The sequence below is a fragment of the Streptomyces sp. NPDC047028 genome (assembly GCF_040644095.1).
Lineage (GTDB): Bacteria > Actinomycetota > Actinomycetes > Streptomycetales > Streptomycetaceae > Streptomyces.
In genome coordinates, this window is sequence record NZ_JBEYVS010000017.1 from 1 (window position 1) to 57,671 (window position 57,671).

At 72.0% G+C, this 57,671-nt stretch carries 40 protein-coding genes, 6 tRNA genes and 1 riboswitch (1 of these 47 running past the window's edge); of the genes, 20 read left to right on the forward strand and 26 right to left on the reverse strand.

Annotation, left to right across the window (positions count from 1 at the left end; all coding sequences use genetic code 11):
- Nucleotides 1-476: 476 nt before the first annotated feature.
- On the reverse strand, nt 477-1,025 hold the full coding sequence (locus ABZ854_RS16915; RefSeq protein ID WP_129308239.1) for a MarR family transcriptional regulator: 549 nt from the start codon (nt 1,023-1,025) through the stop codon (nt 477-479).
- Between the two features lie 145 nt (nt 1,026-1,170).
- On the opposite strand from ABZ854_RS16915, the gene ABZ854_RS16920 reads away from it, so the two are divergent.
- Nucleotides 1,171-2,433 carry an MFS transporter gene (locus tag ABZ854_RS16920; RefSeq protein ID WP_361211156.1) on the forward strand — a complete coding sequence of 421 codons (1,263 nt, stop codon included), beginning with the start codon at nt 1,171-1,173 and terminating at the stop codon, nt 2,431-2,433.
- Nucleotides 2,434-2,709: 276 nt separating this feature from the next.
- On the opposite strand, the gene ABZ854_RS16925 is transcribed toward ABZ854_RS16920, so the two are convergent.
- Entirely contained in the window at nt 2,710-4,428 is a 1,719-nt protein-coding gene (locus tag ABZ854_RS16925) for a SpoIIE family protein phosphatase (RefSeq protein ID WP_361210807.1), read from the reverse strand.
- Between the two features lie 130 nt (nt 4,429-4,558).
- Nucleotides 4,559-5,938: an NAD(P)/FAD-dependent oxidoreductase gene (locus ABZ854_RS16930; protein ID WP_361210810.1), complete on the reverse strand. Its 1,380-nt coding sequence runs from the start codon at nt 5,936-5,938 to the stop codon at nt 4,559-4,561.
- Between the two features lie 378 nt (nt 5,939-6,316).
- Between ABZ854_RS16930 and ABZ854_RS16935 the strand changes: the two genes are divergently transcribed.
- Both ABZ854_RS16935 and ABZ854_RS16940 read left to right on the forward strand, forming a co-directional pair.
- On the forward strand, nt 6,317-7,177 hold the full coding sequence (locus ABZ854_RS16935; protein ID WP_361210812.1) for a helix-turn-helix domain-containing protein: 861 nt from the start codon (nt 6,317-6,319) through the stop codon (nt 7,175-7,177).
- A gap of 485 nt (nt 7,178-7,662) precedes the next feature.
- Nucleotides 7,663-9,819: a sigma-70 family RNA polymerase sigma factor gene (locus ABZ854_RS16940; protein ID WP_361210814.1), complete on the forward strand. Its 2,157-nt coding sequence runs from the start codon at nt 7,663-7,665 to the stop codon at nt 9,817-9,819.
- Here the strand turns inward: ABZ854_RS16940 and ABZ854_RS16945 are convergent.
- From ABZ854_RS16945 to ABZ854_RS16955, 3 genes are all read right to left on the reverse strand, one after another.
- Entirely contained in the window at nt 9,816-13,130 is a 3,315-nt protein-coding gene (locus ABZ854_RS16945) for a BTAD domain-containing putative transcriptional regulator (RefSeq protein ID WP_361210817.1), read from the reverse strand. The two genes, ABZ854_RS16940 and ABZ854_RS16945, sit on opposite strands and share 4 nt — an antisense overlap.
- A 183-nt stretch (nt 13,131-13,313) precedes the next feature.
- Nucleotides 13,314-15,551, reverse strand: coding sequence for an NEW3 domain-containing protein (locus tag ABZ854_RS16950; RefSeq protein ID WP_361210820.1), 2,238 nt, complete (start codon nt 15,549-15,551; stop codon nt 13,314-13,316).
- 268 nt (nt 15,552-15,819) lie between these two features.
- Complete coding sequence (locus ABZ854_RS16955) at nt 15,820-18,009, reverse strand: asparagine synthase-related protein (RefSeq protein ID WP_361210823.1); 2,190 nt, start codon at nt 18,007-18,009, stop codon at nt 15,820-15,822.
- A gap of 701 nt (nt 18,010-18,710) precedes the next feature.
- Here ABZ854_RS16955 and ABZ854_RS16960 point away from each other — a divergent pair.
- From ABZ854_RS16960 to ABZ854_RS16975, 4 genes are all read left to right on the forward strand, one after another.
- Nucleotides 18,711-20,135: an MFS transporter gene (locus ABZ854_RS16960; protein WP_361210826.1), complete on the forward strand. Its 1,425-nt coding sequence runs from the start codon at nt 18,711-18,713 to the stop codon at nt 20,133-20,135.
- 202 nt (nt 20,136-20,337) lie between these two features.
- The gene (lhgO, locus tag ABZ854_RS16965; RefSeq protein ID WP_361210829.1) at nt 20,338-21,546 is read left to right on the forward strand and encodes an L-2-hydroxyglutarate oxidase; all 1,209 of its coding nucleotides are present in this window, start codon (nt 20,338-20,340) and stop codon (nt 21,544-21,546) included.
- A 408-nt stretch (nt 21,547-21,954) separates the two neighbouring features.
- Complete coding sequence (trmB, locus tag ABZ854_RS16970; protein WP_361210832.1) at nt 21,955-22,821, forward strand: tRNA (guanosine(46)-N7)-methyltransferase TrmB; 867 nt, start codon at nt 21,955-21,957, stop codon at nt 22,819-22,821.
- Between the two features lie 66 nt (nt 22,822-22,887).
- Complete coding sequence (locus ABZ854_RS16975) at nt 22,888-24,228, forward strand: PrsW family intramembrane metalloprotease (RefSeq protein ID WP_361211159.1); 1,341 nt, start codon at nt 22,888-22,890, stop codon at nt 24,226-24,228.
- Nucleotides 24,229-24,274: 46 nt separating this feature from the next.
- Here the strand turns inward: ABZ854_RS16975 and ABZ854_RS16980 are convergent, their stop codons facing one another.
- The 3 genes from ABZ854_RS16980 to ABZ854_RS16990 all read right to left on the reverse strand — a co-directional run bounded on the left by ABZ854_RS16980 (nt 24,275) and on the right by ABZ854_RS16990 (nt 27,098).
- Nucleotides 24,275-25,306: a M23 family metallopeptidase gene (locus tag ABZ854_RS16980; protein WP_361210834.1), complete on the reverse strand. Its 1,032-nt coding sequence runs from the start codon at nt 25,304-25,306 to the stop codon at nt 24,275-24,277.
- Between the two features lie 7 nt (nt 25,307-25,313).
- Nucleotides 25,314-25,485, reverse strand: a riboswitch (cyclic di-AMP (ydaO/yuaA leader).
- Nucleotides 25,486-25,792: 307 nt separating this feature from the next.
- A tRNA-Met gene (locus tag ABZ854_RS16985) sits at nt 25,793-25,866 on the reverse strand.
- 98 nt (nt 25,867-25,964) lie between these two features.
- Entirely contained in the window at nt 25,965-27,098 is a 1,134-nt protein-coding gene (locus ABZ854_RS16990; protein ID WP_361210837.1) for a dihydrofolate reductase family protein, read from the reverse strand.
- 68 nt (nt 27,099-27,166) lie between these two features.
- Here ABZ854_RS16990 and ABZ854_RS16995 point away from each other — a divergent pair, with 68 nt between their 5' ends.
- Both ABZ854_RS16995 and ribA read left to right on the forward strand, forming a co-directional pair.
- Nucleotides 27,167-27,745, forward strand: a complete 579-nt coding sequence (locus tag ABZ854_RS16995) for a MarR family transcriptional regulator (RefSeq protein WP_361210840.1) — start codon at nt 27,167-27,169, stop codon at nt 27,743-27,745.
- Between the two features lie 141 nt (nt 27,746-27,886).
- The gene (gene ribA, locus ABZ854_RS17000; protein ID WP_361210843.1) at nt 27,887-28,528 is read left to right on the forward strand and encodes a GTP cyclohydrolase II; all 642 of its coding nucleotides are present in this window, start codon (nt 27,887-27,889) and stop codon (nt 28,526-28,528) included.
- A 22-nt stretch (nt 28,529-28,550) separates the two neighbouring features.
- Here the strand turns inward: ribA and ABZ854_RS17005 are convergent, their stop codons facing one another.
- Entirely contained in the window at nt 28,551-29,177 is a 627-nt protein-coding gene (locus ABZ854_RS17005; protein ID WP_361210846.1) for an NAD(P)H-dependent oxidoreductase, read from the reverse strand.
- A 141-nt stretch (nt 29,178-29,318) separates the two neighbouring features.
- Here ABZ854_RS17005 and ABZ854_RS17010 point away from each other — a divergent pair, with 141 nt between their 5' ends.
- Nucleotides 29,319-30,035, forward strand: coding sequence for a TetR/AcrR family transcriptional regulator (locus ABZ854_RS17010; RefSeq protein WP_361210849.1), 717 nt, complete (start codon nt 29,319-29,321; stop codon nt 30,033-30,035).
- A 30-nt stretch (nt 30,036-30,065) separates the two neighbouring features.
- Here the strand turns inward: ABZ854_RS17010 and ABZ854_RS17015 are convergent, their stop codons facing one another.
- The 4 genes from ABZ854_RS17015 to ABZ854_RS17030 all read right to left on the reverse strand — a co-directional run bounded on the left by ABZ854_RS17015 (nt 30,066) and on the right by ABZ854_RS17030 (nt 33,522).
- Nucleotides 30,066-31,268, reverse strand: coding sequence for an FAD-dependent oxidoreductase (locus tag ABZ854_RS17015; RefSeq protein WP_361210852.1), 1,203 nt, complete (start codon nt 31,266-31,268; stop codon nt 30,066-30,068).
- 93 nt (nt 31,269-31,361) lie between these two features.
- Nucleotides 31,362-32,306, reverse strand: a complete 945-nt coding sequence (sigJ, locus tag ABZ854_RS17020) for an RNA polymerase sigma factor SigJ (protein WP_361210855.1) — start codon at nt 32,304-32,306, stop codon at nt 31,362-31,364.
- Nucleotides 32,307-32,353: 47 nt separating this feature from the next.
- Nucleotides 32,354-33,124 carry an aquaporin gene (locus ABZ854_RS17025; protein ID WP_361210858.1) on the reverse strand — a complete coding sequence of 257 codons (771 nt, stop codon included), beginning with the start codon at nt 33,122-33,124 and terminating at the stop codon, nt 32,354-32,356.
- A complete protein-coding gene (locus ABZ854_RS17030; protein WP_361210861.1) occupies nt 33,121-33,522 on the reverse strand; it encodes a metalloregulator ArsR/SmtB family transcription factor in 402 nt (133 codons plus the stop codon). The genes ABZ854_RS17025 and ABZ854_RS17030 overlap by 4 nt, the downstream gene beginning before the upstream one ends.
- A gap of 117 nt (nt 33,523-33,639) precedes the next feature.
- On the opposite strand from ABZ854_RS17030, the gene arsM reads away from it, so the two are divergent.
- Nucleotides 33,640-34,551, forward strand: a complete 912-nt coding sequence (arsM, locus tag ABZ854_RS17035; protein WP_361210863.1) for an arsenite methyltransferase — start codon at nt 33,640-33,642, stop codon at nt 34,549-34,551.
- Between the two features lie 600 nt (nt 34,552-35,151).
- Here the strand turns inward: arsM and ABZ854_RS17040 are convergent.
- The 6 genes from ABZ854_RS17040 to ABZ854_RS17065 all read right to left on the reverse strand — a co-directional run bounded on the left by ABZ854_RS17040 (nt 35,152) and on the right by ABZ854_RS17065 (nt 42,789).
- Nucleotides 35,152-35,224, reverse strand: a tRNA-Lys gene (locus ABZ854_RS17040).
- A 133-nt stretch (nt 35,225-35,357) separates the two neighbouring features.
- Entirely contained in the window at nt 35,358-36,863 is a 1,506-nt protein-coding gene (locus tag ABZ854_RS17045; protein ID WP_361210866.1) for an amino acid permease, read from the reverse strand.
- Between the two features lie 93 nt (nt 36,864-36,956).
- A complete protein-coding gene (locus ABZ854_RS17050; RefSeq protein ID WP_361210869.1) occupies nt 36,957-39,056 on the reverse strand; it encodes a VCBS repeat-containing protein in 2,100 nt (699 codons plus the stop codon).
- A 238-nt stretch (nt 39,057-39,294) separates the two neighbouring features.
- Nucleotides 39,295-41,508 (reverse strand): DEAD/DEAH box helicase, encoded by a 2,214-nt coding sequence (locus ABZ854_RS17055; RefSeq protein ID WP_361210872.1) that lies wholly within the window; start codon nt 41,506-41,508, stop codon nt 39,295-39,297.
- Between the two features lie 259 nt (nt 41,509-41,767).
- Entirely contained in the window at nt 41,768-42,277 is a 510-nt protein-coding gene (locus ABZ854_RS17060) for a hypothetical protein (RefSeq protein WP_361210875.1), read from the reverse strand.
- Nucleotides 42,278-42,438: 161 nt separating this feature from the next.
- Nucleotides 42,439-42,789, reverse strand: a complete 351-nt coding sequence (locus ABZ854_RS17065; RefSeq protein WP_361210878.1) for a metallopeptidase family protein — start codon at nt 42,787-42,789, stop codon at nt 42,439-42,441.
- A 60-nt stretch (nt 42,790-42,849) separates the two neighbouring features.
- Here ABZ854_RS17065 and ABZ854_RS17070 point away from each other — a divergent pair, with 60 nt between their 5' ends.
- The 7 genes from ABZ854_RS17070 to ABZ854_RS17100 all read left to right on the forward strand — a co-directional run bounded on the left by ABZ854_RS17070 (nt 42,850) and on the right by ABZ854_RS17100 (nt 50,086).
- Nucleotides 42,850-44,499: a metallophosphoesterase gene (locus tag ABZ854_RS17070; protein ID WP_361210881.1), complete on the forward strand. Its 1,650-nt coding sequence runs from the start codon at nt 42,850-42,852 to the stop codon at nt 44,497-44,499.
- A gap of 80 nt (nt 44,500-44,579) precedes the next feature.
- Nucleotides 44,580-44,652, forward strand: a tRNA-Glu gene (locus ABZ854_RS17075).
- Nucleotides 44,653-44,688: 36 nt separating this feature from the next.
- Nucleotides 44,689-44,763 (forward strand) — tRNA-Asp (locus tag ABZ854_RS17080).
- 24 nt (nt 44,764-44,787) lie between these two features.
- A tRNA-Phe gene (locus ABZ854_RS17085) sits at nt 44,788-44,861 on the forward strand.
- Nucleotides 44,862-45,021: 160 nt separating this feature from the next.
- Entirely contained in the window at nt 45,022-48,975 is a 3,954-nt protein-coding gene (gene hrpA / locus ABZ854_RS17090; RefSeq protein WP_361210883.1) for an ATP-dependent RNA helicase HrpA, read from the forward strand.
- Nucleotides 48,976-49,069: 94 nt separating this feature from the next.
- Nucleotides 49,070-49,144 (forward strand) — tRNA-Asp (locus ABZ854_RS17095).
- A gap of 759 nt (nt 49,145-49,903) precedes the next feature.
- Nucleotides 49,904-50,086 carry a DUF6274 family protein gene (locus ABZ854_RS17100; protein ID WP_361210886.1) on the forward strand — a complete coding sequence of 61 codons (183 nt, stop codon included), beginning with the start codon at nt 49,904-49,906 and terminating at the stop codon, nt 50,084-50,086.
- A gap of 419 nt (nt 50,087-50,505) precedes the next feature.
- Here ABZ854_RS17100 and bldC read toward each other — a convergent pair whose 3' ends face one another.
- A complete protein-coding gene (gene bldC / locus ABZ854_RS17105; RefSeq protein ID WP_003949541.1) occupies nt 50,506-50,712 on the reverse strand; it encodes a developmental transcriptional regulator BldC in 207 nt (68 codons plus the stop codon).
- 552 nt (nt 50,713-51,264) lie between these two features.
- Complete coding sequence (locus ABZ854_RS17110) at nt 51,265-52,107, reverse strand: hypothetical protein (protein WP_361210889.1); 843 nt, start codon at nt 52,105-52,107, stop codon at nt 51,265-51,267.
- A 269-nt stretch (nt 52,108-52,376) separates the two neighbouring features.
- Here ABZ854_RS17110 and ABZ854_RS17115 point away from each other — a divergent pair, with 269 nt between their 5' ends.
- Entirely contained in the window at nt 52,377-53,474 is a 1,098-nt protein-coding gene (locus ABZ854_RS17115; protein ID WP_361210892.1) for a Glu/Leu/Phe/Val dehydrogenase dimerization domain-containing protein, read from the forward strand.
- A gap of 390 nt (nt 53,475-53,864) precedes the next feature.
- The gene (locus tag ABZ854_RS17120) at nt 53,865-54,119 is read left to right on the forward strand and encodes a DUF3073 domain-containing protein (protein ID WP_361210895.1); all 255 of its coding nucleotides are present in this window, start codon (nt 53,865-53,867) and stop codon (nt 54,117-54,119) included.
- A gap of 147 nt (nt 54,120-54,266) precedes the next feature.
- On the opposite strand, the gene purM is transcribed toward ABZ854_RS17120, so the two are convergent.
- The 4 genes from purM to ABZ854_RS17140 form a co-directional block, all read right to left on the reverse strand.
- Nucleotides 54,267-55,334, reverse strand: coding sequence for a phosphoribosylformylglycinamidine cyclo-ligase (gene purM / locus ABZ854_RS17125; protein ID WP_361210898.1), 1,068 nt, complete (start codon nt 55,332-55,334; stop codon nt 54,267-54,269).
- A gap of 35 nt (nt 55,335-55,369) precedes the next feature.
- Complete coding sequence (gene purF, locus ABZ854_RS17130) at nt 55,370-56,896, reverse strand: amidophosphoribosyltransferase (RefSeq protein WP_129308206.1); 1,527 nt, start codon at nt 56,894-56,896, stop codon at nt 55,370-55,372.
- A gap of 190 nt (nt 56,897-57,086) precedes the next feature.
- Nucleotides 57,087-57,563 carry an META domain-containing protein gene (locus tag ABZ854_RS17135; RefSeq protein WP_361210902.1) on the reverse strand — a complete coding sequence of 159 codons (477 nt, stop codon included), beginning with the start codon at nt 57,561-57,563 and terminating at the stop codon, nt 57,087-57,089.
- A gap of 48 nt (nt 57,564-57,611) precedes the next feature.
- On the reverse strand, nt 57,612-57,671 hold the end of the coding sequence (locus tag ABZ854_RS17140) for a sterol carrier family protein (protein WP_361210905.1). 738 nt of this gene lie beyond the right edge of the window; only the last 60 of its 798 coding nucleotides appear in the window; its start codon lies beyond the right edge, outside the window — the gene reads right to left on this strand; the stop codon is at nt 57,612-57,614.

Here is a 57,671-nt window from a genome sequence, read left to right on the forward strand (position 1 = left end):
AGTTCTCAAGGAACGGTCGCTTCCTTTGTACTCACCCTCTCGGGCTTTCCTCCGGGCGCTTCCCTTCGGTCTTGCGTTTCCGACTCTATCAGATCTTTTTCCGATCCGATTTCCTCGGCGCTTTCCAGGTTTCCGCTTTCGCGGTTTCCTTTCCGGCGATTCCGACTCTATCAGACTCTTTCGGGCCTGACCCCCAGTCAGTGGGGTTTGTCTTCGCGGCTGTTAGGCCGTTCCGACGTCTCAAACCTTAGCGGATCCGGCCGGCGATTCCCAATCGGGCCGCCGGCTCCCTATTCGAATTGAATTCGGGCACGCCGAAATCAATCCCGTCGGGAGATCGTGCTGGTGGTGTGAGATGCCGCTCGAGGCGGCGGATGTGTTGTCGGAGAACCGTTACGGCTCGGTGGCAACCCGGAGAACTGTACGGACCGGGCGGAGGCGTGTCAAGCATCCCCTGTCAAGATCTTTTCGCGGGCTCAGTCCAGGTCGCTGAGCCGGCCGCCGGCGTCCGGCTGGGCGTGCTCGACGCGGCGCAGGAGCCTGGTCAGGACCTCGCCGAGGACCGCCCGCTCGGCGGGGGTCAGGTCCTGGAGCAGGTCCTCCTCGAAGACGGTCGCCAGGCGCATCGCCTCCAGCCACTTCTCGCGGCCCTCGGGCGTCAGCTCGACGATGACCCTGACCCGGTTGGACTCGTCGCGCTCGCGGGTGACGAGGCCCTCCGTGACCATGCGGTCGATGCGGTGCGTCATGGCGGCAGGTGTGAGGCCGAGCCGCTTGGCGAGGTCGCTGGGGCCCAGGCGGTAGGGGGCGCCGGACAGCACGAGGGCCTTGAGCACCTCCCACTCGGCGTTGCTGATGCCGAGGTCGGCGGTCTGACGGCCGTACGCGACGTTCATACGGCGGTTCAGGCGGGACAGCGCCGACACGATCTTCTCGACCTGGGGGTCGAGGTCCTGGAACTCGCGCTGGTAGGCGGCGATCTGTTCTTCGAGCGTCGGCTCCGTGACGCCGGGGGTCTCGGCCATGGCCGAAGTATCGCACGCGGCGACTTTGCCTTGAAGTCCTTCGGTGTGTAGTCTTTAGCTTCGAACTTTAGCTTTGAAGTCTTCACTCCTAAGGCTTCACTCACTTGTGGAAGAGGTGAACGTGACCAGGGCGACGGGCGCAGCGATGCGCCGGATCCACGTGGGCAACGCACTCAGCGCTTTCGGGCTCGGCTTCACGGTCCCCTACCTGTACGTCTACGTGGCGCAGGTGCGGGGGCTGGGGGCCATGACGGCGGGACTCGTGCTCGCCGTCTTCGCCGTGGCCGCGCTGATCGTGCTGCCGTTCGCCGGCCGGGCGATCGTGCGGCGCGGCCCCCTGCCGGTCCTGCTCGCCGCCCTGGTCCTTGCCGCACTGGGCGCGCTGAGCCTGGGGCTCGCGGGGAACGCCGTGGCGGTGCTGCTGTCGGCGGCGGCGCTGGGGGCCGGGCAGGCCGTGATGCAGCCCGCGCTCGCGACGATGATCGTGGACTGCTCCTCGGCGGACACCCGGTCGCGGGCGTTCGCGACGCAGTTCTTCCTGCAGAACCTCGGACTGGGCGTGGGCGGGCTCATAGGCGGCCACCTCGTCGACACGACGCGGGTCTCCTCCTTCACGCTGCTGTTCGCGATCGAGGCGGCGATGTTCCTGGTGCTGGTCGTCGTGATGTCGACGGTGCGGATGCCGCACTCGCCGCGGATCGAGGACGCGCCGGCCGGGTCGGCTGCGAAGGGCGGCTGGAAGCGGCTGCTGGGCAACCGTGCGATGGTGCAGCTGTGTGTGCTGGGCTTCGTGCTGTTCTTCGCGTGCTACGGCCAGTTCGAGTCGGGTCTGAGCGCGTACGGGGTCGAGGCGGCCGGGATATCGACGTCCGCGCTGGGGACGGCGCTGGCGGCGAACACGATGATGATCGTGGTCGCGCAGTTCGCGGTGCTGAAGTTCGTGGAGCGGCGGCGGCGGTCGCGGGTGATCGCCGGTGTGGGGCTGATCTGGGCGGTGGCCTGGGTGACCGCGGGGTACGCGGGGCTCGGGCACGGCAGCCAGGAGATGGCGACGGCGGCGTTCGTGTCGACGTACGCGTTGTTCGGGCTGGGTGAGGCGATGTTGTCTCCGACGGTCGCGCCGTTGGTGGCGGATCTGGCGCCGGAGGGGCTGGCCGGGCAGTACAACTCGGTGTTCGCGCTGGTCAAGCAGTTGGCGTTGGCCGTGGGGCCGGCGGTGGGGGGTCCGCTGGCGGCGTCCCTGCACGGGCCGTACGTCGTGACGTTCCTGCTGGTGTCGCTGGGCATCAGCGCGCTCGCCATACGCCTCGGGCGGCACCTGTCTCCGGCCCAGGACAGGCCATGGCTCTACCGCAGCCGCGTGATCGCCCGAGGCCCCTCGGTGGAACCGGTCACCGCGGAGGCGTAGGCGCACCGGCACCTCGGCGGGCCGGGGTGGGCCCGCTCACCGGCGCTCGCCGGGGGTCCCCCCCAGGCCCTTTAGGCACTGGGGGAGGCACTCCCGCACGCAGCTGAGTACGTGCCCCGTCAGGGGCGCGGGGAACTGCGCGAGCGGCCACGACGCGCCCGCAGGCGGACGACGGCCCGGCGGGGCAGCGCCCTGAAAGCGCCCTGAAGGGGCGCGGGGAACTGCGCGACCAGCCACGACGGACCCACGCCGGAAGGCGACCCGCACCCGGGTTGGTCAAGCTCTCGGCAGGAGGAACTCGCACCAGACGGCCTTGCCGCCGCCGGGCGTCCTACGGGAACCCCAGTGGCTGGCGATCGTGGCGACGATGGCGATCCCGCGCCCGGACTCGTCGGCCAATTCCGCCTGCCGGCGCCGGGGCAGATGATCGTTGCCGTCGGTCACCTCGATGATCAGGCGCCGGTCGGTGCGGCGGAGCCGCAACCGCATGGGCGGCGTCCCGTGCTGGAGCGAGTTGGCGACCAGCTCACTCGCGGCCAGCACCCCCAGATCGTGGAGTTCGGCGGGGAACCGCCAGCTGGTCAGCACGCCGGAGGCGAACGCCCGCGCGCGCGGCGCCGCCTCCACCCCGCCGAGGAGTTCCAGCGCCGCGTTGCGGAACAGTTCGCCCTCGGGGCCGCTCCACGCGGGATGCTGCAGGACGAGGACGGCGACGTCGTCGTCGTGGTCGGCGGTGACGCCGGCCGAGCGGACGAGGCGGTCGCAGACGACCTGCGGGCTCCCCGTCGCTCCCGACAGGGCCCGCTCCAGCGCCGCGATGCCCTCGTCCAGGTCCTCGTTGCGGCGTTCGACGAGGCCGTCGGTGTAGAGGACCGCCGTCGCGCCGGGGCCGAGGGGGATCGAGCCGGACGCGTGCATCCAGCCCCCGGTGCCGAGCGGCGGCCCGGTGGGCTCGTCGGCGCGCCGGACCGTGCCGTTCTCGTCACGGACGAGGATCGGGAGGTGGCCGGCGGAGGCGTACACCAGGCGGCCCTCGTTGGGGTCGTGGATGGCGTACGCGCAGGTGGCGATCTGGTTGGCGTCGATCTCGGCGGCGAGGCCGTCGAGGAGCTGGAGCACCTCGTGCGGGGGCAGGTCGAGGCGGGCGTACGCGCGGACCGCCGTACGGAGCTGGCCCATCACCGCGGCGGCGCGCACGCCCCGGCCCATGACGTCGCCGATGACGAGCGCGGTGCGGCCGCCGCCGAGGGTGATGACGTCGTACCAGTCGCCGCCGACCGCGGCTTCGGTGCCGCCGGGCTGGTAGGTCGCGGCGATGCGCAGGTCGTCGGGCTGTTCCAGTTCCTGCGGGAGGAGGGAGCGCTGGAGGGTGACCGCCGTCTCGCGCTGGCGGCGCTCGCTGGCGCGCAGGCGTTCGGCGGCCTCGGCGTGGTCGGTGACATCGGTGGCGAAGACGAGCACCGCCCCGCCCCCGTCCCGGTCCCCGCTGTCGCCGGTGCCGCGCGTGCCGTCGGCGGCAGGGGTGCAGGTGAAGGTGTAGGAGCGGCCGTCGACGGCCTTGCGGGACTTCAGGGTGCGCGGCTTGCCGCTGCGCAGCACCTGGTCGAGCAGCGGCAGCAGACCGAGTTCGGCGAGTTCGGGGAGCGCCTCGCGGGCCGGCGCGCCCAGGGGCCGTACGCCGAAGGCCGCCGTGTAGGCGTCGTTGACGTAGGCGATGCGGTGGTCGGGGCCGTGGACGAGGGCGACCAGGGCGGGTACGCGGTCGAGGACGTCGCGCGCGGGCAGCTGGTCGACGGCCGGGCCGGTCGGCAGGGTGCCGACGGCGGTGCCGGTGCCGGCGCCCGGGTCGATATCGATGTCGGTCAGCTGTTCGACGCGGGCCGCGGGTACCGAGCCTTCTCCCCGCCGGTCCGCAGGGACCGCCTGCTCGTCGGTCCGCGCGGCGGCGCGGCGCTGTGTTCCGGGGAGCCGGGCGCTCCAGCGCGTGAAGTTCACAGTGGGGAAAGCCTCGTGGGTGCTGAGGAACGGGCGGGTGCCCGTCCAAGGTCGTGGGGCAGTCTGGCAGGTGCGGGCCGCGGCGGCATCCGTCAGACGCCTCAGCGGGCCGTGGAGTTCCGCGGTCCGGTCAGGACGACCCCTTCGGGTCGTCCGAGGGGCTGTGAGGAGGCTTTCCACCGGCCGCGAGTTCGAACTCCGCTCGGGGATGTTCGAGTGAGCCGAGCGAGACGATCTCCCGTTTGAACAGTCCGGCGAGGGTCCATTCGGCGAGGACGCGGGCCTTGCGGTTGAAGGTGGGCACCCTGCTGAGGTGGTAGACGCGGTGCATGAACCACGCAGGGTAGCCCTTCAGCTTGCGGCCGTAGACCTGGGCGACGCCCTTGTGCAGGCCGAGGGAGGCGACGGAGCCGACGTACTTGTACGCGTACGTCTTCAGGGGCTCGCCGCGCAGTGCGTGGGCGATGTTGTCGCCGAGGACCTTGGCCTGGCGTACGGCGTGCTGCGCGTTGGGCGCGGTCAGCGTGCCGGGCTCGGTGGCCGTGACGTCGGGGACGGCGGCGGCGTCGCCGGCGGCCCAGGCGTGTGCGGCGCCGTCGACGGCGAGTTCGGCGGTGCACTTCAGCCGGCCGTGGTCGGTGAGCGGCAGGTCGGTGGCGGCGAGCAGGGGGTGCGGTTTGACGCCGGCGGTCCACACGACCGTACGGGTCGGGAAGCGGCGGCCGTCGCTGAGGACGGCGACCCGGTCGACGCAGGACTCCAGGCGGGTGCCGAGGAGGACCTGGATGTTGCGGCGGCGCAGTTCGGTGACGGTGTAGCGGCCCATCTCCTCGCCGACCTCGGGGAGGATGCGGTCGGCGGCCTCCACGAGGATCCAGTTCAGGTCCTCGGGGCGGAGGTTGTGGTAGTAGCGGGCGGTGTAGCGGGCCATGTCCTCCAGTTCGCCGAGCGCCTCCACGCCGGCGTAGCCGCCGCCGACGAACACGAAGGTGAGGGCGGCGTCGCGGATCGCGGGGTCGCGGGTGGAGGAGGCGATGTCCATCTGCTCGATGACGTGGTTGCGCAGGCCGATGGCCTCTTCGACGGTCTTGAAGCCGACGCCGTGCTCGGCGAGGCCGGGGACGGGCAGGGTGCGGGAGATCGAGCCGGGGGCGAGGACGAGTTCGTCGTAGGTGATCAGCTCGGTGGCCCGGCCCTCCTCCTCGGTGGCGAGCGTCTTGAGGGCGGCGGTGCGCACCGCGTGGTCGATGGAGGTCACCTCGCCGACGATGATGTGGCACTGGTCCAGCACGCGGCGCAGCGGTACGACGACATGGCGGGGGGAGATCGAACCGGCGGCCGCTTCGGGAAGGAACGGCTGGTACGTCATATAGGGGTCGGGAGTGACGACAGTGATGTCGACGGTGCCCTGCCTGAGCTCGTTCTTCAGCGTCCGTTGCAGCCGCAGCGCCGTGTACATCCCGACGTAGCCGCCACCGACAACGAGAATGCGCGCACGTTCCTTCACCATCCCATGACGCACCCGTCTCTGGTGTTTGTCCACAGCCCCGGCAATTTGTGTGACCGGCGAGCGTGTGTGCGTGCGGCCGGGCGCGGCCCCGGGGGTGGACGAAAGGGGGCAGGTCAGCGGGGGCGGACGAGGGGGAGCGAAGGTGTGGAATCGGGACTTACCTGCCCCGTACTCCGATCGGGGGGCGCTCTGTGCGGAACCTCCCCCTTCTGAATTGACCCCCTCTCAACTATGTTCGTGTGTCGACGGGGTGTAGGGAATGTGGTCGAACGGGTTCGCGACGGGCGGATCCGCTCGGGACCGATGCCGCTTTCCGTGCATCCCTGATTCAGTGACGGGGAGTCTCCGGGGGGAGACGTCATGTACCGGGGGAAACACATGCATGTTCAGGACACGACGCATTGGGCATCCGCGACGGCGGCGGCCGTGGTGAGTGACGGCGGCGGCCGGGCGGTGCACACCGCGGGTGTCGCCTCGGCAGTCGCCGGGGCGGGTGTCGCCTCGGCGGCGAACGGGCGCGCGGACGCGCGGACGACGCCGCTGCGGGTGGACGCACAGCGCAATCTGGAGCACGTGCTGCGTGCGGCACGTGAGGTGTTCGGCGAGCTGGGGTACGGCGCGCCGATGGAGGATGTGGCGCGGCGCGCCCGGGTGGGTGTCGGCACGGTGTACCGGCGCTTCCCGAGCAAGGACGTCCTCGTACGGCGGATAGCCGAGGAGGAGACCGCACGGCTGACCGAGCAGGCGCGGACGGCGCTGGGGCAGGAGGACGAGCCGTGGTCGGCGCTGTCCCGGTTCCTGCGGACGTCCGTGGCGTCGGGGGCGGGGCGGTTGCTGCCGCCGCAGGTGCTGCGGGTCGGGGTCGCCGAGGCGGAGCCCGAGGTGGGCGCCGAGGCCGGGGCCGGGGCGGCCGAGGAGGCTCGGGTGCCGGCGCAGCGGTCGCAGCCGGGGGCTTCCGGGGCGGCCGAGTTGCGGCTGGTGCCGGAGCCTTCGGTGCTCGGCTCGGAACTGGGCGGGGAGGCCGAGGACAGCGGGGTCGCCGCGCTGCTCGACGTGGTCGGGCAGTTGGTCGACCGCGCTCGGGGCGCGGGGGCGTTGCGGGCGGACGTGTCCGTGGCCGACGTGCTGCTCGTGATCGCCACGGCGGCGCCCTCCCTGCCGGATGCGGCGCAGCAGGCGGCGGCGTCCGGGCGGCTGCTGGACATCCTCCTGGAGGGCCTGCGGTCCCGGCCCGCCTGAGGCCGGCCCCGCCTTCGACGGGATTCTGTTTCCACCCGCACCACCCGTGCAACTTTCACGGTCGGGTGCGGGTGGCCCCTGTGGGGCGCAGTCACCGTCGGCGGCCGCCGGCTCGGGGGCGGCGGCCTGTCGGACAATTGCGGCTTTCACGGTCCGGTGCGAGTGGCTTCCGCAGGGCAGGATCACCGTTGGCGGCCGCCGGATCCGAGACGGCGGCCCCTCGGCGCGGCGAGCCTGCGGGGTAGTTGCGGCTCTCACGGTTGAGTGTGGGTGGCCCCTGTGGGGTGCGGCCGGTGTCTGCGGGGGTCGGCTGGCCGGTTCGGGCGGAGGGTGCTCGTTCGAGTGGGTTTCCGTACTGGGTGGGGTGTGGGTCCTCGGACGGGTGGATGCGGGTGGGAGTGGGGGTCCCGGGGGAGGGGGATGTGGCAGGCTGAGCCGTGATGGGTTGATGGGTTGGGCTGGGCCGGTGTCGGGGGCTTTCCGGGATGGGCGTTGACGAGTCACGCGGCGAGGGCGAGGCCTCCGGGCTGGGGTCGCCGCAGGTGCCCAGCCAGGGCGGACGCGGACCGTCCCGTGGGCCGGGTTCCGGCGGTGCCCGGGAGCGCGGCGACGGCCACGGTTCCTCCAGTGAGCAGGATTCCGCCGACGGCCGTGCTGTCTCCGGTCGGCGGGGCCCCGCGGATGACCGGCGTCCTTCTGGCCAGCGGGGTCCTGCGGATGACCGGCGTCCTTCCGGTGAGCAGGGGCCTGCGAGTGACCGGCCCCCCTTCGGGCAGCGGGGGCCGGCCGATGACCAGCCCTCCTTCGGTCCAGGCGTCTCCGGGCGGCGGGAGTCCTTTCGCCGGGACGGGGAAGAGAGCGTTCCCGCTCAGCGGGAGGGGAGCGTGCTGCCGCCGCGGGAGGTACCGGCGGCGGACGGGGAGCTGATCGGGCGGATGCGGGGCGGGGACGACTCCGCCTACGAGGAGTTGTACCGGCGGCACGCGGACGCCGTGCGGCGATACGCGCGGACCTGCTGCCGGGACGGGCACACCGCCGACGACCTGACGGCCGAGGTCTTCGCCGGCATGCTGCAGGCCGTGCGCGGCGGATCCGGTCCGCAGCACGCCGTGCGCGCCTACCTGCTCACCTCCGTGCGCCGGGTCGCCGCGCACTGGACCAAGTCCGCCAAGCGTGAGCAACTCGTCGACGACTTCGCCGTCTTCGCCCAGCAGGCCTGCGGCGCCTCCGAGGTGGCCGACGACGACACGCTGGACCTCGGCGCCGATGTCCGCGCGCTGCACGAGGCCGAGCAGTCCATGGCGATGCGGGCCTTCCACTCGCTGCCCGAACGCTGGCAGGCCGTGCTGTGGCACACCGAGGTGGAGGACGAGTCCCCGAGCGAGGTCGCCGTCCTGTTCGGTCTGGACGCCAACGGCACGCGCGTACTGGCCAGCCGCGCCCGTGAGGGCCTGAAGCAGGCCTATCTGCAGGCCCACGTCAGCGCCACCCTCACCGGCGACGAGGAGTGCGCCCGCTACGCCGACCAGCTCGGCACCTACGCACGCCGCAAGCTGCGCGTCCGCGCCGAGCGGGGGCTGCGCAAGCACCTGGAGGAGTGCGCCCGTTGCCGGCTGGCCGCCGCGCAGATCGAGGAAGTGGCGAGCGGCATCCCCGCCGTCGTTCCGGTCGCGGTCATCGGCTGGTTCGGGGCCGCCGGATACGCGAAGGCGCTCGGGCTCGTCGCCGGTGGCGCCGGGGCCGGCGCCGCGGGCGCTGCGGCCGCGGCCGGCGGCTCGTCCGGCGGGGCCGGCGGCGCGGGCGGTGCCGTCGCCGCGGAGGGGCTGGGCGCGCCGGTGAAGGCGGGTATCGCCGCCGGGGTGGTCACGGTGGCCGCCGCCGCTGTGGCACTGGCCCTGGTGAACGACAGCCATCCGGCCAAGGTGGCCGAGCCGGCGCCACCCGCGCCGATCGTCCGGCAGACGCCCCCCGCGCCCACGCCGTCGAAGAAGCCGCCCACCCCGCCGAAGGCCGCGCCGAAGCCCGAACCGGTGGTCCTCGCCCCGCGGCCCACCCCGCCCCCGCCGCCCAAGCCGGCGCTACGGCCGACCCCGAGTCCCACACCGACACCGCCCCCGAAGCCCACGCCCACCCCGACACCGCCGCCGAAGCCCGCGCCCACCCGGACACCCACGCCCACCCCGACGCCGCCTCCCCCGCCTGCGCCCGTCGTGTACCAGTGGAGTGACCTGCGCTACGACATCGGTGGCGACGGAACCCGGCCCGAGATGCGGCTGCGCGAGAGCAGCTGGGTGTGGCGGCGCTACGGCATGTCCGTCGGCGGCAAGCAGTACGCGCGCGGTGTCACCGTCCGCGGCGACTCCTCCGTCACCATCGACCTCAACCGCTCGTGCACCGCCTACGACGCGCTCGCCGGTGTGGACGACCTGACCCTCGGGCTCGGCAAGGTCTCCTTCTCCGTGTACGCCGACGGGGCGCGGCTGTGGGAGTCCGGCATGGTCAAGGGCCGGGATGCGGCCGTACCGGTGCACGTGGACCTGACCGGCCGCCGTACCGTGACGCTCGTCGTCGCACCGCACAGCAACGCCTTCGACCGGGCGGCACTGGCCGACTGGGCCGACTCCCGCTTCACCTGCCGCTAGGGCCGGTCCCCGCTCTCCCCGTCGGCCGGGTGCGGCGCCGGCCGGTCCAGGTCCCGTAGAACGTCCGCCGGTTCGGACGACGCGCCCCGGGCGCGTTCGGCCGCGTACCGCTGCGGGGACATCGCCGCACGTGCTGCCGCGTCGACGCGGGCCGCGCGGGCGCGGTCCGGTTCGGGGCGCGGGTTGCCGTCGCGCCAGTGGTCGGCGGCCGCCAGCAGCCGTACCGCGCCCGGCAGATCGTCGAGCCGGGCGACCAGGTCGGCGGCGATGTCCACCAGGGCCGCCGTGACCGCCTCGGCGCACCGCTGCTCCACCGCGTCCCGCAGCGCGGCGGTCACGACAATGAGACCGTGTTCCGGGCCCAGCTCGCCGGCCGTGATGAGGGCGTCGAGCCCGCGCAGCTCCGCCTCGAACTGCGGGGGCGGGGTGCCGGCGGCCGCCATCGCCCGGGTGCCGTCGAACAGCGCCCGCGCGAGCGGCAGGTCCCCGTCGTGCACGGCGATGCGCGCCCGCATCAGCTGGACGAAGGCACGGGACTCCACCACCCCGTAGCGGTCGGCGGCCGAGCCCGCCTCGTCCAGGGCGGCCAGGGCGGCCGCGCGGTCACCCGAGCGGTGGGCCACGTCGGCGAGCCGGGCCAGCAGGAACGGCGACTCGGCGTACGCGCCCACCTCGTAGGCGAGTCGCAGCGCCTCCTCGTACTCACCACGCGCGTCCTCGAACCTGCCGCGCGCCATGGCCGCCTCGCCGGCCGCGCTGCACACCTGGGCGCGCATCCAGCGGTCCCCGACGCGGCGGCTGAGCGAGCGCAGCTCGGCGAGGTCCTCGTCGACGCCGCGCAGGTTGCCGGGCGAGTCGACGACCATGTGCGTGCGGTACATCAGGGTGACGCCGACCTCCCAGTCGCCTCCGTACGTCCGGCAGTTGGCGACCGACGCGGACATGTCGGGGCCGACGTCCGCCGGGCCGCCCAGGTAGTAGGCGGTCAGCGGCCAGACGATGCCCGGGAGCCGGGCGGCCTGTGGTCCGCCGCGCTCGTAGGCGATCCGCACGCGCGCGATGTATTCCGGGGCCCGCGGGTCGTTCAGCAGCTCGGCGGTGCCGGTCTCGGACGTCATGAACAGGTAGAGCATCCGCAGGTCCATGCGCCGCTCGCCCAGCGGATGACCGGCATCGTCGTCCGCCGCGAGGAAGGCACCGACCTGGTCTGCCCTCTCGACCAGCTCGGACAGTGGGCTCCCCGGGGGCGCCTGCCCGCGCCGGGTGTCCAGCGCGATGCCCAGGCGGAGCACCAGGTCGATCCACTCCACGGCCTCCTGGCGGTAGTTGCGCAGCCACCAGAACCAGCCCATGGCGAGGACGATCGCGACGGCCTCCGCCTCGTCGCCGCCCTGGACCGCGCGGTCCAGGGCGGCGCGGATGTTGTCGAGTTCGCTCTCCAGGCGGTCGATACAGGGCAGTTGGGCCGCCGAGCGCAGCCGGGGCTCCGCCTCCTCGACGAGGGCGCGCACCCACGCGCGGTGGCGCCGTTCGGCGGCGGCGCGCGCGTCGGGGAGTTCGGCCGCACGCTCGCCGGCGTACTCGTGGATGGTCTCCAGCATGCGGTAGCGCATGCCGCCGGTGCTGTCCGGGCCGTCGGGGGCGGCGACGACGAGGGACTTGTCGACGAGCGCGCCGATCAGCTCCGCCGCCGGGCCGGTGCACACGGCCTCGGCCGCCGCGAGGTCCCAGCCGCCGGCGAACACCGAGACCTCGCGCAGCGCACCGCGCTCCCGCTCGTCGAGCAGCTCCCAGGACCAGTCGACGACGGCCCGCAGGGTCTGCTGGCGGGGCAGGACCGTGCGGCTCCCGGAGGTGAGGAGGCGGAAGCGGTCGTCGAGCCGGTCGGCGATCTGCCGCGGGGTGAGCAGCCGGAGCCGGGCCGCGGCGAGTTCGATGGCGAGGGGCAGGCCGTCCAGGCGGCGGCAGATCTCGGCCACGGCCTCGGTGTCACGGAGCACGGCCTCGGCGTCGGGGCGGACGGCGGTGGCGCGCTCGGTGAAGAGGCGGTGCGCCTGCTCGGGGACGAGGGGTTCGACCGGGCGCACCGACTCGCCGGGGACGCCCAGGGGTTCACGGCTGGTGGCGAGGATCGTGAGCCCCGGGCAGTGGGTGAGGAGGGTCTCGGCGAGGGAGGCTGCCGCGCCGATGACGTGTTCGCAGTTGTCAAGGATCAGGAGCTGGCCGCGCGCGGCGCAGTACTCGACGAGCAGGGCCGTGGGGTCGGCCTGCGGGGTCGCCAGGTCGTGGGGCAGCAGCACGGTCTCGCGCAGACCGAGCGCGCTGACCACCGCGCCGGGCACCGCCTCCGGCCGGTCGAGCGGGGCCAGCTCGACCAGCCATGCCTGGGGCAGCCCTGCGGCGGCCTCCTCGGCGAGGCGGGTCTTTCCCGAGCCGCCCGGTCCGGTGAGCGTGACGAGGCGGGCCCTGTGCATATCAGAACGAATGGCGTCGAGTTCGGGTTCCCGCCCCACGAAAGAGGTAAGGCGTGGACGCAGGTTGCCGGTTCGTTCGGGCGGTGGGGCGAGCGGCGGGGCGGCGGGGGTGGCCTGGGCCTGCGGGCGCAGCAGAGAGGCGTGCAGGGCCTGGAGTTCCGGGCCGGGGTCGGCGCCGAGGGTGTCGGCGAGGGTGCGGCGGGCGGACTCGTACGCGGCGAGGGCGTCGGCGGGCCGGCCGGTGTCGCGCAGGGCGCGGATGAGGAGGGCGTGCAGGGCTTCGTCGTAGGGGTGGGCCGTGGTCAGTTCCGTCAGCTCCGGTACGACGTCCCCGGCGCGGCCGAGGTCGAGGGCCGCGGCTGCGCGGGCGCGAGTCGCCTCCATGCGGAGCGCCTCGGGGCGGGTGGCGGCCGTACGGTCGGGGAGGTCGGCGAGGGCCGGGCCCTGCCAGAGGGCGAGGGCGTCGGTGAGGGCACGGTGGGCGGTGGCCGGGTCGTTCGCGGCGAGGGCCTTCGTGCCGGTGCGGGTGAGGCGTTCGAAGACGTGCAGGTCGATGTCGTCCTCGGCGGCCTCGAAGCGGTAGCCGCCCGGGGTGGAGGTGACGGTGTCCCGGCCGAGGGTGCGCCGGAGCCGGGCGACGAGGGCCTGGAGGGCGGCGAGGGCGTCCTGGGGCGGGTCGCCGGACCAGATCTCGTCGATCAGGGTGCCGGACGTGATGGTGCGGCCGGGGCGCAGGGCCAGGGCGGTGAGGAGGGCGCGGAGCCGGGGGCCGCCGAGGGACAGGGGGTCGCCGTGGTCGTCCGTCGCTCGGGCCACGCCCAGGATTCTGTACCGCACGGGGCCATTGTCACCGGGTGGTGGGGATGGGGCACGGGAGTTTGCGGCCAAGGGCTGCGGGGCCGGGATCGGCTGTCCCGGCCCGGCAGCCCTCGGGCCGGGATCGGCTGCCCCGCCTGCCTGTGCTGTGCGGCGCACCCCCACCGGAGCACGCCGCATCATCGGCTCACGGCGAGGTGCACCTCACCGCACGCTGATCGCGAACACGTGGATCTGGTCGGCGTCCGGGAGGGTAACGGTGCGTACGGTCTTGCCCGGGGTCAGCGGGACCGGGTTGCCGAAGAGCTTGTAGCCGATGCCGTAGTTGGCCGGGCCGGCCGGGGTGTTGCGGTGGTCGGTGGTGACGACGGTGGTCGCGCCGTACTCCGTGCCGTCGGTGCAGCACCAGTTGGGGAAGCCGAGGCTGCCGGTGCCGGTGGAGCCGTCGGTGTACGTCACCTTGACCTGGCCGGAGGTGAACCCGGCCTCGGCGCCCAGGAACCACAGCTCCGAGCCGCTGCCGGTCAGGGTGATGGACTGCCCCGCGGCGGCGACGTTGTCCGGGGTGCCCGGCGCGCTGTCGGGGAAGGTCCAGGTCACGCCGCCCTTGCTGATCTCGGCGCCCGGCGTCGCACCGGCCGCGGCGAGCGCCTGGGCCGAGTAGGTGTCGCCGTCCCCGTCGAAGTCGCCGGTGGTGTAGTTGCCCGGGGCCGGGGGCGCCGACTCGCTGGTGATGCCGGTGTTGTCGAAGGCGGCGGCGAGGCTGGGGTAGGGCACGTCGGTGACGACCGATGCCCGACCGGCAACGGTCCCCGTACCGGCGCCGCCCGCGCGGTAGTCCGCCGTCGCGGTCAGCGTGCTGACCGTCGTGCCGGGCTTGGCGTCGGGACCCTTCACGGTGACGGTGACGCTCTTCGCGGTGCCGGGCCCGACACGGCCGAGGGAGGCCGTCGAGGGGCTGACGGCCCACCCGTCGGGCGCGTCCACGGCCAGCCGGGCCCGGGTGAGGCCGGTCGGCCCGTGGTCGGCGAGGCTCACCTTCCAGGTGGATGCCGTGCCGTCGTCCCCGCCGGCCCGGGTCCAGGTGATCGCGGTGGCGGGCTGCGTGCGGTGCGCGGGGCCGGCGTGGACCCGGTACAGCGCGGTGGCGTGCGGGGGCAGGTTCGCGGCGATGGTGCCGGTGGTCTGCGTGGTCTTCTTCGACCAGAGGTCCTTGAGCAGGTACGACGTCCCGGCCGGCAGCCCTGCCTCGGTGGCCGTGGTGGTGATGGTCCGTGCCTCGTCGGAGGAGTTGAACAGGGCGACCGCGCGGTCGCCGTTCGCGAGGGGCTTGGACAGCACGTCGTAGCCGTCGCCGTGGCCGACGATGCGGCCCTGGATGCCCTTGGCGTCCTGGTCGACCGCGATGACGTCCTCGTTGCCGAGCACCGAGAGGGCGTCGGGCGAGGCCTTCGTCAGATCGGTGCTGGAGATGAGCGGGGCCGCCATGACCGACCACAGGGACATCTGGCTGCGGATCTCGTCACCGGTGAGCCGGGACTGGCCGGCGAGGAGGAAGTCCGGGTCGTTCCAGCGGCCCGGACTCTGCAGGTCCGCCAGCTGCACGTTGTAGCCGTAGTTGTACTTGATCGACGACCACTTGCCGCGCGCCGAACCGGGCTCCATGGCAATGTCGCGGCCCTCCCGCCACAGGTTGCCGACCTGCGCGGACCAGGAGATGACGTGGTGCCAGTCGCTGCCGCCCTCGAAGTAGGCGGGCGCGGACACCGAGAAGACGATGGGCCGCCCGGTGGCGAGCAGCGCCCGGCTCATGTCGCCGTAGATGCCGTGGTACACGTCGTCGGCGCTCTGTCCGGCGGGGACGGGGACGTTGCAGCCGTCCAGCTTCAGGTAGTCGACCTTCCACCGGGCGAAGAGGTCGGCGTCCTGCTGGATGTGCCCGTAACTGCCGGGGTAGCCGCCGCAGGTGGAGGTGCCGGCGTCCTCGTAGATGCCGAACTTCAGTCCCATGGCGTGCAGTTGATCGCCGATGTAGGCCATGCCGTGCGGGAAGCGCTGGGGGTCGGCGACGAGGTTTCCGTCGGCGTCCCGGCTGTGGCTCATCCAGCAGTCGTCGGTGGTGACGGTGTCGTAGCCCTTGGCGGCCAGTCCCGAGGAGACCAGGGCGCGGGCGTTGGCGAGGACGGTGGCCTCGCTGATGTCGCAGCCGTAGTACGACCAGTTGTTCCAGCCCATGGGCGGCGTCGGTGCGAGGTTCGGGTACGCGGCGTCCGTGGGCGACTCGGCGGCGGCCGGCGCGGCCAGACCGCCGAGGGTCAGTGCGGACAGGGCGGCCGCGAGCGCCAGTGCGCTGCGCCCTCGGGCCGTTCGGCGGGGTGCCGCGGCGCCGGGGCGGGGCGTGGCGGGTGGACGTCTGCGCGTGGTGCGGGCTCTCTCGAACACGGGAACTCCCGTCTGGGACACGTCAGGACCGACATGGCGCCCACATCCTGCTCCACCGTCGCTCATACATGCAATAAGCAAGCACGTTTCGCGCAGAACCGAGCATGCATGGAGTGGCCAACGTGCAGCTCGGGGCTCGCGGACTCCGTTCCGGCCGGCAACCGGTCCGGTGCCGGGCAGCCCCCGTCGACTCGGGGGCGCGACAGGACTCCTGAACGCGGCCCGGAGCACAGCCCGATACGCGCCCCTCACACCCGCGTACGCGCCTTCACACCCCCGGTGCCAGTGCTCCCCTTCTCGGGGTGATCCCGGAGGGGACCGCGCGGGCGCGGGCCGGGGTACCGGTCCAGCAGGTGCCCCTGCGGGCCAGGAGGCGGCGCAGCCAGAGTTCCAGGGAGACAAGGTCGGCGAGCCCGTCGAGGGGCAGGGGGTCGCCGTCGGCGGTCGCCCGTACCGCCTGGCGGACCACGCGGGCCTCGACCAGGCCGGCCTCCGCCAGCAGCGGCGTGGTGAACAGGTCCATCAGGGTGTCGGCGGCCAGCCGCAGGCCCGCGCGCGCCGCCGCTGCCGAGGACGCGTGGGACGGGGTGCCCCAGCCGGGCGGGAGGTCGCTGACGCCGGCGCCCTGCAGGACCGTGCGGAGGATCGCGGAGCGGGCGCCGGGCTTGACGCGCAGGGCCTCGGGGAGGGCGCGGCAGGCCCGGACGACCTGGTTGTCGAGGAAGGGCGAATGCAGCCGCTGGGAGCGGATCTCGGCGGCCTGTTCGAGGACGCGCAGGTCGGCGGCGGACCGGGCGAGTGCCGCCCGCGCGCGGTAGTCGCCGGGGCGCAGTCCGGGGCCGAGCGCGGACCGGTTCAGCGACCCCTGGAGCAGAACCGATACTTCAGCCAATGCCTCCCCCGTCATCCAGCGTGCGGCCGGACCCGGTCCCGCCCAGGTCAGCGCGGCGAGGGACGCGCCGACCGCGCCGTGCGGCTCGTCGAAGCGGCGCCGCATCAGCCGCTCGGCGAGCGCCTCCACGCCCGCCCGGTACGGGGTGCGCGCGAGCCGCCGGGCCGCGCTGTACACGCGCGCGGGGACCATCACCGACCCGTCGGCCTTGGTCAGCGCGGCGACCGGGCGGACCAGATGGCGCCGTTGGCGGTCCATCAGAAGGTCGGCGAGGCGGGCCGGGTGGGCGTCCAGGACCTGCCGGGCGCCGTGCCCGGTGAAGTGGTCGGCGCTGCCGGCGGCGAGCCGGGCGCGGTGCCGGGCCGCCGAGACCAGCGAGGGTCCGGGTTCGTCGGTGAGGGGGCCGTCGAGGTCGGCGTATGGCAGGGTCTCCTCGGCGCCCGTCACCACCACGTGGTGCAGCCGGGGGTTGGCCGCGAGGGCGCCAGCGCGTTCGAGTTCGGCCTCGCGCCCGCCGACGGCCAGGTCGTTGAAGGTGACCGCGAGCAGCCGCTCGCCCGCGCCCGTGCCGTGGCCCAGCAGGGTGCCCGGCATGCCGGGAAGTCCGGCGGCCAGCAGCGCGAGCGTGCCCGAGGCCGGGCCGCCGGACAGGTCGGCGCCGATCCCCGGAACCGGCATCCCGCGCGCGGCGCGCCGTGCGGCGGGACCCATGCCGGGCACCGGGCCGGGGTCGAGGTCGGGCACGTGCCGGGGGGCCGACAGCCGGGCGCGCACGGCCTCCACGAGCGCGTCCCGTACGGCGTCCACCGCGCTGTCGGCGTCGGCCGGGGGCGCGGCCACGGCGAGGGAGGCGACCGGCTCGTACCCGGCGATCTCCCGCGCGCCGGCGCGCAGCACCAGTGCGTGCCCCGGCGGGATGCGCCGTACGCCGTCGTAGGGGGTGGTGTCGTGCAGCGCGGCCGGTACGTCGGGGGCGGCGAGGAGAGCCGCGAGGTGCCCGAAGTCGAGGTTTGCCTCGATGAGGTCGGCGAGCGGCAGGGCTGCGGTGGCGTAGGCCGTGCCGCCGGCCCAGGGGGTGTGGAACACCGGGCGGGCGCCCGCGAGATCGCCGCACACGGTGATGCGGCGGCCCACCTGCACGACGGCCGTGTAGCTGCCGGGCCAGTTGGTCAGGTGTCTGAGCGCGCCCCCGCGCGCGGCGATCAGGCCCAGTCGCAGCTGCTCGTCGGTGGCCCCGCAGGTGCCGAGGACGGCGATCCGGTTCTGCGCGTCGGCCCGCACCACGCGCACCTCGTCGGGCCGCCAGTCGCCGACGGCCCACAGCGGGTCGGGGTCTCCCCACAGGAGCTGGGAGCCGACCGGGTGCAGGGTCTCGCCGTCGTATCCGGTGGCCCCGGCCGAACCGGCGTATCCGGACACGCCCCCGGAACCGCCGTAACCGCTCGCGGAACCGCCGTACGCGTTCGCGGAACCGCCGTATCCGGTCGCGGGACCGTCGTAACCGGTCGGGGAAGCGAACCCGGCGGCACTCGCGGCGGTGCTGCTCCATCCCACCAACCACCGCATGGACGCCTCCACAGACCGTGGACAACCAGTGCACCGTACGAACCGGACCCCATGCTGCCATGAAGGGGCCGCTCCGGAGGGCCGCCGGCGCCGCCTTCGATCGGGGGAACGCTTCCACGCGCGCGTGCCCGGCAACGCACGAACTCCCGTACGGTACCCACCGGCTACGATACGAATGCGCCCCCGATTCACGCCCTTTGAACGCCCTCTGCGCCCTCAAGTCCCGTGGTGGGGGCGGTAATCACCCACCCACGGCAGGGGCGATTTTCGGCCAAATCATCGGCATGCCAGAAGGCGCGCGCACGCTCCGTACAGGCTCTGCGCAGCGCACGGGCGGCAGTTGACGCGCACAGTCCGGGAGGCGGGTGTCGCCTCCCGGACCGGTCCGCCACCCGCGGGGATGTAGGTGGCGGTGTCCCCCAGCCCGCTGGATCCAGTACAGCGGGCCGACCCACGCACGAGCCATGGAACCGCTCCCCCGGTGGCCGGAGAAGAGCGCACGGACGGGCGCACGGCCACACGGCCGGGGGCACGTCCCGGCGGCCGTGCACGGTGCGTACAGGTCCGTACTGCCGTACGGACCACAATCCCGCCAACCGGAACAATGCCTCTTAACGCTTGGGATGCGGCGAACTACGCTGGGTTTACGAATGCCGCGTGGTTATGCCAGCGCGACAGCCGTCTGTGTCGAGGGGTGGCGCATGTCCAGGGAGCAACGCGGGCCGAACGAAAAGCTCGGCGCCGTTCTCGCCCTCGCGGGAATCAGCAACGCAGGACTCGCGCGCCGCGTCAACGACCTTGGCGCCCAACGCGGGTTGACACTTCGCTACGACAAGACCTCGGTGGCGCGCTGGGTGTCGAAGGGGATGGTGCCGCAGGGAGCGGCGCCGCACCTCATCGCGGCCGCCATCGGGCAGAAGCTCGGCCGCCCGGTGCCGCTCCACGAGATCGGCCTGGCGGACGCGGATCCCGCCCCCGAAGTGGGCCTCGCCTTCCCCCGCGACGTGGGACAGGCGGTCAGGTCGGCGACGGAGCTGTACCGGCTCGACCTGGCCGGCCGCCGGGCCGGCTCCGGCGGCATCTGGCAGTCGCTGGCCGGGTCGTTCGCGGTGAGCGCGTACGCGACGCCCGCCTCCCGGTGGCTGATAACCCCCGCCGACAGCTCGGTCGCGCGCGAGGCGAACACCGCCGAGGGCTCCGGCGCGCCGATCAAAGTCGGCCACAGCGACGTGGGGAAACTGCGCGAGGCCGCCGAGGACGCCAGACGCTGGGACTCCAAGTACGGCGGCGGCGACTGGCGTTCGTCCATGGTCCCGGAGTGTTTACGGGTGGAGGCGGCGCCGCTGCTGCTCGGTGCCTACTCCGACGAGGTGGGCCGCGCGCTGTTCGGGGCCACCGCCGAACTGACCCGGCTCGCCGGGTGGATGGCCTTCGACACCGGCCAGCAGGAGGCCGCCCAGCGGTATTACATCCAGGCGCTGCGGCTCGCGCGCGCGGCGGCGGACGTACCGCTCGGGGGGTACGTGCTGGCGTCGATGTCCCTGCAGGCGACGTACCGCGGCTTCGGTGACGAGGGCGTCGACCTCGCGCAGGCCGCCGTCGAACGCAACCGTGGACTGGCGACCGCGCGGACCATGAGCTTCTTCCGGCTGGTCGAGGCGCGGGCGCACGCGCGCGCGGCGGACGCGCAGGCGGCCGGCGCGGCGCTGAAGGCGGCGGAGGGGTGGCTGGAGCGGTCCAGGGACGGCGACCACGATCCCTCCTGGCTCGGCTTCTACGGCTACGACAGGTTCGCCGCCGACGCCGCCGAGTGCTACCGGGACCTGAAGGCGCCCCGCCAGGTGCGGCGTTTCACCGAGCAGGCGCTGTCGAAACCGACGGAGGAGTTCGTGCGGTCGCACGGGCTGCGGCTGGTCGTGTCGGCCGTCGCCGAGCTGGAGTCGGGGAACCTGGACGCGGCCTGCGAGCAGGGGGTGCGGGCGGTGGAGGTGGCGGGGCGGATCTCGTCGGCGCGGACCACGGAGTACGTGAAGGACCTTTTGCACCGGCTGGAGCCGTACGGGGACGAGCCCCGGGTGGTGGAGTTGCGGGAGCGGGCGCGGCCGTTGCTGATGGCATTGGCGTAGTGCTGCGGCTTGGCTTGGGGCCGCGTCGCGTCTGCCGGGTTGCGGTGATCTCGCGGGTGCGGGTGCGTTCGTCTTCTCGCGCCCGCGCGGCGGAGCCCCATATCGACACTGCCCCGCGCTCCTTTGGGGGCGCTGCCGTGGGCCGGGGTTTCGATGCGTTGTCAGTGGCGCAGTGCACTATCGGGAGTGGAGGTGGTGCTCGGTGCCGGTCGGGGCGTACGACTGTGATGTGCTCGTCGTGGGCGGGGGGATCGTCGGGCTGGCCACGGCGTACGCCGTCACGCGGGCCGCGCCGGGCACGCGGGTGACCGTGCTGGAGAAGGAGGCGGGGCCCGCCCGGCACCAGACGGGGCGCAACAGCGGGGTCATCCACAGTGGGATCTACTACCGGCCGGGCTCCCTCAAGGCGCGGTACGCGGTGCGGGGCGCCGCCGAGATGGTGAAGTTCTGCGCCGAGTACGGCATTCCGCACGCCGTCACCGGCAAGCTGATCGTGGCCACCGAGAAGGAGGAGCTGCCCCGGCTGCACGCACTCGTGCAGCGCGGCCGGGAGAACGGGATCCCGGTGCGGGAGCTGGGCGCCGCGCAGATCGGCGAGTACGAGCCGGAGGTGCGCGGACTCGCGGCGATACACGTCGGGACGACCGGGGTGTGCGACTACGTGGGCGTCGCCCGTCAGCTCGCGCGGGCCTCCGGCGCCGAGATCCGGTACGGCGCGCGGGTCGTCCGGGTGGACCGGCGGCCGGAGCGGGGCGTGGCCGTGCTGACCTCGGGCGGGGAGGTCGTGCGGGCGCGGGTGCTGGTGAACTGCGCGGGCCTGCACTGCGACGAGGTGGCCCGGCTGACCGGGGACGAGCCCGGGGTGCGGATCGTGCCGTTCCGGGGGGAGTACTACGAGCTGGCCCGGCCGGAGCTGGTGCGGGGACTGGTGTATCCGGTGCCGGATCCGGCGTTCCCGTTCCTCGGGGTGCATCTGACCCGGGGGATCGACGGGGGCGTCCACATCGGGCCCAACGCGGTGCCGGCGCTGGCCCGCGAGGGGTACGGGTGGGGGGTCGTACGGCCCCGGGAGCTGGCCGGGACGGTGGCGTGGCCGGGGTCGTGGGTGATCGCCCGGCAGCACTGGAGATATGGGGCCGGGGAGCTGGCCCGGTCCGTGTCCAAGAGGGCGTTCCTGGGGGCGGTGCGGAGGCTGTTGCCGGCGGTGGAATCGGAGGACCTGGTGCGGGCCCCTGCGGGGGTGCGGGCGCAGGCGGTGCTGCGGGACGGGACGCTGGTGGACGACTTCCTGATCCGGGAGGCGCCTCGGGCCGTCCACGTGTTGAACGCGCCGTCCCCGGCGGCGACGGCATCCTTGCCGATCGGCCGGGAGGTGTCGCGCCGGGTGCTGAACCTGCTGGGCGCCCTGTAGCAGCCGCACCAGGGGGCTCCGCCCCCTGGACCCCCGACCTCGCCCACCCGCCACCCGACTCGCGAGATGAAGAGGGCACCCAAGGCCGCAGGCCGCCGGGCGGATGGCCGCCGCCACGGGGGGATGGGGGGCCGTTGTCAGTCGCTCGGCAGGACGGAACCCATTGCCGGTGCCCGGCGGGACGTGAAGGCACCGGGGCCTCCGGGCCAATCGCTCCACGGGGTGTGAAGGCTTCCGGGGCCTCCGGGCTGGCGCTCCACAGGACGCGAAAGCACCCGGCGCCCCCGGGCCACCACTCCACAGGACGCGAAAGCACCCGGCGCCTCCGGGCCACCGCTCCACGGGACGAGAAGGCTCCCGGGGCCTTCGGACCAGGACGTCGGCGGGTCGCCGTAAAATTGGGGGACTGTGGCTGATTCCTTGAACTCTTCCGATGTCCCCCGGCCCGTTCCCGTCGTGGCGGAGCCCTCGCATGTCCCCGGGGTGTCGGTGCGGCACACCCGGGCCAAGGGGGAGCCGCGGTTTCCGGACGGGCCGAAGGCGGATCCCGCGGGGTCGCACTTCGAGCGGCGGATCCGCAGTTTCCAGCCGCGGCGGAGCAGGGTCACGGCCGGCCAGGCCGACGCGCTGCAGCGGCTGTGGCCCCAGTGGGGGCTGGACATCGACGGGCAGCGGATCATCGACCTGGGGGAACTGTTCGGCGGCGTGAAGAGCGTCGTGCTGGAGATCGGGTTCGGGATGGGCGAGGCGACCGCCCAGATGGCCGCCGCCGACCCGGACACCGGCATCCTCGCGGTGGACGTGCACACCCCGGGCCAGGGCAACCTGCTCAACCTCGCCGACCGCAACGGACTGGGCAACGTCCGCGTCGGCAACGGCGACGCGATCATCCTGCTCCGAGAGATGCTCACCCCCGACGCGCTCGACGGCCTCCGCGTCTACTTCCCGGACCCCTGGCCGAAGAAGCGGCACCACAAGCGACGGCTGATCCAGCCCGAGTTCCTGTCGCTGGCCGCCACCCGGCTGAAGCCCGGCGCGATCGTGCACTGCGCGACGGACTGGGAGCCGTACGCCGAGCAGATGCTCGAGGTCCTGGACGCGCACCCGGACTTCGAGAACACCCAGCCGGACGGCGGTTTCGCGCCGCGCCCCGAGTTCCGGCCGCTGACCCGTTTCGAGGGCCAGGGACTGGACAAGGGACATGTGGTGCGTGATCTGCTGTTCCGCCGCGTACCCCACCGGTCACCGCGGGACGGGCAGCCGGAAGCGCAGTGACAACAGCCCCTCGTTGTCGTCACCGTTAGGGTCGATGCCGTGCCGCCCACCAGTGCCCCGTACCCGATACCTCCCACCGGAGCCGGCGCCGGCGCCGGACCCGGCGACGCCGCCCTCCGGCACCCGCACTGGTGGCAGCGCGGCTGGGTGCGGTACGGCGCACTGATCACGCTGCTGGCGCTGTCCGGGCTGGTCATCCTGGCGCTCGTGCGGAGGCAGACCGGCACGGAGGGCTTCCTGGTCGGACTGGGGCTGGCCGTGCTGCCCGTGCCCTGGCTGACGGCCGCGTTCCGCTGGCTGGACCGGGTCGAACCGTGCCCCTGGCGCAACCTGGTCTTCGCCTTCGCGTGGGGCGCGTGCGCGGCCGCGCTGATCGCGATCGTCGCCAACAGCTTCGCCACGCACTGGATAGCCACCTCCACGGCGGACCCGGCCGGCGCCGACACCCTCGGCGCGACGGTGATAGCGCCGATCGTCGAGGAGTCCGTGAAGGCGGCGGCCGTCCTGCTGCTCTTCCTGTTCCGCAGACGGGACTTCACGGGGATCGTCGACGGCGTGGTGACAGCCGGGATCACCGCCACCGGCTTCGCGTTCACCGAGAACATCCTCTACCTGGGCACGGCCTTCGGCACCGACCAGCTCACCGGCGGCCGCGGTATCGCCTCCGTCACCGCCGCCACCTTCTTCGTGCGCATCGTGATGTCACCGTTCGCCCACCCCCTGTTCACCGTCCTGACCGGCATCGGCTTCGGCGCCGGCGCGCTCGCGGGGGACGGACAGCGCGCCCGGCGCGTGCTGCTGCCGCTCGGCGGCCTGCTGCTCGCGATGGGCATGCACGCCTTCTGGAACGGCTCCTCGACCTTCGGCGCTTACGGCTTCTTCGCCGTCTACGGCCTGTTCATGGTGCCCGCGTTCGGCCTGCTGACCTGGCTCGCGATCTGGACCCGGCAGCGGGAGCTGCGCACCGTGCGCGAGGAGCTGCCGGCGTATGTGTTCGCGGGGTGGCTTGGCCCGGCCGAGCCGTACGTCCTCGGGTCGATGCGGGCGCGGCGGATGGCCCGCGAGTACGCCCGGCACCACTTCGGCGGCCGGCCCGCCGGACGGACGGTCGCGCGGTACGAGGCCTGCGCCACTTCGCTGGCGTTCCTGCGGCACCGGGCGCGGCTGGGCAGGGCGCCGGCCGACTTCGCCGTACGCGAGCGGGAGCTGTTGTCCGAGCTGTGGGCGCTGAGGGACGTGGCCTGGCCGGCGCTGGAGTACGCGACCCGCGCGTCCGCCCCGGCGCCGGCGCCCTACTGGCCCGGCTACGGCTACGGCCACGGCCACCTCCCTGGCCAGGGCTACGGCCAGGACTACTACGGCTGTCCGGCCGTGCCCTATCCCGCGCACAACCCGTACCGGACGTAGGCCCCAGCACACTTGGCCCCGCCGCACGGAACCCCGGCGGGGACCCTCAGGGGTTGAGGCCCTTGCTCCGCAGCCAGGTCATCGGGTCGATGGCGGTGGCCTGGCCGTTCGGGTGGACCTCCACGTGGACGTGCGGGCCGGTGACGTTGCCCGTGGCGCCGACGCGGCCGATGACCTGGCCGGTGCTGACCTTCTGGCCGACCGTGACGTTGATCGAGGACTGGTGGCAGAACCACAGCTCGGTGCCGTCGTCCAGGGTGAGGATCGTGCGGTAGCCGTAGGCACCGGCCCAGCCGGCCCCGGTGATCTTGCCGCTGTGGATGGCGTGGATGAGGGTGCCGGTGGGGGCGGCGAAGTCGAGGCCGGTGTGGTACCCGGAGGACCACATCGAGCCGGGCTGGCCGAAGGTCCCGGTGATCGTGTACGACGTCGTCGGCAGCGTGTACTGCTTGGCCAGCTTGGCCAGGCGCTCCGCCTCGGCCTTCTTGGCGGCGGCGGCCTCGGCGTCCTTCTTGGCGTCGGCGGCCTGGGTGGCGGCCGCCTTCTCCGCCTTGGCGGCCGCGTCGTCGGCCTGCTTCTCGGCCGCGGCGACGGCGGCCACGGTGGCCTTGGTGTCGACCTGGCTCTGCTGCCGGTCCGCCTGGGCCATGATCCGGTTGCGCAGCGCCTCGCCGGCGTCGGAGCCGCCCTGGTCGGTGGCGGAGGCGGTGCCGATGTGGGCCAGCGAGGCCGTGGTGGACGAGGGGCCGTCGGAGGAGTCGTCGAATAGGTGGCCGATGGACGGCAGGTCCGGCATCGAGATCGACACCGGCGGCTTGCCGGTGTTGGCGCTGGCCATGCCGCCCGCGCCGACGGCGGCGATGACACCGACGCCGAGGACGGTGGAGCTGCGGGCGAGTCCGCCGCCGCGCTGCTTGGAGACGCGGTGCCGGCCGCGTACCGGGCGGATGGAGTCCTCGGTGGGATTCCACTCCTCCCAGGGGCCCTCGTCGGTGCGCTGGTCGCCGTAGCCGTAGGGCTCGCCGTCACGCTGGCTCGGCACGAACGGGGCTGTCGGGGCAGGCCGGTTGGACGCCACGCGGGCGTACTCCTTTCCTTCCTCCGCCTACCGGGTTAGCTGACGGGTTCGGAGCAGGAAGGTCTCCTACGCGCGTATACGTGTCGTGGACTCACAGAGAAGTCCACAGCGGTATCCGCGTGATTCACCCCAAGGTGGTGGTTCCCCGGTTCCCTCGCGGGATTCGGCGCGTGCGCACGGAGCCGCCTCTTGTGACGGCTGGGACGACCGCGCTGCGTTATCGAACGTTAATAGACCGGGGTGGCTGTTTCCAAGCCGTTCTGCTTGATCATTACCCTTTCTAGGGCGGACGTACAGGCCAAGAGGCGCGCAAATCGGGCGGGTTGACCGAAATTCAGGAGTCACAGAGGTTTTGATGGTGACTCAGATGTTATGCGGAGGGCTCCGGTCCGGTCACCATGGGTGAGGTGCGGGGCCGGCGCACCAAGGGACGGCAGAAAACACTCAGGGCCGGAATCCAAAAGGATTCCGGCCCTGAGCCTTCAGTAGCGGGGACAGGATTTGAACCTGCGACCTCTGGGTTATGAGCCCAGCGAGCTACCGAGCTGCTCCACCCCGCGTCGTTGAGACCACTGTACGCCATCCGCGGGGTGCGATGCACATCCGTTCCCGCCGGGCCGGTCGAGGCGCCCCGACACCGGCGGAAGCCGGGGGTGCCTCAGCCCAGCAGGTGCGCGTTCGGCGCCTTGGCCGCGGCCTCGTACTGGGGCAGGACGACCACGTCCGCTCCCCCGCCGGTCAGCACCCCCGTGCCGTCGGCCCCGGCCACGAAGGTGTCCGGCTCGCGCCAGGCGGTGACCACCCTGCGCACGCCCGCCCCGAGGATCAGCTCGGCGCACGGCGCTGGGCGCGAGGAGCGGCGGGCGCAGGGCTCCAGGCTGCTGTACACGGTGGCGCCGGGCAGCCGCGGGTCGGCGGGGCCGAGCTTGGCGAGGGCGGCCTCCTCGGCGTGCACCACCGGGTCGCCACCCTCCCGCGAGTGGCCGCGCGCCAGCTCCGTGCCGTCGGCGGCGACCACGACCGCGCCGACGCTGAAGGCCGTCTCCGAGGGCGGGCAGAGCGCGGCCAGCTCGCAGGCGGTGCGCAGCCAGTGGCGGTCGGCCGGGGAAGCCAGCGGACCCGTGCCGGGGGCGGTGGGCTCGTACCGCGTGAGGACGACGTCCTCGATCCGGCGGGTCTCGGTGAGGCGGAGCCGGCCCGCCTGGTACGCGCCCGGACCGAACAGGCGCGGGGCCGCCGGGTCGCCGACCAGGACCGGGGCGAGGACCAGCTGGAGTTCGTCGGCGAGGTCCTGCTGGAGGAGCTGCGTGTGGACGGTGCCGCCGCCCTCGACCATCAGCCGCCGTACGCCCCTGACGTCGTGCAGGTGCTCCAGCAGCGCGCGCCAGTCGAGGGCCGGGCCGAGGGCGACGACGTCGGCGCTGCGGCCGAGGGCGCGGGCGGCCCGTTCGGCGCCCCGGTCGGTCGTGTAGACGATCTTCTCCCCGCCGGTGTGCCAGAAGTTCGCGGCCGGGTCGAGGTCGCCCGTGGCGGTGACGGTGACCTTGAGCGGATACTCCGGCTTCCCCCCGGCGAGGCGGGCCGTGCGGCGCTCGGCGGAGTTGACGAGGAGGCGCGGGTTGTCGGCGCGGATGGTGCCGGCGCCGATCAGAATGGCGTCCACGGAGGCACGCACCTCGTCGACCCGGTCGAAGTCGGCGGGGCTGGAGAGCAGCAGCCGGTCGGGGCCGGTGTCGTCCAGGCAGCCGTCGAGCGAGACGGCTGCGGACAGCAGGACGTACGGGTACGGCATCGGCGCGCTCTCCCTGGCCTTTGGACTGCGGGGTTTGGTTCAAGTTTGAAACAACTTACACTGGCGGCATGACGACCCGCTGGCTCACCCCCGAGGAGCAGCGCGCGTGGCGCGCCTACATCGCCGCCTCCCAGTTGCTGGAGGACGCGATCGACCGGCAGCTCCAGCAGGAGGCCGGCATGCCCCACCTGTTCTACTCCGTGCTGGCCAACCTGTCCGACGCGCCCGACCGGCGGCTGCGGATGACGGACCTCGCGGAGACCCTGAAGATCACCCGCAGCAGGCTGACGTACGCGGTGACCCGGCTGGAGCGCGACGGGCTCGTACGCCGGGAGGACTGCCGGTGGGACAAGCGCAGCAGCATCGCGGTGCTGACGGAGGCGGGCACGGCCGTCCTGGAGCGTACGGCGCCCGGGCACGTGGCCACGGTCCGCGCGACCCTCTTCGACCGGCTCACTCCGGAGCAGGTGGGGCAGCTGGAGGAGATCTGCACCGGGGTCGTACGGGGGCTGCAGGGCGAGGAGACGGGGAGCGCGGCGGAGGACGTGCCGTGGCGACGGCGGTCGGCACCCTGCTCGGGCACGGGCCCGGGGACGGGCTCAGGGACGAGCACGCCCGCCGGCTCCTCGCCGGACGAGCTTTCCTGACGCGCGCCGACCGGCACCACGGACGCCGCCGAAAAGCCCGTTGCTTTAAGTTTTAAGCATGGGGTAGGGTCCACGATCACGACCGCTTGCTTCAAATCTGAAGCACACGGCCCGGAGATCGCCACGGACCCGGAGGCCCGCATGCCCACCACCCCTGTCGCCACGCCGCGCGCCCGCGTCCGGGTCCCGCTGCGCTTCCACGACGGCTACGGCGTCGACGCCGAACTCGTCACCTTCCACGGCCTGACCGACGGCGCCGAGCACGTCGCCGTGGTCCTGGGCGACCCCGCGCCCGACACCGTCCCGCTGGTCCGTCTGCACTCCGAGTGCCTCACCGGGGACGTCTTCGGCTCGGCCCGCTGCGACTGCGGACCCCAGCTGCGGGAGGCGGTCGAACGCATCGCCGGCCGCGGCGGTGTTCTGCTGTACCTCCGTCAGGAGGGGCGCGGCATCGGCCTCTACAACAAGCTCGACGCCTACGCCCTCCAGGACCAGGGTCTCGACACCTACGAGGCCAACGCCGCCCTCGGTCTCCCGGAGGACGCCCGCGACTACACGGCGGCCGCGCAGATGCTGGCCGCGCTGGGCATCGGCGAGCTGGACCTGCTCTCCAACAACCCGGACAAGGCGGGACAGTTGCGGTCGCTGGGAGTGGTGGTCCGGGACCGGGTGCCGACCGGGGTGTTCACCACGGCGCACAACGTCCGGTACCTGCGGGCGAAGGTGCTCCAGACCCAGCACACGCTGCCGCTGGGCGAGTTGACGGAGCTGAACGCGGGCTGAGGCGCCCGTTCGCCACGCCGCCTCAGGCAGCGTACGGCCGTTCCGCCCGCGCGGACCGCAACGCCCGCCCCCACCACGTCAGCTGGCCGAGCATGCCCTTGGCGGCGCCCTCGGTCACGGCGGTGTCGTTGGGGGTGCCGTCCTCGGTGAGGTGCGACCACGGCCAGTGCAGACTGACCGCGTCCCGCATGCCGACCGCGTGCAACTCGGCGAAGACCAGGCGGAGTTGCTCGACCGCTCGGATTCCGCCGCCGAGTCCGCCGTACGACACGAAACCGACGGGCTTGGCCTGCCACTCGGCGTGGTGCCAGTCGACGAGGTTCTTCAGGGCGGCCGGGAAGCTGTGGTTGTACTCGGGCGTGATCACGACGAACGCGTCCGCCGCGGCGAGGCGCGGTGAGACCTCCTCGAGTGCGGCGGCGGCCTCGGGGCCCGGGGCGCCGCCGTGGCCGGGCATCGCCAGGGGCAGCGGCACGTCCGCCACGTCGATGACGTCGAACTCCACGTCCTCGCCGCCGACGGCGGTGCGGAGGAACCAGTCGGTGACGGCGGGGCCCACGCGGCCCTCGCGGACGCTGCCGACGATGACGGCGACGCGGAGCGGGGCGTCGCCGGACACGGACGTGTTGGTGGACGTGTTGGCAGGCACAGGAATCCCCCATGGGTCGGGCGTTCGGCCGCTCGGTGCGGCCGCCTCTCCTGAAACGTACAACGGTCGTTGTAATAAGTACAACGGTAATTGCACATCCATGGCCGGGTCCCGGTAGAGTGCGCGGCAGAGGAGGCCGATGTGGGCGACGTGGGTAACACGGGTGGCGAGACGAGCGAGACGAACGACGCCCGGCTGGAGCGGGCGCGGCGCGAGGTGTCACCGCGCAAGCTGGCCAAGCAGATCGCCATCGCGAGCGGTTCCTGCACCCTGTTCGGCCGTGAGGGCTACACCCGCGCCTCGGTCGACGCCCTCGCCGCCGAGGCCGGCGTCTCCACGCGCACCCTCTACAACCACTTCCCCGGCGGGAAGGCCCAGCTCTTCGGCGCCGTGGTGACCTGGTCGTCGAGCGAGGTGCGGGACGCCCAACTGGCCCTGCTGCGCGCGGTGCTGAACCCCGAGCACCCGCCCCGCCCGGAGGACCTGGAGCGCGACCTGGTCTCCCTGGCCCGCGCCTTCGTCGGGCTCATGACCGACTACCCGAACCACTTCGCCCTGGTCCGCCACATCCACTCCGAGGCGGACCACGTGCCGCCGGAGGTCCTCCAGGCCTGGCGCGAGGCGGGTCCCGAACCGGTGGCGCGGGCCCTCGCCGGCGCCATGGCGAACCTGGAGGACGCGGGCCTGCTCGACCTCCGGGGCGACGCCCCCCTGGCGGCGGCCCACTTCACGGCCCTCACGGGCCAGTTCATCGCCCTGCGCTCCCACTACGGCGTCCTCCCCCTCCCCGCGGAGGAGGTGGACGCCCTGATCAGGGGTGGGGTGTCGGCGTTCCTGCGGGCGTACGCGACGAGTTGACGGCGCCGGCCCCAGGCCGAGGTCCGAGGGTCAGACCGTCACGTCGGCCGGGGCGGTCCGGTCGGCGGGCTCGCGCAGGATGCCGCGGCGGCGGACCGGCATGCCGAGCGTCGGGTGTCCCACTCCCCAGGCCGCGCCCTTGCAGACCATCTCCTTGACGCGGGCGGCGAGCCGGCCGGTCAGGGCCGACGGGCGGGCTGTGTCGTCGGCGGTGACCCACTGGAGCAGGGCGTCCCGGCGGCCCAGCGAGACGCACTGGCCGTAGTAGCGCAGCGGCACGGTGGGGACCTTCGCGCCGGTCAGCCGGGCCGCGATGGCGTCGGCGGCCTGCCAGGCGGTGGGGACGCCCGAGGCGCAGGACATGCGCAGCGGCTTGTCGCCGGGACCCGTCGCCAGGACCGAGTCGCCCACGGCGTACACGTCCGGGTGCGAGACCGAGCGCATGGTGCCGTCGACCACGATCAGGCCCGTGTCGGTGACCTCCACGCCGGTGGCCCGGGCGATCGGGTGGACGGCGAAGCCGGTGGTCCAGACGGTGACGGCGGCCGGGAGGGACGTGCCGTCGGCGGTGGTGACGTGGTCGGCGGCCACCTCGGTGACGGCGGTGTCCTCGTGCACGGTGATGCCGAGCCGGCCGACGACCTCGCGCAGGTGCCGGCGGCCCTTGTCGGAGAGCCAGTCGCCGAGGGTGCCGCGCGCGACGAGGGTGACGTCCAGGTCCGGGCGGGCCTCGGCGATCTCCGTCGCGGCCTCCAGACCGGTGAGACCGGCGCCGGCGACCAGCACGGCCTGGCCGGCGTCCAGCCGGGCGAGGCGCTCACGCAGCCGCAGCGCGCCGGGCCGGCTCGCGACCTCGTACGCGTACTCGGCGGTGCCGGGGACCCCCTGGTCGTTCCAGCCGCTGCCGAGGGCGTACACGAGGGTGTCGTACGACAAGTCGCGCACGCCGTCACCGTCGCCCGACCGGGTTTCGACCGTCTTCCGGTCCACGTCGACGCCGGTGACGCGGGCGATCACCAGTTCCACGCCGGTGCCCGCGAACATCTCGGTGAACGGGCGGGGCGTGAGGTCCTGGCCGGTCGCGAGCTGGTGCATCCTGACGCGCTCGACGAAGTCCGGTTCGGCGTTGACGAGGGTGATGTGGACGTCGTCGGGGCGCAGCCGCTTGGCGAGGCGCCCGGCGGCGGTGGCTCCGGTGTATCCGGCTCCGAGAACGACGATGCGGTGCTTCATGTTCCGGCTCCTGTCTAAGCGGGTTCGCCCCTTGAACCGGGCAGCCCGCCGTTTCCTGACAGGGTTGGATTGTGAAGCACGTCACATGGGTGGTCAGAAGGCGTGGAAGAGGGGTTCCCCGTGGTCGGTGGCCGCCCAGCGCCGGGTGGCGCGGTCGAGTTTGTCGGGGTTGACCTGGCTGCGGAACGCGGCGATGCCGTCGGCCGTGATCTCCAGCGTGACGACGCCGATGACCCGGCCGTCGAGGGCCGCGACGACGACGGGGGCGCCGTTGGCGGTACTGACGTAGATCCCGGGCGAGCCGCCGGCCAGGTCACGCTTGGCCCGGCTCGGCTTGAACAGGCCGCGCATGAACGTCGCCACCGCGACCGCGCCCTCGAACGCCTTGGTGCGGGCCGGCACCTTCCCGCCGCCGTCGCCGACCGCGATCGCGTCCTGGGTGAGCAGCCGGACGAGCGGCTCGGTCCGGCCGCTGGTCGCCGCCGCGAGGAACTCGTCGATGATCCGGCGGGCGGCCACCTCGTCGATCTCGGTCCGGGGCCTGCCGTCGGCGACGTGCTTCTTGGCCCGGTGGAAGATCTGCTGGCTGGCGGACTCGGTGAGGTCGAGGATCTCGGCGATCTCCCGGTGCGGGTAGTCGAAGGCCTCCCGCAGCACGTAGACCGCGCGCTCGCTCGGGGTGAGCCGCTCCAGCAGCACCAGGACGGCGAACGACACCGATTCGCGCTGCTCCGCCGTGTCGCCGGGGCCGAGCATCGGATCCCCGTCGAGCAGCGGCTCGGGGAGCCACTGCCCCACGTAGGTCTCACGCCGCGCGCGGGCGGAGGTCAGCTGGTTGAGGCACAGGTTGGTGAGCACCTTCGTCAGCCAGGCCTCGGGCACGTCGACCCGCCCGACGTCGGCGCCCTGCCAGCGCAGAAACGTCTCCTGCACGGCGTCCTCGGCCTCGCTCGCGGAACCGAGGAGACGGTAGGCGATGGCCTCCAGCCGGGGCCGGGCCGCCTCGAACCTGTCCACGTCGCGCACGCTCAGGGCCATGCTGACGGATTTTAGTCCCCCGGGGCCGAGAGGAGACGCGACGGAGTTCAGGGGGCGGCGAGTTCGGGCTCACCGTGCGGACCGACGACATCGTCCGGCGTGGCACCGGGAAGGGGAGCGGCAACGACAGCCGCAGCCGCAACGGGACGTCCGTACACCAGCACCACGGCGCCCAGCCCGAGCGCCGCCCCGGCCAACTGGGCCGCGACGAACGGGACGAGCGAGGCGGGGGAGATCCCGGCGACGGTGTCGGTGAAGACCCGGCCGACGGTCAGCGCCGGGTTGGCGAAGGAGCTGGAGGAGGTGAACCAGTACCCGGCCCCGATGTAGGCGGCCACGGCGACGGGGGCCAGGGATGCCCGGCCGATCCGTTCGAGGCCGAAGACCAGCAGGATCAGCCCGCCCGTGGCGACGGCCTCACCGAGCCACAGATGGCCGGCCGACCGGTCGTGGGTGGAGAACCTGACCAGCGGCTTGCCGAACATGGCGTCGGCCACCACCACACCGCCGATCGCCCCGGCCACCTGCGCCGCAATGTACGCCGCCACCTCGCGCAGGGCCGGCCCGGTCCCGGCGCGGCGGCCGCTGAGCCAGGCGGCCAGCGTGACGACGGGGTTGAGGTGTGCTCCGGAAACCGGCCCGAACAGCACGATCAGCACGCCCAGGCCGAAGGCGCTGGCCAGCGAGTTGGCCAGCAGTTGCACGCCCGCGTCGCGCGACAGCTCGGCCGCCTGGATGCCGGAGCCGACCACCACTGCCAGCAGCAACGCCGTACCGACCGCCTCGGCGGCGGCACGGCGCCCGAGGGAGGCACTCACGCACGCACCCCCGCGGTCCGCGGCGTGGCCGGAGCCGTGGCGAGAGGCGAGGTCAGGAAGGCGGCGAGCCGGCCCAGGGCACCGGGCAGCGCCCAGTAGTACACCCAGGTGCCACGGCGCTCGCAGTCGATCAGGCCGGCCTGTCTCAACAGTTTGAGGTGGTGGGAGATCGTCGGCTGGGACAGGTCGAAGGCCGGGGTCATCTCGCACACGCAGACCTCGCCGCCCTCCCGCGAGGCGATCATCGACAGCAGCCGCAGCCGCACCGGATCGCCCAGCGCCTTGAAGGCCCTGCCCAGCTCCACGGCACGCTCCTCCCCCAACGGCGCCTCGGCCAGGCCCTGGCAGCAACCCGTGCCACCCTCCCGGCCGCCCGCTTCATGTTCTTGCTTCGACATGCCTCTATGTTGACGTTCTTCGATCCAGCGCGCAAGCTTGCATCGACGAACATCAATGCAACACCGATGCAGCTCGTTCGAGGGCACCGCTGTGCCCAGCCCACCAGGAGTGAAGCCATGCGCGATCAGTCCACCGACCTGCGGGAGGCCGTCCGCAAGCGGTACGCCGCCGCGGCCGTCAAGGTCACCGAAGGCGGCGCCGCCTGCTGCGGTCCGCAGCCCGTCGAGGCCGACGAGAACTTCGGTTCCACCCTCTACGCCGCCGACGAACGCGACGCCCTGCCCGCCGAAGCGGTCGCCGCCTCCCTCGGCTGCGGCAACCCCACCGCCATCGCCGAACTCCGCGAGGGCGAACGCGTCCTCGACCTCGGCTCCGGCGGCGGCATCGACGTCCTGCTCTCCGCCCGCCGCGTCGGCCCCACGGGCAAGGCGTACGGACTGGACATCACCGAGGAGATGCTCGCCCTCGCCCTGACCAACGCGGCCCGGGCCGGCGCGCGGAACGTCGAGTTCCTCAAGGGCACCATCGAGGACGTCCCGCTGCCCGCGAACACCATCGACGTCGTCATCTCCAACTGCGTGATCAACCTGTCCGTCGACAAGCCCGCCGTCTTCGCCGAGACCTTCCGGGTGCTCCGGCCCGGCGGCCGCATCGGCGTCTCGGACGTCGTCGCCGACGACGCACTCTCCCCCACCCAACGCGCCGAACGCGGCGACCACGTCGGCTGCATCGCCGGCGCGCTGTCCTTCTCCGAGTACCGCGCGGGCCTGGAGGCCGCCGGGTTCGCGGACGTCGAGATCACCCCGACGCACTCGGTCGCGGACGGCATGCACTCGGCCATCGTCCGCGCCACGAAGCCCGCCGGGGCGTCCGGGGCGAGCAGATCGGAGGCGGCCACCGAGGCGGAGAGCCCTGCCGACGCCTGCTGCGGCGTCAACGCCTGCTGCACCCCGTCCGAAACCGCGGCCGACCCCAACCTGACCGTCACGGAAGCCAAGACCGCGTCGGGCTGCGCCTGCGCCGGCTGAAGTCCAACCCCGAACCCGCCACGAGCCCCGGCCCGGAGAATTCCGGACCGGGGCTCGGCGGTAGTCCCTTTGATGCCGACCACCACTGTGCGCCCGGACACGCTCGCAGTCACAAAGGTCTGCGATCCCGCCCGGCACCGCAGACCGCACCCGCACGCACGTTCCACTGATTTCTACGTCCTGGCCACACCGGTGACCATCGCACCTTCGGGCACCCTGCCCTCCAGGGCCTAGGAGTCGGGCCGCAAAAGCTCATCCCTGCTTCGCGCACGCCTTCTGCTTCGTCAGCCCCGACACGATCCCGGACACTTCACCGATCACGGCGTTCTTGTCCTTGATCCGCTCAGACATCGCGACCTCGGCCGCAGGGCTACGCCCGTACGACAGAACCGTCTTCATTGTCAGAAGCGCCGACTTCGGTCACCCCGAGGTCGTCCGCCAGGTGGCTGCCGAACCGTCCGCCCAGACGGCAGCCGATCCGCAGGCCGCGGCCGCATCTGCTCACGCAGTGGCTCGAAAACGAAGCAGCGCCCGAGCCGACCGAAGCCGACCCGGACGCTGCGTAGCAGGTCAGAGGGGGTGAACCCTCCCCTGCGGCCGTAGGCCCTGTGGGACTCGAACCCACAACCAATGGATTAAAAGTCCACTGCTCTGCCAATTGAGCTAAGGGCCCAGGCGATGTTGCCTCCCCGAGCATAGCGGGACGCGGCCGAGACTCCGATCGGGTATCGGGGTCCCGGCCGCGTCGCGGGGTCGGGGCGGGCGGCCGATGGTGGGGCGGGGTCAGATGCCGGACCGTTCGTGGGTCAGGTGCCCGCCCGTTCGCGGGGGCGGGTGTGGGACGGGTCGAGGAACCAGTGGCGGGCCGAGGCCAGCCACCAGGTCGCCGCGAAGCCCAGGACGACCAGGACGGCGACCGGGGCGTAGTTGAAGGTCTCCCAGGTGACCGGGGAGACCTGGGGGAGCATGAAGAGAACGGTGATCACGGCGACCCAGGTCACCGAGACGACCCCGATCACGCCCGACCACCGGCCCAGGTGCCACGGGCCCCGTTCGAAGGCCGCGCCCTTGCGGACCCGAAGGAGGGTCGGGATGACGTACGCGATGTAGAGGCCGATCACCGCGATGGACGTCACCGCCGCGTACGCCGTCGTGTTGATCAGATAGGGCAGGCCGAGCGCCAGGGCGCCGAGCGCGGCCAGCCAGACGGCGGCGACCGGCGTACGGGTACGGGGGCTGACCGTGTGCCAGACGTGTGAGAAGGGCAGCGCGCCGTCGCGGGAGAAGGCGTAGATCATGCGGCTGTTGGCCGTCACCGAGGCCATGCCGCAGAAGAGCTGGGCGCCGATCACCACGAGGAGGAGGAGCTTGCCCGTGGTGGCGCCGAGCGCGTCCAGGAGGATCTGGGCGGGCGGTGCGCCGGTCGGGGACGCCAGCTCCTTGTCGTACGACTGGATGGCGAAGGTGAAGCCGAGCAGGAGGACGAAGCCGGCGATCCAGGAGGTCCAGATGGAGCGGACGATGCCCTTCGGGCCGGCCGTCGACGCGTCGTGGGTCTCCTCGGTCATGTGGGCGGAGGCGTCATAGCCGGTGAACGTGTACTGCGCCATGAGGAGGCCGAGCAGGACGACGTAGAAGCCGCTGCCCCAGCCCGTCTGGTTCACGAACTTCGTGAACACGAAGGACGTCGACTGATGATGGTCGGGGACGAAGGCTAGCGCGCCGACGATGACGGCGACCCCGAGGACGTGCCACCACACGCTCACACTGTTGAGCAGCGCGACGATCCGCACGCCGAAGGTGTTGAGGAGGCCGTGCAGGACGAGGATCGCGGCGAACAGCAGGACCGTACGGCCCGGGGTCACCCGGAAGTCGAACTGCAGGTTCAGGTAGGCGCCGAGGAAGGACGCGGCACCGAAGTCGATGCCCGCCGTCACCGCCACCTGGCCCAGCACGTTGAACCAGCCCGTGAACCACGCCCAGGCCGCCGCCGAACGGGGCGGCGCGAGCCGGTGGGCCCAGAAGTACAGGCCCGCCGACGTCGGGTACGCGGAGCAGATCTCCGCCATCGACAGGCCCACGAACAGGGTCATCAGGCCGACCGCCACCCAGCCCCAGGTGATCACCGCGGGACCGCCCGTGACCATCCCGAACAGGTACAGGGTCAGGCAGCCGGACAGCACCGAGATGATCGTGAAGGAGACGGCGTAGTTGGAGAACGCAGACATGCGGCGCGCGAGCACCTGGGTGTAGCCGAGCTGGGCCAGCCGTTCCTCGTCCGACAGTCCACTCGCTCCGGTGTCATCTGTCATGCCCCCAGCGATTCCCTCGCCGGGGTCATGACATGCGTCACAGGAACAGGACCTTGAAACGGGCCCCTCGGAACAAACCCTTGAAACGGCCCCTCAGAACAGGCCCTTGTACGGCCCCCAGCCCGACGCGATCCTCGTCCGGCTGCCGAACGACCCCTTGCCGTCACCGGCGTTGCGGTACACGTAGCCCTTGGTGTCCCGCTCCACCAGGTCGTTGCGGCCGTCCCCGGTGATGTCACCGACGCCCACGATGGCGTTGTACGACGAGCCCCACTGCCTGAACACCGTGACCCGGTTCTTCAGCAGCCCGTTGCCCAGCCCGTCGTAGCGGTACAGCGTGCCGTCCTTGTACCGCGCGAGCACGTCCCCGATGCCGTCCCCGTTCAGGTCCCCGGCACCGACGATCTGCGTGAACGCCTTCCAGTTCGTCCGGATCCGCTTCCCCGTCGCCAGCTTCCCGTCACTCCTGGCCGCGAACAGGTACATGTCCCCGGTCGACGCCTTCCGCGCCAGCAGATCGGTACGCCCGTCCCCGGTCAGATCCCCGGGAGCGACGAGCACGTTGTAGGCGTTCCAGCCGGTACCGAGGGACGTGTGACTGTTCGACGGCTTGTACGGCTCGCCGCATCTGCCCGCGTACCGGCGCAGCTCACCGTTCGGCATCCGCACCAGCATCTCGGCGCACCGGTCCGAGCCCATGTCGCCGAACGGCACGGCCACCGTCCCGGCCGGCCAGCCGGATCCGCTCTGCTTGGCGTCGTAGGTGCCCTTACCCGGGCTGTAGTGCAGGGTCAGGTAACCCGACTTGTTCAACGTGACCAGTTCGCCGTAGCCGTAGTAGCCCTGGTCGTGGAAGCCCGGGAAACCGCCTGAGTACTCCAGTCGTCCGCCGGTGGTGTAACTGCCGCCGCCGTCCTCGGCCGTGGCCGTCAGTGTCCACGTCACCGGGCCATTGCGGAGGTAGGCGCCCGCATCCGACTTCAGGTCCCAGTCCACGTCGACGGACGCACCGTCGCCCCTGATCGTGCGCTGGGCCTGCCCCTGGGCGTCCTTCACGGTGAAGGTCCACTTCGCCGGCTTGTTCAGTTGCCACATGCCGGCCCAGTCGTTGACGCCGTTGTTGCCCTTCACATCGGCGTCCGTGGCGTTGGACACGTCCGACTCGATCTTCGCCAGAGACTGCGCCGACACGCCGCTCTGGACGATACGGATCGACTTGTCCGAACCGACGTACGCGATGTCGCCGCCGAACTTGTCCACAGTCCAGCTCAGCCGGCGCTGGTCGGCCGTCTGACCGGCGGGCAGGTCGGCGATCGCACGCGGCGCGGCGGCCGTCCCGGTGTGGAAGTCGGTGAGCATCAGCTTTCCGGCCGCCCGGTCGTGCTGGACCAGGTACCCGTCACCGACCAGCGCGGGGCCTGAGGGCACGGTGATTTTCTTCTTCGCCGTACGGTCGTACACCCCCGCTGCACCCGTCGGCCCGCAGTTCCAGTAGATCCAGCGGCCGATGACCTGGAGTTCCTTGACCTTGCAGGGCGCACCGGTGGAGACGGTCGCGACCGTCTTCCCCGCCTCCAGGTCGTACGAGGTGACAACCCCGTTTCCGGTGCCCGGGGTCCACAGCCCGGCCCCCCACACGGACGCGGCCGTGATGGACCGGGTCAGCCGCTCATTGGCGGTGCGGAGGTGGTTCACCGCGTCGACGTACATCTTGCCGGTCGAGGACGCCTGGTAGACGTAGTAGCGCCCGGTGGCGTCGACGAAGCGACCGCCGGTGACGGTCGGCTCGTCGGTGCCGCCGACCGTGTTCTCACTCAGATGGATCTCGGCTGTCTGCCTGCCGGCGGAGTCGTCCATGAAGTAACCGACGTACGTGTTGCCGAAGGAACGCATCGGGACGCAACCCCGCGGCCCGGCCTCGCAAGGCACCCGCTGCAGGTGGTAGCCGCCCGCGTACTCGTCGGCGTAGCCCCGGGAGGTCTTCTTCAGCACCGTGGAACCGTCGGCGGAGATCTGTCGGCCGATCACCCACTGAAATCCGCTGGGGGTGTTCTCCACGCTGGTCAGAAAACCGCCCGCGTAGTCGAGGCCCCACACGCCGTCCGTCGCGATCGGCGTGGCGGTGGGCTCCGCGGCGACGGGGGCCGCGGCGGTCAGAGAGCCCGCGCCGAGGGCGGCGAGACTGATGAGCACGGAAGCGATCCGGGCATGCCGGGTCAAAGGGTCCCTCCCCAGGAAGATCCGAAAAGGCGCGGCGGCCTACCTCGGATTCCCCCCGCAGCAGCAGCACGCCCGTAAGTCAAAGGATGTTAACAACCGTCACGCAGCGGCCGACAGGTCGAAGGGCGGGCATGACAACAGGGCCCGTACGACGGTGTCGTACGGGCCCTGTTGGGGTCGGTGGGTCCGGGCAGGCGGACCTCAGCCGGGGTCAGCCGTTGCGCTTCCAGCGGGGCTTGTCGTCGCGGCGGCCGAAGGAGCCGGTGCCTCGGTGGTCGTCGCGGCGGCCGTAGGGGCGGTCGTGGCCGCCGGAGCGGAAGCCCGGGCGGTCGTCGCGGCGGTCGCGGTTGAACGGGCGGTCGCTGCCCCGGTGGCCGCCACGGTCGTCGCGACGGAAGCCGGGACGGTCGTCACGGCGCTCGAAGCCACGGCCTCCGCGGTCACCCTCGAAGCCACGGCCACCACGGTTGTCGCGGTCGCGGTCGAAGGGGCGGCGGTCGTCGCGGCGGTTGTCGTCGCGGCGCTCGAAGCCGCGGCCACCACGGTCACCCCGGTTGTCCCGGTCGTCGCGGCGGAAGCCCGGACGGTCGTCACGGCGCTCGAAACCACGGCCACCACGGTTGTCGCGGTCACGGTCGAACGGGCGGCGCTCGTCGCGGCGGTTGTCGTCGCGGCGCTCGAAGCCGCGGCCACCACGGTCGCCGCCACGGTTGTCGCGGTCGCGGTCGAAGCCACGGTCCCGGCGCTCGAAGTTACGGCCACCACGGTCGCCGCGGTCGTCGCGGCGCTCGAAGCCGCGCCGCTCCCGGCGCTCGTACGACGGTCCGTCCGCCGGACGCTCCTCGCGCGCCGCCGGCTGCTCCGGGACCGACGCCTCGGCCACGGCCTCCTCGGCCGCCGCCTGGGCCTCGGCCACCGCGGCCTCCGGGTCCTCACCGCGCTCGCGGGCGACCCGCGCCACCAGCCGGTCGGCGTCCTCGCGCAGCTCGGCAGCGCGGCGCTGGGCGCGCTCCAGCTGCTTGGTGAGCTGGGCGACCTCGCGCTCGGCCTGCTGGGCTGCGTTGCCCGCCGACTCGGCCTGGACCTCCGTCATGGAGCGGGCGCCGGTGATCTCGGCGACCTCCGGGTCGAAGGCGGCCCCGCCCTGGATGATGTGGCGGCCCGCGTCGACGCCGGCGTCCTCCATCAGGCGGAAGATCTGGCGCCGCTGGTGCGGCAGGGAGAGGGAGACGACCGTGCCGGTGCGGCCGGCGCGGGCCGTGCGGCCGGCGCGGTGCAGGTAGTCCTTGTGGTCGCCGGCCGGGTCCACGTTGAGGACCAGGTCGATGCCGTCGACGTGGATGCCGCGCGCGGCGACGTCGGTGGCGACGAGGACGTTGACGTAGCCGTCCTTGAAGTCGGCCAGGGTGCGGGTGCGGGCGCCCTGGGTCATGCCGCCGTGCAGCGCGTCCGCCTTCACGCCGGACTCGCGCAGCTGCTCGGCGACCCGGTCGGCGCCCAGCTGGGTGCGGACGAAGATGATCGTGCGGCCCTTGCGGGAGGCGATCGCGGCCGTGACCGGCGCCTTGTCCTTGGGCTTCACGATGAGGATGTGGTGCGACATCGTCGTGACGGCGCCCTGGGCCGCGTCCACCTCGTGCAGGACGGGCTCGGTCAGGTAGCGGTCGACGAGGGTCTTGATCTCGTTCTCCATCGTGGCGGAGAACAGCATGCGCTGACCGCCCGCGGGAACCTGGTCGAGCAGCTCGGTGACCTCGGGCAGGAAGCCCAGGTCGGACATCTGGTCGGCCTCGTCCAGGACGGCGATCTGCACGTCCTCCAGGGAGCAGGCGCCGCGGTTGATGATGTCGCGCAGCCGGCCCGGGGTGGCGACGAGGATGTCGACGCCGCGCTCCAGGGCGTAGATCTGGTTGCCCATCGACGTACCGCCGCAGACGACCTTCATCTTCAGGCCGAGGACGTCGCCGTACGGCTGGAGGGCGTCGGCCACCTGCATGGCCAGCTCGCGGGTCGGCGTGAGGATCACGGCGCGCGGCTTGTGCTTGGCGGTGCGGCCGCCGGCCAGGGTCGCGAGCGTCGGCAGACCGAAGGAGAGGGTCTTGCCGGAGCCGGTGCGGCCACGGCCGAGGATGTCCTTGCCGGCCAGGGCGTCCGGGATGGTCGCGGCCTGGATCGGGAAGGGGGTGGTCACGCCGTTCTGCGCGAGCTTGCGCACGATGCCCTCGGGGAGGCCAAGGTCGGCGAAGGTGATCTGGGGGGTCTGGGGGGACTGAGCGGTCTGGGTGTCAGCGGCCTCGTCGGCCTCGGTGACCTCGGTAGCCACGTCCGACGCCTCCGACACGGCAGCGAGGTCGTTCACGATCTCGTCGGCGTTGTCGTTGTCGTTCTCGGGCATGACGATCTGGTCTGAACTGGACACGGACATGCGAATGCGAAACCTTCCGGAGTCTCGTCGGCACGCGCCCGTCAACTCCGTGATTCGCACACGACCGCCTCAATGCGGTCCGCCACGGCAAGGGAGAGTACGCGCCACACGGCGCGCTCTGTGGTGGCGCCGGGCAAATGGGATCAAACGATCTACCACCATACGCACCCACCACCCCTGAAGGCAAACCGAGCCCGGACCGACTCCCATGCCCCCAGGTCAGGCCCCTGATCGCCGCCGGCCGCTCCGGGTGATCCGCTCACACGGGGACCCCTGCCGCCGGTGCCGGCTCCCGCTGGGCGAGCTGCGGGGCCGGGTCCTCGTGCGCCGAGGACGAGGGCTCGGCCGACGGCTGCTCCGTGGGCGGCGGGGGCGGCGGGCTGGACGCCGGGGGCGGGGGCGGCGCGGACGTCACCGGCGGCGTCGGCGGGACCTTCGTCGGCGCCGGCTGCCCCGGCCCCTCGGACTTCACCGGCCCCGCCGGGGTCGCCGAGGCGCTGCCCGACCCGGACGGCGTGGGGGACGCCGAGGGCGACTCGCCGGGCTTGGCCTTCTTCCCGTGCCCGTGCTTGCCGTCGGCCTCCGCCCCGCCGTTCCCACCGCCCACGGCACCCGCCGGACCGCCGCCGGTCACCTCACCGCCGCGCTGCCCCGCCGAATGCGAGGGCCGCGCCGGACCGGCGTCGTCACCCACGCTCACGCAGCCGGCGGCAGCGGCGACGGTGAGCACCGTGACGGCCAGGCGGACGGGTACGGTCAAGGGGCGCACGGTGGCCACCTCCGAAGACGGGAAGGGGAGTCAGCCTCCCCAACTCCCGTCGCCCGCAAGAGGACACGCCCCACGTTCGAATCGCGCCACCCGCGCGGGGCCGGCACTCACCCGATATCCGGGACTCACCCGATATCCGGGACTCACCCGATACCCGGGACTCACCCGTAGCCGAGCGCGTGCAGCCGTGCGTCGTCGATGCCGAAGTGGTGGGCGACTTCGTGGACGACGGTGACCTCCGTCTCGGCGACCACGTCCTCGCGGCTCGCGCAGAACCTGAGCGTCGGCCCCCGGTAGATGGTGATCCGGTCCGGCAGCACCCCCGCGTACCACTCCCCGCGCTCGGTCAGCGGCGTCCCCTCGTACAACCCGAGCAGCTCGGGATCGTCGGCGGGCGGTTCGTCCTCGACGAACACCGCGACGTTGTCCATCAGCCGTGACAGTTCCGGCGGGATCCGGTCCAGCGCCTCGGCGACCAGTTCCTCGAACTCCTCGCGCGTCATCTCCAGCACAGGCTCATTGTCCGTTACGCGCGCCGCATAGCCACCATGGGACTTGGGCATACGGGACCAATGGTCCGCGTATCCGCCCCCGCCCAGCGCAGCCTGCCCGCCCGGACCCTCGACCTCGTACGCCGCCCCCTCGCCCGCACACGCCGCACCCTGAACCGCGCGCGCCGCACTCGCGAACCCTCACCGGCTCGGCCCGGCCTCCCCACCCTCCCGGAACTCGAACTCGCCGGCGCCCGCCCCAGCCCCTGGCTCCGCGCCCTCGGCCTCACCGCCGTCGTCGTCGCCGGCGCCTGGCTGGGCCTGCTGATCGTCGGCAACGTACGGGCCCAGGTCGGCCCGATGAACACCACGATGGCGCTACGACCCTCCCTCACCGGCGGCACGAAGATCAACGTCTCCCCGCTCGGCGCACTCACCCTGGACACTCACGTCGCCCCCGTCCGGCTCGACGTCAACGTCGACCAGCTCGACCCCGAACGCGCCCAGGCCCTCGTCGACCACCCCGAACGCATCTCCGGCCTCCAGGACGAGGTCACCCACGACGTCGAACACGGCACCCTCGACCTCGCCGTGCGCTCCGGCGTCGCCGTGATCAGCGGCGCCATGGCCCTCGGCCTCGCCGTCTACCGCCGCCCCCGCCGCGCGCTGGCCGCCGGCGGCCTCGCCTTCACCCTGCTCGCGGCCTCCGGCGCCACGGCATACGCCACCTGGAACCCCGAATCGGTCCTGGAACCCAAGTTCTCCGGACTGCTCACCTCGGCACCGTCCCTGGTCGGCAACGCGCGCAACATCGTCACGGAATTCGACGTCTACCAGAAGGAATTGGCGCGCCTGGTGACGAACGTGACCAAGCTGTACGACGTCACGTCCACGCTCCCCGCCTACCAGCCGGACCCGTCCACCGTCCGCGTCCTGCACGTCTCCGACATCCACCTCAACCCGGCGAGCTGGAAGATCATCGCCTCGCTGGTGGAGCAGTACAAGGTGGACGTGGTCGTCGACTCCGGCGACACGATGGATCACGGTACGGCGGCCGAGAACGGCTTCCTCGACCCCATCGCCGACCTGGGCGCCCCCTACGTCTGGGTGCGGGGCAACCACGACTCCCTGACCACCCAGCGCCGTCTCCAGCACATGAAGAACGTGCACGTCCTGGACGACGGCCGGGCCGAGACCATCGCCGGCCTGCGCTTCGCCGGCATCGGCGACCCGCAGTTCACCCCCGACCGCTCCGTCCAGCCCGGCGGCGACGCGGCCGAGCGACTCGCGGGCGACCGGCTCGCCACGGCCCTGCGCTCCCAGCGCGCCGCGGGCACCCCGGTGGACGTGGCGATCGCACACGAACCCTCGGCCGCACGGGAGACCGACGGCACGGTCCCCCTCGTCCTCGCCGGACACCTGCACCGCGAAAGCACCGAGGTCATGAAGTACGGCACCAGGCTGCGCGTCGAGGGTTCCACGGGCGGGAGCGGGCTGCGGGCCGTCGACGACAAGTACCCCGACCCCATCGAGGCGTCGATCCTCTACTTCGACCGGGACACCCGCCGGCTCCAGGCCTGGGACGCGATCAAGCTCGGCGGCCTCGGCCTCACGACGGCCGAGGTCAGCCGCCACCTCCCGGAGGAGAACCAGCCCGGCGCCACCCCGGCCCCGAGCACGCCCTCGTCCCCCTCCCGCCCGCCCTCACCATCCTCCCGGCGCTCCCCTTAAACCGTTTTGGCGATACTCCCCGCCATCCCATATGCTTCTCACGTCCCCGACGCGCTGCGAAGCGCGCAGGCGGGCCGATAGCCCTCATCGTCTAGCGGCCTAGGACGCCGCCCTTTCAAGGCGGTAGCACGGGTTCGAATCCCGTTGGGGGCACGCACCACCATGTGCGACACTGTCGTACGAAAGCTTGGTCCTGTGGAGCAGTTTGGAGTGCTCGCCACCCTGTCAAGGTGGAGGCCGCGGGTTCAAATCCCGTCAGGACCGCTGAGGTTTCACGTGAAACCTCACGGCTGGGTAGCTCAGTTGGTACGAGCGATCGCCTGAAAAGCGATAGGTCGCCGGTTCGACCCCGGCCCCAGCCACAACCCGAAGGCCCCGTTCAGCAGAGCGGGGCCTTCGTCGTATGCACGGTGTATGCCTTGCTGTATGCGCGGTGTGTGCCGCGCTCGCGCGGGCGAGTGGCGGGCCGGCGGAGCAAATCGTTCGCCAGGGATTTCGGTGAGGTGAGATCCTGGGTCCCGTATGTCTACGCATCCCGCCTCTGACCTGGGCGCCCTCGCTTCCCGTCTGGCCGAGTTGTCGTTGCGCGATGCGCACCGGCTCGGGCGGCGGCTCGAGGGTGCGCGCAAGATCCGTAAGCCGGAGGCCCGCGCCGCCGTCCTCGCCGAGATCGAGGCGGAGGTCGGCAAGGCCGAGGCCCGGATGGCCGAGCGGCGAGGCCGCGTGCCCGCCGTCTCGTATCCCGAGCAGCTGCCGGTCAGCCAGAAGAAGGACGACATCGCGGCGGCCATCCGGGATCACCAGGTGGTCATCGTCGCAGGTGAGACCGGGTCCGGTAAGACCACGCAGATCCCGAAGATCTGTATGGAGCTGGGCCGGGGTGTGCGCGGGATGATCGGGCACACCCAGCCCCGGCGGATCGCCGCCCGTACCGTCGCCGAGCGGGTGGCCGAGGAGCTGGACACTCCGCTCGGCGCGGCCGTCGGCTGGAAGGTGCGGTTCACCGACCAGGTGAACCCGGACGGCACGTTCATCAAGCTGATGACGGACGGCATCCTGCTCGCCGAGATCCAGACGGACCGCGAGCTGCGCGCCTACGACACGATCATCATCGACGAGGCCCACGAGCGGTCCCTCAACATCGACTTCCTGCTCGGGTACCTGGCGCAGTTGCTGCCGCGCCGGCCGGACCTGAAGGTCGTCATCACGTCGGCGACCATCGACCCGGAGCGGTTCTCCCGGCACTTCGGGGACGCGCCGATCATCGAGGTCAGCGGTCGGACCTATCCGGTGGAGGTGCGGTACCGGCCGCTGCTGGAGGAGGCTTCCGGGGACGGCGCGGACGCCGACCGGGACCAGATCACGGCGATCACGGACGCCGTCGAGGAGCTGATGGGCGAGGGGAAGGGTGACGTCCTCGTCTTCCTCTCCGGGGAGCGGGAGATCCGGGACACCGCCGACGCGCTGATCAAGAAGCAGTACAAGTTCACGGAAGTGCTGCCGCTGTACGCGCGGCTGTCGCACGCCGAGCAGCACCGGGTGTTCCAGCCGCACACCGGGCGCAGGATCGTGCTGGCGACGAATGTGGCCGAGACGTCGTTGACCGTGCCCGGCATCAAGTACGTCATCGACCCGGGCTTCGCCCGTATCTCCCGCTACAGCCACCGCACGAAGGTGCAGCGGCTGCCGATCGAGCCGGTCTCGCAGGCCAGCGCCAACCAGCGCAAGGGCCGCTGCGGGCGCACCAGCGACGGCATCTGCATCCGGCTCTACAGCGAGGTCGACTTCGAGGCGCGGCCGGAGTTCACCGACGCCGAGATCCTGCGGACGAACCTGGCGTCGGTCATCCTGCAGATGACCGCGGCCGGCCTCGGTGACATCGAGAAGTTCCCGTTCATCGACCCGCCGGACCACCGCAACATCCGTGACGGCGTGCAGCTGCTGCAGGAGCTGGGCGCGCTGGACCCGGCGCAGAAGGACGCGCGCAAGCGGCTCACGGAGACCGGCCGGAAGCTGGCCCAGCTGCCGGTGGACCCGCGGCTGGCCCGGATGGTGCTGGAGGCCGACAAGAACGGCTGCGTCCGCGAGGTCATGGTGATCGCGGCCGCGCTGTCCATCCAGGACCCGCGGGAGCGTCCGGCGGAGAAGCAGGCGCAGGCCGACCAGCAGCACGCCCGGTTCAAGGACGAGACCAGCGACTTCCTGGCCTATCTGAATCTGTGGCGGTACGTCCGTGAGCAGCAGAAGGAGCGGGGCTCCAGTTCGTTCCGGCGGATGTGCAAGCAGGAGTACCTGAACTTCCTGCGCATCCGTGAGTGGCAGGACATCTACTCGCAGCTGCGTACGGTCGCCAAGCAGATGGGCATCCACCTCGACGAGAACGACGCCCCCGGCGACCGTATCCACGTCTCGCTCCTCGCCGGTCTCCTCTCCCACATCGGGATGAAGGACGTGAAGGACGGCAACAAGAACGAGTACCTGGGGGCGCGGAACGCGAAGTTCGCGGTGTTCCCGGGTTCGGCGCTGTTCCGCAAGCAGCCGCGGTTCGTGATGTCGGCGGAGCTGGTGGAGACCTCGCGGCTGTGGGCGCGGGTCAACGCGAAGATCGAGCCGGAGTGGGTCGAGCCGCTGGCCGGGCATCTGCTGAAGCGGACGTACAGCGAGCCGCACTGGGAGAAGGACCAGGCTGCTGTGATGGCGTACGAGAAGGTGACGCTGTACGGCGTCCCGATCGTCGCCCAGCGGAAGGTGAACTACGGGCGGATCGATCCGGAGGCCAGCCGGGAGCTGTTCATCCGGAACGCGCTGGTGGAGGGCGACTGGCGTACGCACCACAAGTTCTTCGCGGACAACCGGAAGCTGCTCAGCGAGGTCGAGGAGCTGGAGCACCGGGCGCGGCGCCGGGACATCGTCGTGGACGACGAGACGCTGTTCGACTTCTACGAGCAGCGGGTGCCGGAGCATGTGGTGTCCGGGGCGCACTTCGACTCGTGGTGGAAGCGGAAGCGGCAGGAGCAGCCGGACTTCCTGGACTTCGAGCGGGAGATGCTGATCCGGGAGTCGGCGGAGGCGGTCACCAAGGCCGACTATCCGGACTCGTGGCGGCAGGGGCCGCTGAAGTTCCGGGTGACGTACCAGTTCGAGCCGGGGGCGGACGCGGACGGTGTGACCGTGCACGTGCCGCTTCAGGTGCTGAACCAGGTCACCGACGAGGGCTTCGACTGGCAGATCCCGGGGCTGCGTGCGGAGTTGGTGACGGAGCTGATCCGTTCGCTGCCCAAGCCGATCCGCCGCAACTACGTGCCGGCGCCGAACTTCGCGCGGCGGTTCCTGGACGTGGCTGAGCCGCTGCGGGAGCCGCTGACCGTGGCGATGGCGCGGGAGCTGAAGCGGATGGTGGGGGTGCCGTTCGAGGCGGAGGACTTCGACCGGTCGAAGGTGCCGGACCATCTGCGGATCACGTTCCGGATCGTCGACGAGCGGCGTCGCAAGCTCGCGGAGGACAAGGACCTCGAAGCGCTGAAGCTGCGGCTGAAGCCGAAGGCGCGCCAGGCGCTGTCGCAGGCCGCGGCGGCGACGGCGTCCCGTGAGGGCGGGCCGTCGCTGGAGCGGAAGGGGCTCACGGACTGGACGATCGGCACGCTGGCCCGGGTCTTCGAGACGCGTCGCGCGGGGCAGCCGGTGAAGGCGTATCCGGCGCTGGTGGACGACGGGGACACGGTGTCCGTGCGGCTGTTCGACACGGAGGCCGAGCAGGCCGAGGCGATGTGGAAGGGCACGCGGCGGCTGATCCTGCGGAACATTCCGGTGAACCCGGGGAAGTTCGCGAGCGATCGCCTGACGAACGCGCAGAAGCTGGCGCTGTCCGCGAACCCGCACGGTTCGGTGCAGGCCCTCTTCGACGACTGTGCGATGGCGGCGGCGGACAAGCTGATCGGTGATTTCGGCGGGCCGGTGTGGGACGAGGAGTCCTACCGGAAGCTGTACGACAAGGTGCGCGCGGAGATCGTCGACACGACGGTCCGGGCGGTCGGGCAGGTGCAGCAGGTGCTGGCCGCCTGGCAGGCCTGTGAGCGGCGCCTGAAGGCCGTGAGCAGCCCTGTGCTGCTGGCGAACCTGACGGATGTGCGCAGGCAGCTGGACGCCTTGGTGAAGCCCGGTTTCGTGACGTGGGCGGGGATACGGCGGCTGCCGGACCTGATGCGCTATCTGGTGGCCGCCGACCGGCGTCTGCAGCAGATGCCGACGGGTGTGCAGCGGGACACCACGCGCATGGAGAAGGTCCACGAGATGCAGGACGAGTACGCGTGGCTGCTGGAGCAGTTGCCGCGGGGGCTGCCCGTGCCGTCCGCCGTGCTGGACATCCGCTGGATGCTGGAGGAGTTGCGCGTCAGCTATTTCGCGCACGCGCTGGGGACGGCGTACCCGGTGTCCGACAAGCGGATCGTGAAGGCGATCGACGCGGCCGTTCCGTAGCGGAGGGTCTACAGAGGGTGAGTTCGACCGGCGGGCTCACCCTCCTGTACAGTCTCTTCTCGCAGCGCAATGCAGCAATAAGCGCCGCAAACCTGGTCCTGTGGAGCAGTTTGGAGTGCTCGCCACCCTGTCAAGGTGGAGGCCGCGGGTTCAAATCCCGTCAGGACCGCATCGATGAGTGAGGCCCGCGTTCAGCTAGAGCGCGGGCCTCACTCGTGTTCCGGAATGGTCGCCCCCGCCCCTACCCTTACCCGTCCTCCAGGGGTTGCGCCCCTTCACCCCCCTCGGGGCCCCGCCCCGAACCCCGCCCCTCCGGGGACCGCGCCTCGACCACCGCCCGTCGGGGCCCCGCCTCGAACACCGCCCTGTCGGGGGACCCGCCCCTTCGGGGCCCCGCCTCGAACGCCGGCCGTCAGGGCCCGCCTCAGGGGATCCCGCCCCAAACCCCGTCCCTTCGGGGACCGCGCCCCGAACCCCGCCCCTTCGGGGGACCCGACCCGTCGGGACCCCGCCCCGAATCTCGCCCCTTCGGGACCCCCTCCCGGTCGGGGACGCCGCCCGAACCCTGCCCGTCCGAGCCCCCTCCCGGTCGGGGACGCCGCCTCGAAAGCTGACCGTTGGGGATCCCGCCCCCTTCGGCAACCCCGTTCCTTCGGGGACCCCCTCCTCGAACACCGCCCTGTCGGGGGACCCGCCCCTTCGGGATCCCGCCCCTTCGGGATCCCGCCCCTTCGGGATCCCGCCCCTTCGGGGGTGCCGTCCCTTCGGGGACTCCGCAGGCAGCGCTTTCGGCCCCTGAATATGGCCGAGGCCGTTCGGGAGGCGGGCGGGTCAATCGGCGGCGGCGCGGGTGGGGTTGACGGGGTCACATTCCGTCGGTACTCAGGGAGCAGGGCCTGTTGGGGTGCGGGGCTGCTGGAGGTGGCGTATGGCGGCATCGGTCAGGCACGAGACGCGGGCGCTGCTCCGGGCCCATCTGTCGGCCGCCTCGGCCTACCGGCATCTCACCCGCCACTGCCCGATCTGTCACCGCCTCCTGCGCCTCGCGATGGATTCCGTCCCGCCGGCCGCGCAGGGCCGGGACGAGGGCGAGAAAGCCCCTGCCGTCTGACCACCGTCCGACCTTTGGTTCACTGTTCAACTGCATGGTGTACGTGGCAGAGTGGAATGGAGGGTTCCGCTTATTGCCGGGGATGGTGTGACGGGAGTCACCGTATGAGTTTTTAAAACGGCGGTACTTACCCCCTCCCTACAACTGGTCAATTTAATATGTGCAATTGCACCACTCCCCCAGACTCCGACAAGCCCGCTCACGGAGCCATCACCCCACCCCCGACCAGCGCACAAAAAAGATCGCGCCGGACCCGGAGGTCCAGCGCGATCTACGACGCACCCTGTGTCGCTCGCCTGAAAGTTCTGTTCGGCTTGGGCGTGGGCCCTGTTGGGGCAGGTCCCGCGTCGCTCTGAGCTAAGGGCCGGACAGGTGGGCCGGTTGGGGGAACTGGCCGTATTGCCCGGTTATTGAGTTGTTCAGGCCTCGCTGCGCTGCTGCGGGATGCCCGCCAGCAGTGCGCGCACCTCGGCCTCGCGGTAGCGGCGGTGCCCGCCGAGCGTACGAATGGACGTGAGCTTGCCGGCCTTCGCCCACCGCGTGACCGTCTTCGGGTCCACGCGGAACATGGTGGCGACCTCAGCCGGGGTCAGCAGCGGCTCGGCATCAGGGGTGCGAGCGGTCATGAGCGGCCTCCTCGGAGAACCGACGTTCTCGGTTCTTTCCTCTAAATTCTGCACCTTGACCCGCGTTGCCCGAAATGGCGGACGCGAGTCGAGTCGGTTATAGGACGAACGGCTTGTCCTCGGCACTACAACTACACCATCTGTCCAGCCGCGTCGGCCAAACCGATGGAATTGCCCTCCCAGGTGTTCATCAGCGACGGATGCCGATGGACCATGCCATAGCGGACAGTCACGCCACTGTGACGATCAGTCACAGGGCGATCAGGAGGCACCAGACCCCCCAGAGTGGAGCAATACGTAGATTCCACCCATGAAGCAGCATAGTTGGGCGGACGGAGCCTTCCCCGGGCTCCTTGTCCTATTTTGGCATGAGGGGTGGCAAGTAGGGCAACCCTCTTGTAAGTGCCGTCCATCACCCTTGAGACAAAAGCCCGGATCGGGGCCAACGTCCCGTCAGGTGTCCTAAGTGCCGTTGACCGTACGCTGTTCGAGGGCATTTCGACCGTGATCCACGTCACTCGGGCCGCTACGAACTGATCCGCCGGACAGGCCCTAGTTCGCCGAGCGCAGCTCCCGTACCGCCCGCCACCGCTCCACCAGCCGGGCGTAGGCCTCGCCGGCCGCCGCTCCGTCGCCCCGGCGCAGCGCCTCGACGCCCTCGGCGACGTCCGCCGCCGAGTGGTCGCCCTCCAACTCCCCCGCGGGGACGACGTGGACGAGCCCGCCGTAGTCCAGCTCCACCAGGGAGCGCGGGTGGAACTCCTCCAGCCAGCGGCCGACGTCCACCAGGCCGTCGATCAGCGGCCCTTCCTCGATGCTGTCCCGAAGCGTGCGCAGGGCCCGGGCCACCCGCCGCCGGGCCTGCACCATCGGCGTGCGGTAGCGCAGCAGCGGCGGCACCTCGGCGGTGCCCTTCTCGTACCGCCGCTCCTCGTCGGAGACCAGGACGAACCAGTTCAGCGGCACCTGCCAGGTGGCGGTGCGGATCCAGGGCCGGGCGTCGGGGTTGCGGGCCAGCCAGCGTTCGTAGTCCTGGGCTGCCTGCAGGCGCACCAGCGGCGGCAGCACCGCGTCCAGGACCGGCGGCGGCAGCTCCCCGGAGAGGCCGTCCAGCGCCTGCCAGCCGCGCAGCCGGGTCCGCCAGGGGCAGACGCAGACGACGCCGTCGACCTCCAGCACGAAGGCGTCCGCGCTCTCGTGCACCGGCACGGGGACGGGCGGGGTGGGCAGCAGGTCGGCCAGGGAGCGGCGCAGTTCGTCCTGGTAGGAGGGCCGGTCGGGGCGGCGCGCGTAGCGGGTCCAGTGGGCGCGCTCCGGCTCGGGGAACGCGCCGAGCGGCTCGTACACGCGCAGATACGCGGCGTAGGGGACCACCACGGAGGACACCTTGGGCACGCCTGCTCCCTCCCCTTCGGACCCGCCTCGAAACCCGCACCGGACCCGGGTCGGCCCCGGACATCGCTCGAACCTGTTCGGCACTGGAACCCACAGCAAAACCACTGCAAATCGTCCCACGGTCATACGTGCGTACACGGCTCGGGAGAGTGATCCTGAACACTGCGCGGATGGCGGCCGGGCGGAGGCTCTACGCTCATGCCACAGCTCCCCGCCACCCGTACGGGGACCGCACCCCACTCGCCGCTATTTACTCAGGAGTCACCACAGTGACCGACGTAACCGGCGCGCCTGCTGATGTCCTGCACACCCTGTTCCACTCGGACCAGGGCGGCCATGAGCAGGTCGTGCTCTGCCAGGACCGCGCCAGCGGCCTCAAGGCCGTGATCGCCCTCCACTCCACCGCGCTGGGCCCCGCCCTCGGCGGTACCCGCTTCTACCCGTACGCGACCGAGGCGGAGGCCGTCGCCGACGCCCTCAACCTCGCGCGCGGCATGTCGTACAAGAACGCCATGGCCGGTCTGGACCACGGCGGCGGCAAGGCCGTCATCATCGGCGACCCCGAGCGCGACAAGAGCGAGGAGCTGCTCCTCGCCTACGGCCGCATGGTCGCCTCGCTCGGCGGGCGCTACGTCACCGCGTGCGACGTCGGCACCTATGTCGCCGACATGGACGTCGTGGCCCGTGAGTGCCGCTGGACCACCGGCCGCTCCCCCGAGAACGGCGGGGCCGGCGACTCCTCGGTGCTCACCTCCTTCGGCGTCTACCAGGGCATGCGCGCCTCCGCGCAGCACCTGTGGGGCGACCCGTCGCTGCGCGACCGCAAGGTGGGCGTGGCCGGCGTCGGCAAGGTCGGTCACCACCTGGTGAAGCACCTGCTGGACGAGGGCGCCGAGGTGGTCGTCACGGACGTGCGCGAGGACGCCGTACAGCGGCTCCTGAACCAGTACCCGGGGCGGGTCACGGCGGTCGCCGACACCGAGGCGCTGATCCGCGTGGAGGGGCTCGACATCTACGCCCCCTGCGCGCTGGGCGGCGCCCTGAACGACGACTCCGTGCCCGTGCTCACCGCGAAGGTGGTGTGCGGCGCCGCCAACAACCAGCTGGCCCACCCGGGTGTGGAGAAGGACCTCGCCGACCGCGGGATCCTCTACGCGCCGGACTACGTGGTGAACGCCGGCGGGGTCATCCAGGTGGCCGACGAGCTGCACGGGTTCGACTTCGAGCGGTGCAAGGCGAAGGCGGCGAAGATCTTCGACACCACGCTCGCGATCTTCGCACGTGCGAAGGACGACGGGATTCCGCCGGCCGCGGCGGCCGACCGGATCGCCGAGCAGCGCATGGCGGAGGCGCGCGGGGCGCACTGACCCCGGACCCCGCCGCCGACCACCCCACAGCGGCGCCATAGCGGCGTTGCGGCCGGCCTGCGACCGTGATCAGGCACCCTCCCGGGGTGTCCGATCACTCACGTGTCGTACACATGAGCGGTACCCGTCGGCGGGAACTTCGAGAGAACTCTCACTTCCCCCGGCGGGTCGTGCTCCGACAAGTGGTTAAAATCGCCACTGACCAGCGAGGACAGGGCACCTCGAAGGTCCTGTGCACACGCGCGTGGTGCGGGCGACGTACCGTATGGGCGCGGGCTCAGGTACCGTGGAAGCCCTACGGACCGGCCTCTCCCCTGAGGGTCCGTTCCGGATCATGAACGCGTGTCAGACTCTGGGGCCGTCGAGCCCCGTCACCGAGGGGGTCGAGCCATGGGGCGCGGCCGGGCCAAGGCCAAGCAGACGAAGGTCGCCCGCCAGCTGAAGTACAACAGCGGTGGGACTGACCTGTCACGTCTGGCCAATGAACTGGGCGCATCGACTTCGAACCAGCCGCCGAACGGCGAGCCGTTCGAGGACGACGAGGACGATGACGAGGACGACCTGTACTCCCGTTACGCCGACCTCTATGAGGACGACGACGAGGACGAGGACGAGGGCCCCTCACAACACCGTCGCGGCGCTTGACCTTGTACTGAGCTTTCATCCGGTCGGTGGCACAGCCACCGGCCGGCTTCTGTGCTGTCCGCGGACAAGCGGCGCCGTCCGGGGACCGGCGGCCGGGCCGGCTGGACCAGCCGGCCCGCGCGGTGCGCCCGGGCCGGCGGCCCCGGATCAGCGGGCGTAGTCCCCGACCAGTTCCGCACCGGTCGTCTTCTCGCCGCGCTCGGTGATCTCGCCGGCCACCCATGCCTCGACACCCCGGTCCGCGAGGGTCGCGAGCGCCACGTCGGCGGACTCCTGCGGGACGATCGCCATCATGCCGACGCCCATGTTGAGGGTCTTCTCCAGCTCCAGGCGCTCGACCTCACCGGTCCTGCCGACGAGGCCGAAGATCGCGCCCGGGGTCCAGGTGGCCCGGTCGACGGTGGCGTGCAGCCCGTCCGGGACGACCCGGGCCAGGTTGGCCGCGAGCCCGCCGCCGGTGATGTGGCTGAACGCGTGCACCTCGGCGGTGCGGGTCAGCGCCAGGCAGTCCAGCGAGTAGATCTTGGTGGGCTCCAGCAGCTCCTCACCGAGGCTGCGGCCCAACTCCGCGATCTCCGCGTCCAGGGCGAGCCCGGCACGGTCCAGCAGGACGTGGCGGACCAGGGAGTACCCGTTCGAGTGAAGCCCGGACGACGCCATGGCGATCACCGCGTCACCCGTACGGATACGATCCGCGCCGAGCAGCCGGTCGGCCTCCACGACGCCCGTGCCGGCGCCGGCGACGTCGAAGTCGTCCGGGCCGAGCAGCCCGGGGTGCTCGGCCGTCTCGCCGCCCACGAGGGCGCAGCCGGCCAGCACACAGCCCTCCGCGATGCCCTTGACGATCGCGGCGACCCGCTCGGGGTGGACCTTGCCGACGCAGATGTAGTCGGTCATGAACAGCGGTTCGGCGCCGCACACCACGATGTCGTCCATGACCATGGCGACCAGGTCGTGGCCGATGGTGTCGTAGACGCCCATGCGGCGGGCGACGTCGACCTTCGTGCCGACGCCGTCGGTGGCGGAGGCGAGCAGCGGGCGCTCGAAGCGCTTGAGGGCGGAGGCGTCGAAGAGTCCGGCGAAGCCGCCGAGGCCGCCGAGGACCTCGGGCCGCTGGGTCTTCTTCACCCACTCCTTCATCAGTTCCACGGCGCGGTCGCCCGCTTCGATGTCGACGCCCGCCGCTGCGTAGCTGGCACCAGTTGTCTCAGACATGACTGTGAGAGCTTTCGTGTCGTACTGCAGGGGTGTTACGGGCGGCGGATCGCGTCGGCGGCGGCCGTCGCGGCCGGGCCGGCGGCCAGCTCCGTCTCCAGGAGCTGCTTGCCGAGCAGTTCGGGGTCCGGCAGCTCCATCGGGTACTCGCCGTCGAAGCAGGCGCGGCACAGGTTCGGCTTGGCGATGGTGGTCGCCTCGATCATGCCGTCGATGGAGATGTAGGACAGCGAGTCGGCGCCGAGGCTGGTGCCGATCTCGTCGATGCTCATACCGTTGGCGATCAGCTCGGCGCGCGTGGCGAAGTCGATGCCGAAGAAGCAGGGCCACTTCACGGGCGGCGAGGAGATCCGGATGTGGACCTCGGCGGCGCCGGCCTCGCGGAGCATGCGGACCAGGGCGCGCTGGGTGTTGCCGCGCACGATCGAGTCGTCGACGACGACCAGGCGCTTGCCCTTGATGACTTCCTTCAGCGGGTTCAGCTTCAGGCGGATGCCCAGCTGGCGGATCGTCTGCGAGGGCTGGATGAACGTACGGCCGACGTAGGCGTTCTTCACCAGGCCGTTACCGAAGGGGATGCCGGAGGCCTCCGCGTAACCGATGGCGGCCGGGGTTCCGGACTCCGGGGTCGCTATCACCAGGTCGGCCTCGACCGGGGCCTCCTTGGCGAGGCGGCGGCCCATCTCCACCCGGGAGAGGTACACGTTCCGGCCGGCGATGTCGGTGTCCGGACGGGCCAGGTACACGTACTCGAAGACACAGCCCTTGGGCTTCGCTTCCGCGAACCGGGAGCTGCGCAGACCGTTCTCGTCGATGGCGACGAACTCGCCCGGCTCGATCTCCCGCACGAAGCTCGCGCCGCAGATGTCCAGGGCGGCGGACTCGGAGGCGACGACCCAGCCGCGCTCCAGGCGGCCGAGGACCAGCGGGCGGATGCCCTGCGGGTCGCGGCCGGCGTACAGGGTGTGCTCGTCCATGAAGACGAGGCTGAAGGCGCCCTTGACCTGCGGGAGGACCGCGTGGGCGGCCTCCTCGATGGTCAGCGGCTTGCCGTCCTCGTCGACCTGGGCGGCGAGCAGCGCCGTCAGCAGGTCGGTGTCGTTGGTGGCCGCGACGCGCGGCGAGCGGCCTTCCTGCTTGGGCAGGTCGGCGACCATCTCCGCGAGCTGCGCGGTGTTGACCAGGTTGCCGTTGTGGCCGAGCGCGATCGAGCCGTGCGCGGTGGCGCGGAACGTCGGCTGGGCGTTCTCCCACACGGAGGCTCCGGTGGTCGAGTAGCGGGCGTGACCGACCGCGATATGACCCTGGAGCGAACCGAGCGAGGTCTCGTCGAAGACCTGGGAGACGAGGCCCATGTCCTTGAAGACGAGGATCTGGGAGCCGTTGCTGACCGCGATTCCCGCGGATTCCTGACCCCGGTGCTGGAGGGCGTAGAGCCCGAAGTACGTGAGCTTTGCGACCTCTTCTCCGGGAGCCCAGACACCGAAGACGCCGCAAGCGTCCTGGGGGCCCTTTTCGCCGGGAAGCAGATCGTGATTGAGTCGACCGTCACCACGTGGCACGCCACCGAGTGTAGGCGAGGTCGACCACTGGTCCGAATTCGGGAGCGCGGGGGCGGCCGTACCGGCCGGTGTGGATCAGCTTGGCGCTTTTCGGGTTTCCGCAGTTCAGCGCGGCGCCTGCCGGAAGGGCCGGCTCATGGGGCGCCTGTCGCACGGGGTCCGGCGACCGATTTCCGTGAGGTGTCGCACATCATCCGGAGCCGGCGCGGCTGAGGTCTACGCGCTCTGCGTGACGGTCGTGGCCGGTGCTCAGGGTGAGGCCGGAGTGGTCGGTCCGGGCGGTGAACGTCCCTCCCCCGAGCACTCCGCCGAGGACCCGTTCGAAGGCCGTACGGGCCTCGTCGCACGCCATCTTGGTGGTCCGCAGCTGACCGAAGCGGACGCGGTCGCCGTCCACGGTGGCGGTGGCGCTGAACCGGTTGCAGCCGAGGTTGCCGCTCGCGCGGCCGTCGGCGTCGATACGGAGGCGGGGGTGGGCGGCGGGGGGCGCCCGGTGGGTCGTACCGCCGGCGGTGACGCTGTCGACGGTCCAGTCCACGCCGGTCACCGGCTGCCCGGGGACGGCCGAGCCGCTGCCGCCGCCCGCGGCCTGGCCGGCGCAGGCCGCCGCGAGGGGGACGAGGAGGACCACGAGGGCCGGGGCGATGTGCTGCTTGTGCCGGTTCATGGGGATTCGACGCGGGAGCGGTACGACCGGTTCCACCTAGGTCCGGGGTCAGGACATGACCGGCAGCAGCCCCCCGAGGTCGGCCCGCTCCCCGCTCGCGCTGACGGC

What these genes read in the sequence shown, in the direction of transcription:
- ABZ854_RS16930 (WP_361210810.1), bottom strand. Translation starts at nt 5,938, where the DNA reads ATGGTGAAGGAACGTGCGCGCATTCTCGTTGTCGGTGGCGGCTACGTC.
- ABZ854_RS17045 (WP_361210866.1), bottom strand. Translation starts at nt 36,863, where the DNA reads ATGACAGATGACACCGGAGCGAGTGGACTGTCGGACGAGGAACGGCTG.
- ABZ854_RS16960 (WP_361210826.1), top strand. Translation starts at nt 18,711, where the DNA reads ATGTCCAGGGAGCAACGCGGGCCGAACGAAAAGCTCGGCGCCGTTCTC.
- ABZ854_RS16995 (WP_361210840.1), top strand. Translation starts at nt 27,167, where the DNA reads ATGACGACCCGCTGGCTCACCCCCGAGGAGCAGCGCGCGTGGCGCGCC.
- ABZ854_RS16955 (WP_361210823.1), bottom strand. Translation starts at nt 18,009, where the DNA reads ATGCGGTGGTTGGTGGGATGGAGCAGCACCGCCGCGAGTGCCGCCGGG.
- ribA (WP_361210843.1), top strand. Translation starts at nt 27,887, where the DNA reads ATGCCCACCACCCCTGTCGCCACGCCGCGCGCCCGCGTCCGGGTCCCG.
- ABZ854_RS16935 (WP_361210812.1), top strand. Translation starts at nt 6,317, where the DNA reads ATGCATGTTCAGGACACGACGCATTGGGCATCCGCGACGGCGGCGGCC.
- ABZ854_RS17120 (WP_361210895.1), top strand. Translation starts at nt 53,865, where the DNA reads ATGGGGCGCGGCCGGGCCAAGGCCAAGCAGACGAAGGTCGCCCGCCAG.
- hrpA (WP_361210883.1), top strand. Translation starts at nt 45,022, where the DNA reads ATGTCTACGCATCCCGCCTCTGACCTGGGCGCCCTCGCTTCCCGTCTG.
- ABZ854_RS16920 (WP_361211156.1), top strand. Translation starts at nt 1,171, where the DNA reads ATGCGCCGGATCCACGTGGGCAACGCACTCAGCGCTTTCGGGCTCGGC.
- ABZ854_RS16990 (WP_361210837.1), bottom strand. Translation starts at nt 27,098, where the DNA reads ATGCCGTACCCGTACGTCCTGCTGTCCGCAGCCGTCTCGCTCGACGGC.
- purM (WP_361210898.1), bottom strand. Translation starts at nt 55,334, where the DNA reads ATGTCTGAGACAACTGGTGCCAGCTACGCAGCGGCGGGCGTCGACATC.
- sigJ (WP_361210855.1), bottom strand. Translation starts at nt 32,306, where the DNA reads ATGGCCCTGAGCGTGCGCGACGTGGACAGGTTCGAGGCGGCCCGGCCC.
- ABZ854_RS16915 (WP_129308239.1), bottom strand. Translation starts at nt 1,025, where the DNA reads ATGGCCGAGACCCCCGGCGTCACGGAGCCGACGCTCGAAGAACAGATC.
- ABZ854_RS17030 (WP_361210861.1), bottom strand. Translation starts at nt 33,522, where the DNA reads ATGTCGAAGCAAGAACATGAAGCGGGCGGCCGGGAGGGTGGCACGGGT.
- ABZ854_RS17070 (WP_361210881.1), top strand. Translation starts at nt 42,850, where the DNA reads ATGGTCCGCGTATCCGCCCCCGCCCAGCGCAGCCTGCCCGCCCGGACC.
- ABZ854_RS17015 (WP_361210852.1), bottom strand. Translation starts at nt 31,268, where the DNA reads ATGAAGCACCGCATCGTCGTTCTCGGAGCCGGATACACCGGAGCCACC.
- ABZ854_RS17135 (WP_361210902.1), bottom strand. Translation starts at nt 57,563, where the DNA reads ATGAACCGGCACAAGCAGCACATCGCCCCGGCCCTCGTGGTCCTCCTC.
- bldC (WP_003949541.1), bottom strand. Translation starts at nt 50,712, where the DNA reads ATGACCGCTCGCACCCCTGATGCCGAGCCGCTGCTGACCCCGGCTGAG.
- ABZ854_RS17100 (WP_361210886.1), top strand. Translation starts at nt 49,904, where the DNA reads ATGGCGGCATCGGTCAGGCACGAGACGCGGGCGCTGCTCCGGGCCCAT.
- arsM (WP_361210863.1), top strand. Translation starts at nt 33,640, where the DNA reads ATGCGCGATCAGTCCACCGACCTGCGGGAGGCCGTCCGCAAGCGGTAC.
- ABZ854_RS17055 (WP_361210872.1), bottom strand. Translation starts at nt 41,508, where the DNA reads ATGTCCGTGTCCAGTTCAGACCAGATCGTCATGCCCGAGAACGACAAC.
- ABZ854_RS16940 (WP_361210814.1), top strand. Translation starts at nt 7,663, where the DNA reads ATGGGCGTTGACGAGTCACGCGGCGAGGGCGAGGCCTCCGGGCTGGGG.